Source organism: Micromonospora sp. LZ34, assembly GCF_052981855.1.
The window spans coordinates 282,547-337,160 of the sequence record NZ_JBRIQN010000003.1; the positions used below are offsets into that span (position 1 = coordinate 282,547).

Sequence of the window (54,614 nt, forward strand, 5' to 3'; positions counted from 1 at the left end):
GGTCGAGCAGGGGCTGCGCGACGGTCGGCTGCTCCGCGGCGAGGTGCTCGCCCGGTGGCAGGAGTTCGTCGGCACCGGCGAGTTCTTCCGCACCCTGGAGGCGCGGATCGGCCGGCTGCGCGACCGCGTGGTGGCGGCGGTGACCGGCCGGCCCGCCCCGGCCGCCGAGCTGCGCACCGCGATCGAGTCCCAGCTGGTCACCCTGCTGCGCGGGGTCGCCGCCGAGGCGGCCGAGAACGCGTACACCGGGTGGAAGGCGCACCCGTCCGGGGCGGCGCTGCTCGAACCGGCGCTCGCCCACCCCGCCGACGACCTGCCCGAGCGGGCCGAGCGGATGGTCCGCGACTGGCAGCGCGCGGTGCTGGAGCTGGTCCGGGTGGAGGGCGGCGACAAGCGGTTCGTGGCCCGCACCGCCGCGTACGCGGTGAACGCCACCGGGCTGGCCGTGATGATCGCGGTGTTCGCCTCGACCGCGTTCATCCCGACCGGGCTGGAGGTGGCCACCGGGGCCGGCACCACGGTCGCCGCGCAGGCCGTGCTCCAGGCGATCTTCGGCGACCAGGCCGTGCGTACGCTCGCCAACCGGGCCCGGGCCGACCTGCTGGACCGGGTGCGGGCGCTGCTGGACGACGAGGCCGCCCGCTACCTGGCCCGCACCGAGCAGGCCCGGCCCGCCGCCGACACCGCCGCGGAGCTGCGCCGGGCCGCCGGTCGGGTGGAGGTCGCCCGGCACCGCAGCGGGTTCGCCGAGCCGACCGGGCCGGCCCTGCCCGCCGAGAAGGACCAGGCGTGAACAACATCGTGGGGCGGATGCGCGAGGCGTTCCGCGGCGACCAGCGGGTGGACGCGGACGACCTGATCGCCCGCCTGGAGGCGGTCCGCCGGTTCCTCGGCCTCGTCGACGGTCACCTGCCGGACGCCCAACTCGTCGCGGCGCACACCCTGGTCGAGCGGGCCGGCACCCGGCTGGCGCTCTCCCGCGACCACACCGTGGTGGCCCTTGCCGGTGCCACCGGCAGCGGCAAGTCCAGCCTGTTCAACGCGCTGGCCCGGCTGGAGCTGTCGCCGGTCGGCGTGCGCCGCCCCACCACGGGCGTGACGCACGCCTGCGTGTGGGGGCCGCTGGACGGCGGCAGCCGGCTGCTCGACTGGATCGGCGTGCTGCCCCGGCACCGGTTCGTCCGGGAGAGCGCGCTGGACGGCGAGGACGAGTCCGCCCTGCGCGGGCTGATCCTGCTCGACCTGCCCGACTTCGATTCCGTGCAGCGGTCCCACCGGCTGGAGGTCGACCGGCTGCTCGGCCTGGTCGACCTGGTGGTCTGGGTGGTCGACCCGCAGAAGTACGCCGACCGGGTGATCCACACCAGCTACCTGCGCGAGTTCCACCGGCACCGGGACGTCACCCTGGTCGTGCTCAACCAGGCCGACCGGCTGCCTGCGGCCGAGCTGCCGCGGGTGCTGGCCGACCTGCGCCGGCTGCTCGACGCCGACGGGCTCGGCGGCGTGCCGCTGCTGGCCACCACCGCGATCGACCCGGCCGGCATGGTCGGGTTGCGCGAGGCGCTGGAGCGCACCGTGGCCGAACGGCAGGCCGCGCTGCGTCGGCTCTCCGGCGACGTGGACGGGGTGGTCGTCGGGCTGGCCGAGCTGGTCGGCGCGGACCCGCCGGCCGCCGGGCCGGACGCCGGGGCGGTCCGCGAGCTGAACCGGGCGCTGGCCGGCGCGGCCGGGGTGCCGGCGGTGGCGGAGGCGGTCGAACTGGCGTACCGGCACCGGGCCGGCGCGACCACCGGCTGGCCGGTGGTCCGGGGCTGGCGGCGGCTGCGCCCCGACCCGCTGCGCCGGCTGCACCTGTCCGCCGGCCCCGGCGGCGGCGACGACCCGGCGGAGAGCCTGGTGGCCGCGACCTCCGTGCCCGACCCGACCGCCGCCCAGCGGTCCGCGCTCGGGCTGGCCATCCGGGCGGTGGCCGACCGGACCGGGGGCGACCTGCCGGCCGGCTGGCCGGCCGCGGTGACCGCGGCCGCGCGGTCCCGCCTCGGCGACCTGCCGGACGCGCTGGACCGGGCGGTGGCCGGCGCCGACCTCGGCATGGGCCGGCGGCCGGTCTGGTGGCGGCTGGTGGGCGGCGTGCAGTGGCTGCTCACCCTCGCCGCGCTGGTCGGCCTGGGCTGGCTCGCGCTGGGCTACGCGCTGCGCGCGCTCGGGCTGCCCCCGCTGGACGATCCCACGGTCGGTGTGGTGCCGCTGCCGACCCTGCTGCTCCTCGGCGGCCTGCTCGCCGGGTTGCTGCTCGCGGCGCTGACCCGGCCGGTCGTCCGGTGGGCCGCCCGGCGCGCCCGGTGGCGGGCCGAGCAGCGGCTGACCGCCGCGGTGGCGACGGTCGGCGAGACGTACGTCCTCGCCCCGGTGCGGGTGGTGCTCGGCTCCTACGCCAAGGCGCGGGAGGCGCTGCGGGCCGCGGCGCGCGGGTGACGGCTCGGCTCGCTACCGCTGACCCGGGCGGCCCGGCGGCGTAGGGTCGATGCATGGCCACGCCCCAGACCCCCTACGACGCGGTGCTCCACGCCGCACGCGACGTGACCAGGCTGGACACCGCCCTCGACGCCGAGATGCTCGGCGCGGCGCTGCTCGGCAGCGTCTACGCGGTCGCCGAGACCGACCGCAGCCGCGCGGTGCGGGACTTCGTCGCCGGCTTCCTGGCCGCCACCTCCCGCCGCCGCACGGCCGCCGCCACCACCATCCGCTCGGTCTTCGCCGCCCTGGTGCCCGACGCCGAGGGCGCCGCCCGGGTCCGCCCCGGCGCCGCCGCGCCGCCCTGGTCCGGCCAGCTCGGCAAGGTGCACCTCACCGGCAGCTGGGCGTACGGCGACGTGTACGGCGACCAGACCTCCTACCTCGCGACCTTCGCCTACGACGACTCGGCCGGCGGCCCGGAGCACGCGCTGGTGGCCCTGGTCGACCACAACATCGGGATCACCAAGGACGTCTTCGTCGGCGGTCCCGCCGAGCGGATCCTCGAGCAGGTCCGGCAGATGTGCGCCGGCGACGAGCTGACCTGGTTCCGCGAGGAGGATCCGGCCCGGATGCACGGCGAGGTGAGCCGGCACCTGGCGGTCACCGACGACCTCGGCGAGCTGCCGGGTGAGGGCTCGCTGGCCACCGACCGGGCGCTGGTCGGCGCGCGGCTGGCGTTGCTGCCGCACGGTGCCGTCCCGCCCGCCGCCCCGGACGCCGTCGAGCCGCTCTCCAACGCCGAGCGTACGGAGCTGGTCCGGCGGTTCCTCGCCTCGCCGGAGGCGGCCCGGTTCGGCCTGGACACCATCGACGGCCCGGAGCTGGCGTCCCTGCACTTCTGCCTGAGCCTGCTGCTGGACCACGCCGCGAGCTTCCCGGACGCCGACCCGCTGCGCTGGAGCCCGGCGGTGGCCGGGTTGTTCCTGCTGGACTGGGTGCACCGGCGGGCCGTGCTGGACATGGACGACGCCGCGATGCTGCCCCGGGTGCTGCGCGGCTGGGCCGCGTACGCCGCCCGCCAGCGCGGGCTGCCCGAGCCGGCGGCGGCGCAGACCGACGCGGCGATCGAGGAGATGGTGCCGGAGTTCGCCCGGCTCTACACCACCGGCGAGCGGCGCAGCCCGGCCACCGCCGCGGTCGCCCAGTTGATGGCCGACGGCGTCGACCCGGACGACCCGGCCGCCCTGAACGCCTGGATCGAAGCCAACCGCCACCGCCTGGCCGACGACGGCGCCTGACCACCCACCCCCCCGGCGCCACCACCCGGTTGATCATGAGGTTGGCGGCACTCGAAGAGATCGACACCGACGCCAAGCTCATGATCAACGGGGCCGGACCGGGCGGGGGGTGGTCAGGGGTCGACCAGGGTGAGGTGGGTGGGGGCGGTCGAGAGGGTGAGGCGCTGGCCCCAGTCGAGGGTGAGCCGGTCGGCCTCCAGGCCGTCGGCGAAGGCCACCAGCCCGTCCGACTCGGCGACCAGGTCCAGCCGGTCGGCCGCGGCCAGCCGGCCCGCGGTGAGGCCGACCCCGGTGACCGGGGACGGCCACGCCTCCCGGACGAACCAGCAGAGCGCGGCCTCCTCCGGGGCGGGCGGCGGCGGCGCACCCGGACGGTCGCGCGCAATGGACGCGCACCAGCCGGTCGCCCCCGTACCGCTGCCGACCACCACCCCGGAGGAGGAGTGCCGCTCCCGCCGGGTCCGCCCGCTCTCGCGCACCGAGAGCAGGTAGCGGGCGGACTGGTGGGAGGCGTGTCCGACGTAGACCTCGTTGAGGCCGACCAGTTCCTGGCCGTCGTCCAGGGTGGCCCGGACCATGGTCCGGGGTCGGGTGCGGGCCGCGCCGGCCACGACCGCCGGCAGCAGGCCGGCGAGCGACCCGGCGCGGTGCCGGACCAGCACCCCGGCGTTGCGGCCCGGTTCGGGGTCCACTCCGATCACCGGCTGCCCGGCCAGGTACTTGGCGACGTTGGCCACCAGGCCGTCGGGCCCCACCGCGACCACCACGTCCTCCGGTCCGAAGAGGAACCGCGGCAGGTCGTCGCGGTCCACCGCGCCGCGCCGCCAGTCGACCGGCACGGCCGCGCCGACGGTGGTCAGCGCGGCCTGGAGGGCCTCGTGCCGGTCCACCACCTCGGCCAGGTCCCGGCCGCGTTCCCGCAGGTACCAGGCCGCCGCGGCCCCGGTGCCGTGCCGGGCCAGCAGCTCGTCCAGCTCCCTGCGCCGGCTCACCACCACCACCCGGGGTGCGAGCGTGCCGGCCCCGCCGGCGGTCGCCCGGCCGCTCACCGGGCCGGCCGCCGGGTGAGGGCCGGGCGGCACGCCGGGCCGGGTCCGATCGACGCGGGCGTCGCCCGCCGCCCGATGCCGCTCATCGGGCCGGGGCCAGCCGGGCCAGCAGGTCGGCGACCAGGTCGGGGGTGACGGTGAGCTGCCCGATCTGCGGCAGCTGCCCGGCCAGGTCCCGGACCGTCAGGGCCCGTAGCACCTCCGGCGGCAGGTCGGCGTACGCGGCCAGCTTCGCCGCCTCCGCCTCGGCCTCGGCGAGCCCGACCGCGCGCACCCCGTCGGCCCGGGCGGCGGCCAGGACCCGCTCCTTCTCCGCCTCGGCGCCGGCCAGCACCCGGGCCCGTTCGGCGGCCGCCGCGCCGGCGACCTTCTCCCGCTCGGCCTTGCCCTGCGCGGCGGCCAGTTCGGCGGCGGCGTCCAGCTCGACCCGGCGGCGGGAGTTCGCGCCGTGCTGCTCGACCAGCTGCTGCTCCCGCCGGGCCAGCTCGATCTTGTTCTGCAGCTCGTTCTCGGCGATCGAGCGTTCCTGCTCGACGGCTTGGGCGCGGCGGGCGTAGGTGGCCCGGTCGGCCTCGACCTGCACCGCCTCCCGGGTCGGCGTCTGCAGCGCGCGCTCCAGCTCGGGCTCGGGCCGGATGGCGACCACCCGGGCACTGACCACCGCCACGCCGACGTCGGCGAGCCGGGCCTCGGCCGCCAGGGCCGCCGAGACCGCCTCCCGGACCGGCGCGATGGTGGTCAGCGCCTCGGCCAGCGGCACCCGGGCGAGCAGGTCGAGCGCGGGCTGCTGGGCCAGCTCGGCGAGGAGGGTGGCCACCTGGTCGAGCGGGCGGGACCGGGCCCGACCGGTACGCGGGTCGACCGAGAAGTCGAGCCGGGCGGCGGCGAGCGCCGGGTCGGCCACCCGGTAGGTCACCGTGGCCTGCACGGTGATGTCGGCGAAGTCGCCGGTGCGGGCGTGGAAGAGCAGCGGCAGTTCCCGGTCGTCCACCGGCACCTCGCTGAGCACCGCGCGCAGCGGCCGGTACCAGAAGGAGAGCCCGGTGCCCTCCCGGCGGACCCGCCCGCCCACCTGCAACCGCACCCAGCTGGTCGGCGTCCCGCGCAGGTGGCGCAGGAAGAACCGCCTCGTCACGTCGGCCATCGCCCCCACCTCTCTCTTTTTTCGTCTCCACGACGATAAACCGTCTGCTAGATTCTCGTCAAGGTGGTGATAAAGATGGCCGAGTACCCGCCCTTCGCGGTGACCGTCGACCTGGTGGTGCTCACCGTGCGGTCCGACGAACTGAACGTGCTGCTGGTCCGGCGCGGCGTCGAGCCGTACCGGGGGCGGTGGGCGCTGCCCGGCGGCTTCGTCCACATCGACGAGGACCTACCGGAGGCCGCCGTCCGCGAGCTGACCGAGGAGACCGGCCTCGCCGAGCCCGGCGGGCACCTCGAGCAGCTCGGCACGTACGGCCGGCCGGACCGCGACCCGCGCGGCCGGGTGGTCACGGTGGCCTGGCTGGCGCTCCTGCCCGACCTCGGCAGCCCGGTCGCCGGCACCGACGCCGCCTCGACCGACTGGCTGCCGGTCGCCCGGCTCACCCCCGGGCAGCTCGCCTTCGACCACGACCGGATCCTCGCCGACGGCGTGGAGCGGGCCCGGGCGAAGCTGGAGTACACCCCGCTGGCCGCCGCGTTCTGCCCGACCGAGTTCACCGTGGCGCAGCTGCGGGCGGTCTACGAGACGGTCTGGGGCACCCGGCTCGATCCGCGCAACTTCCACCGCAAGGTGACCGGCACGCCGGGGTTCGTGGAGCCGGTGGGACGGTCCACCGAGGGGGAGCGGGGCCGCCCGGCGCAGCTGTTCCGGCGGGGTGCCGCCACGCTGCTGCATCCGCCGATGCTGCGCCCGTCCTGACCGCCCGGTTCGGGCGGGCCGGCGGCTCAGCGGAGGGTGGCGAAGACGACGCCCGCGATCAGCCCGCCGAGCCCGCCACCGGCCAGCACCTGGGCCACCGTGTGGTCCCGCAGCCGCACCCGGGACCAGCCGACCAGGGCGAGCAGCGGCACGGTGACCAGCAGCCGGGCGCCGAACGTCAGCACCAGCACGACCACCGTGCCGGCGGCAACGGCGGCGTGGATGGACATCTTCCACCAGTGGCTCACCGCCACCGCGACCACCAGGCCGAGCAGCCCGGCGGCGGTCAGCGCCAGCATCGGGCGGGGCGCGCCGAGCACCGCGAGCAGGGCCAGCCCGGCGGCCACCGAGGAGAGACCGAAGAGCAGCGGGACCCGCCGCTGCTCGCGGACGCCCACGTGGTGGTCGGTGAGCCGGCCCCGGCGCACTCCGCCGACGATGTACGCGAACGGGATGCCGCTGACGAAGAGCGTGGCGAGCAGCCCCCAGGCCAGCCCGTGCGCCGCGCCCCGGCTGCTGTGCCAGCCGACCGCGACGGTCAGCGCGGTGACCAGCACCGCGGGCGCGGTCACCTCCGTGACGATCCGGGCCAGCCGCAGCCCCGGACCGGGCCGGGCGGCGTCGGCCGGCGGGACCTCCCGGTTCACCTGCCGTGGACCGTACCCGTGGCCGGGGTCGGCGAGGTCCGCGGCGCGGGGACCGGAGCGGGCGGCTCGGCGACCGGGGAGCCGGTCCGCAGCGACGGGGTGCGCGCCGGGCGGGCGCCCGGGGGCGGCGTGCCGACCGCCGGACGCGGCCCGGGCACGGGCGACCCGGTGGACGTCGGGGCGGGGCTGCCCGCCGTGGTCGGCGTGCCGGTCGGGGTGACCACCGGGGAGGGGGTCGGGTTGTCGGGGGACGGGGTCGCGTCGTCCGGTGACGTGGGCGAGGTGGGCGACCGGGTGGCGCTGGGGCTGACCGACGCCGACGGCGAGGGCGAGGGCGACGGGCCGGTGCTCGGTGAGCTGGACGGCGACGGCCGGGGCGGCGGAGCCGTCGTACCACCGGACGGCCGCGACCGGGTCGGCGCCGGAGTCCGGGTCGGGACCGGATCGGCCGGGAACCCGGCCGGCCCCGACGGCCGGCGCGCGGCCGGCCGCCACGGGGTGGTGGCCGCCGGGCCCACGGACGGCGAGGCGGGCGGGGTGACCGCCGGCTGGCTGGTCACCGGCAGCGGGATCACCACCGGGCCGACCGACGGCGTCGGGATGAACGGGGTGCTGGTGTCCGGCAACGCGGTGCTGCCGACGGTGGCCGACCCGGTGCTGATCGCGGCCAGGATCGGCATCGACGCGGTACCGGCCAGCAGGGCCACCGTGAACAGGTAGCCCCGCGACGGGGCGGCGGAGCCGGGTACGCGGTGCGCGCCGACCACCCGGCGGTAGCCGCCGGCCGAGCGGTGCCGGCCGAGCAGCGGAGCACCCGGTCCCTCAGCTGGCTCGGACACCGCACACTCCTCGTCGTCGTCGGTCCACCGGAGACGCCGGACGGGTTGGCCCGCCCGGGAAGCGGCAAACCACTCGATCGGTGGCGATCCGCCCGCACCAGGGTGGCCCAGTGACGGTGCGTCGGCCAACCCGCTACAGCGTGTCGCCACGCGTATCTGGCCGAACGGTGACGAACCATCGCCGGATCGGTCGGGCGGCGATGGATGCGACACCGGGCGATCTGTGTAACGAAGTGGGCGGCCACGTGGGTGCGGGGCGGGCGTACTGTGGGCCCGCTCACCCTTGATGCGAATATGGACCACGACGGCAACGCAGCCGCGACCTCCGCGCACCCTCGCGGCAGGCGCGGCTCGACGCCGGCGCTCCCGAACCGGGTTCGGCCAAGAATCCGGCTCACGCCGCGCGGCAACCCCCACCGGGGCTAGGCGCGGCCGCCAGGAACCCGTCCGGCACCAGCCGGACAGGCGCACGAGTTGCGCGGCCGGGTGACCCCCCGGTGCCGACGCAGACATGACAGGGAGAGACGGATGGCAAAGGGCGACCCCGGGGTCACCACCCGCGGCCGGCGGGCCGCACCCCGGTCGAAGAAGGCCGGGGCCGGCACGGCCGGCGACCCGGAACTGGTGCAGCTGCTCACCCCGGAGGGTGAGCGGATCGAGAGCGTGACCGGGCCGGACGGCATCGAGTACCGCGTCGACTTCACCGACGAGGAGTACCGCGGGCTCTACCGCGACCTGGTGCTGGTACGGAAGCTGGACGCCGAGGCCACCGCCCTGCAGCGGCAGGGTGAGCTGGGCATCTGGGCGAGCCTGCTGGGCCAGGAGGCGGCCCAGGTCGGCTCCGGCCGGGCCCTGCGTACGCAGGACATGGCCTTCCCGACCTACCGCGAGCACGGCGTGCTCTACTGCCGGGGCATCGACCCGATCATGCCGCTCGGCCTGTTCCGCGGCGTCGACCAGGGCGGCTGGGACCCGAACGAGTTCAAGTTCAACATGTACACGATCGTGATCGGGGCGCAGACCCTGCACGCGACCGGGTACGCCATGGGCATCGCCATGGACGGCAAGACCGGCACCGACGACGGCGAGGCGGTGATTGCCTACTTCGGCGACGGCGCCACCAGCCAGGGCGACGTGAACGAGGCGTTCGTCTGGGCCGGCGTCTTCAACGCGCCGATGGTCTTCTTCTGCCAGAACAACCAGTACGCCATCTCCGAGCCGCTGGAGCGGCAGACGCGCATCCCGCTCTACCAGCGGGCCGCCGGCTTCGGCTTCCCCGGCATCCGGGTGGACGGCAACGACGTGCTGGCCACGTACGCGGTCACCCGGACCGCGCTGGACAACGCCCGGCACGGGCAGGGCCCCAGCCTGATCGAGGCGTACACCTACCGGATGGGCGCGCACACCACCTCCGACGACCCGACCCGGTACCGGATCGCCAGCGAGGTCGAGGCGTGGCAGGCCAAGGACCCGATCGCCCGGATGAAGGCGTTCCTGACCAAGCAGCAGCTGGCCGACGCGGACTTCTTCGCCGACGTCGACGAGCAGGCCCGCCGCGAGTCGGTGCACCTGCGCGAGCGGGTGCTGGCGATGCCGAACCCGGAGCCGGCCACCCTGTTCGACCACGTCTACCCCAACGGGTCCCCCCTGCTCGACGAGCAGCGGGAGCAGTTCAGCAAGTACCTGGAGTCGTTCGAGGGGAGCGCGCACTGATGGCCACGGAGACGCTCACCCTCGGCAAGGCCCTCAACACCGGCCTGCGCAGGGCCCTGGAGAACGACCCGAAGGTCGTCATCATGGGCGAGGACGTCGGCAAGCTCGGCGGCGTCTTCCGGATCACCGACGGGCTGCAGAAGGACTTCGGCGACCAGCGGGTGATCGACACCCCGCTCGCCGAGTCCGGCATCATCGGCACCGCGATCGGCCTCGCCATCCGCGGCTACCGCCCGGTCTGCGAGATCCAGTTCGACGGCTTCGTCTACCCGGCGTACGACCAGATCGTGTCGCAGGTGGCGAAGATGCACTACCGCTCGCGCGGCAAGCTGCGGATCCCGATGGTGATCCGGATCCCGTTCGGCGGCGGCATCGGCGCGGTGGAGCACCACTCGGAGTCGCCCGAGGCGTACTTCGCGCACACCGCCGGCCTGAAGGTCGTCTCCTGCGCCAACCCGCAGGACGCCTACGTGATGATCCAGCAGGCCATCGCCTCGGACGACCCGATCGTCTTCCTGGAGCCGAAACGGCGCTACTGGGAGAAGGGTCCGGTGGAGCTGGACGCGCCGCTGGCCGACGCGTACCCGCTGCACGCCTCCCGGGTGGTCCGGCCCGGCACCGACGTCACCCTGCTGGCGTACGGGCCGATGGTGCGCACCTGCCTGGACGCGGCGACCGCCGCCGCCGAGGACGGCCGGGAGCTGGAGGTCATCGACCTGCGCACGCTCTCGCCGCTCGACCTCGGCATGGTGTACGAGTCGGTCAAGCGCACCGGCCGAGCCGTGGTGGTGCACGAGGCGCCGTCCAACGTCGGTCTCGGCGCGGAGCTGGCAGCCCGGATCACCGAGGAGTGCTTCTACTCCCTGGAGTCCCCGGTGCTGCGGGTGACCGGCTTCGACACCCCCTACCCGGCCGCCCGGGTGGAGGAGGAGTACCTGCCCGACCTCGACCGGGTGCTCGACGCCGTCGACCGCACCTTCGGCTGGTGATCGGCATGTCCCGGATCAAGGAGTTCAACCTGCCCGACCTGGGCGAGGGTCTCACCGAGGGCGAGATCCTCAGCTGGCTGGTCAAGGTGGGCGACACCATCGAGCTGAACCAGCCCATCGTCGAGGTGGAGACGGCCAAGGCGGCCGTGGAGATCCCGGCGAAGTGGGCCGGCCGGGTGCAGGCGATCTTCCACCCGGAGGGCACCACGGTGGAGGTCGGCACCCCGATCATCGCGATCGACACCGACCCGGGCGCCGGGCCGGTGGAGACGCCGGACGCGCCGTCGACCGGCGACCTGCCCACCCCGTCGGCGGCCTCGCTGGCCGCGGTCGAGGTGGCGCCCGCCGAGGGCATGGTCGAGCCGGGCCTGATCGGCGGTCCCGCCCCGGGCGGCCGGACCGCCGTGCTGGTCGGCTACGGCCCGCGTACCACCGCCGCAAAGCGCCGCCCGCGAAAGGGCGACGTCCCGGCGCAGGCCCAGCCGGCCACGGCCGCCGCGGCGCCGGTGCAGCCGGCGCCGCCCGCGCCGGTCGAGGCCACCCCGCCCGCCGGCCGCAACGGCCACCCCGGCGCCGCCCCCGGCGGGCTGGTGCTGGCCAAGCCGCCGGTGCGCAAGCTCGCCAAGGACCTGGGCGTCGACCTCGCCACCCTGACCGGGTCGGGCCCGCTGGGCTCGATCACCCGGGAGGACGTGCAGCGGGCGGCGGCCGACGCCACGGCGGCGGCCGAGCCGGTCGCGGCGACGCGGCCGGCCAGCGCGGCCGCGAGCTTCGGCGCGGACCGCGAGCAGCGCATCCCGGTCAAGGGGGTACGCAAGCTCACCGCCGAGAACATGGTCCGGTCGGCGTTCACCGCGCCGCACGTGACGGAGTTCCTGACCGTCGACATGACCCGGTCGATGAAGGCCCTGGACCGGCTGCGCAACCGGCGGGAGTGGCGGGACGTGCGCGTCTCGCCGCTGCTGCTGGTGGCCAAGGCGGTGCTGCTGGCGGTCCAGCGGCACCCGATGGTGAACTCCACCTGGGCCGGCGACGAGATCGTGGTCAAGGAGTACGTCAACCTGGGCATCGCGGCGGCCACCGAGCGGGGGCTGATCGTGCCGAACATCAAGGACGCCGGCCGGCTCTCGCTGCGCGAGCTGGCGGACGCGATGACCGACCTGGTGCAGACGGCGAAGGCCGGCCGCACCTCGCCGGCCGACATGTCCGGCGGCACCCTGACCATCACCAACGTCGGGGTGTTCGGGGTGGACACCGGCACGCCGATCCTGCCGCCGGGCGAGTCGGCGATCCTGGCCTTCGGCGCGGTCCGCGAGATGCCCTGGGTGCACAAGGGCAAGGTCCGCCCGCGCCAGGTCACCACGCTGGGCCTGTCGTTCGACCACCGGATCATCGACGGCGAGCTCGGCTCGAAGTTCCTGCGCGACGTCGGTGACTTCCTGGCCGACCCGGAGGCGGCGCTGCTCGCCTGGACCTGACCGTTCCGACACCAGGCCACGGCCGGTGTGCCCGGGGTTGACGCCCGGCACACCGGCCGTGACCGTTAGGGAAACGGAAACGTCGGCGAGAGCGCCCGCCAACCTTTGATTGTTAGGCAGGTGTCTCAGCTCACCTAAGAATCGATGGAAGTTGGCGGCGTTCTGCGGTTCAATAGAGACACGACGGGCTGACAACCGAATAGCCAGGAGGAGACCGCCATGAGCATGATCGACCGAATCCGGAACCGCCGCGACGCCCACCGCCGCGCCCGTGCCATCGAGCACGCGCTGCGCTCGGCCAACTCGCCCGCGGTCCGCAACGAGATCCTCGCCATCGCCCAGCGTCACATGAGCTGACGACGCTCCACGACTTTCCTCACCTCCTCCAGATCGATGACCCGCCCGGTCCGCCGGGCGGGTCATCGGCGTTTCACACCCCTCGGCACCGGGATTCCACCTCGCCGCAGCGCCCGGTACGGTGGGGCTCGGTCATCGCCCGTCGACCCGGACCGGGTCGGGCCGATAGAAGCTGCTCGACACCGTACGGCGACGCGGAGTGACGACCGAGTGCTCCCCGGGCGCCCCTGGGCCGCCACCGGATACGGTGCGGGGAGCCGGCACGGCCGGTACCGCCGGCGACGCCGGCAGCCCTGCCGAGCAGACCGATCGGCACCGGCGGCCGACATGTGATGGAGGAGGCGCACGCATGACGTCCGAGGGCCCGCACCACCCCGGCCAGGAGCCGGACGAGGTGTCGCCGGGCGCCGGCGGACCGGCGCCGTACGGCGACCGGCCGGCGCAGCAGCACACCGGATACGGCGTGGCCACGCCCGACCTGGGCTGGGCGCCGCCACCCCCCGCGCAGCCGGGCCCGCCCGCTCCGGCCTGGCCCGCGTCCCACGAACAGCCGCAGCACGCCCGCGGCACCGCCCAGCCGCCGCAGCAGGGCGAACCGGGCGCCTGGAACCCGCCCGGTGACGCACAGCCCGGCTGGCACGCCCAGGGTGAGCAGCCCGGCCAGCAGCCCTGGGCCGCCGGCGGCTCCCCGGAGCAGCCCGGGTGGCCGCAGGGCGAGCAGTCGGCCCCGGCCTGGGCACAGCCCGGCCCGGCCGCCCGCGGCGCCGCCCAGGTCCCGGCCCCCGACGCCTGGCCCGCCCACGACGGCGGCACCGCCGGCCAGGAATCGGCGCAGTCCGGCGGCTGGCACACCGACCCCGCCCGGCAGGACGACCGCCCGCAGCAGCCCGACTGGGCCGCCGCGCCGCAGCAGGACGACCCGGCCCGCTCCGGCGGCTGGGCCGGCACGCACCAGGACGAGCAGCCCGCCTGGGCGCAGCCCGAGCCGGCCGCCCGGGGTGCCGCGCAGGTGCCGCCGGCCGCGCCGGCCTGGGCCGGGCAGGACGAGCCGGCCCCCTCGGCCGGCTGGAACGCCGAGCCGCGGCCGGAGCAGTCCGGCGGCTGGGCCACCGGGCAGCAGGACGACCACCCCCGGCAGCCCGACTGGGCCGCCGCGCCGCAGCAGGACGACCCGGCCCGCTCCGGCGGCTGGGCCGGCACGCAGCAGGACGAGCAGCCGCGGCAGGCCGACTGGGGAGCGCCGGACGACCGGTCCCCGGCCGGCTGGGAGGCTCCCGCCGAGCAGCGCCCGGGCGGCGCCTGGGATGGCCCTGCCGACGACCCGGCACCCGACGAGCCCGGCGGGTGGGGTGCCACCACCGCGCCGCCGCCCGCCGACCGGCCGGAACAGCACGGCTGGACGCCGGCCGAGTCGACCTCCACCCCACCGGCGCGGGCCACCGCGTCCGTGCCCGGCGACGGCGGACCGCAAGCCTGGTCCCCGGATGCCGGGCAGCCGCCGCAGTGGAACGGTGCCGACCGGCCGGCCGGCCCGGACGTCGACCTGCCCTCCCGCACGCCGAGCATCCCGAACGTCGAGCCGTGGGACGCCGCCGAGGCGTGGGGCCGAGCCGGGGCCGAGCCGGCCCGGGGCGGCAACGACCGGGAGACCGACCGGCCCGAGCAGCCCCCCGTCTACCAGCCCGCCCCCGGGCCCGGCATCTCGCCGGCCAACGCCGTGCCGCTGCCCCCGCAGGAGCAGCGGGTGCCGGGCGCCAGCCTGGCCGCCGCGCCGCCGGCCGACTACTCTCCGCCCGCCCAGTTCGCCCCGGAGCAGCCGGCCTACGCGGAGCAGTCCGCCCGGGACGGCGGCGCGCCGGCGTACGAGCGGGATCAGCCGGGTTGGGGGCCGGCCGGATCGCGGCACGAGGAGCCGCAGTCCCCGGCCGGTCCGGTGGTGCCCACCCCGCGTACCTCCCCGGAGGCGGCCGAGCCCGCGGCCGGCGCCGTCTCGGCGAGCGCCTCGGTGCCGCTGGCCAGCCGGGTGATGCCCCCGACCGACCAGGCGCTGCGCCCGACCGGTACGCCCACGCCGCAGCCCCGGGTGTACGGCCGGCCGGCCCGCCCGGAGCAGTCGGACGAGCCGGAGCCGGTCGAGCAGGACGCGTCCCGGCCCGAGCACGCCCCGCCGCCCCGGTTCGACCAGGCGCCGGAGCCGCGCTTCGACGACCGGTCGCCGGTCGGGCCGAACGGCTTCGACGACCGGCGCGCAGCCGGCCCGAACGGCTTCGCCGGTGCCGCGCCGGTGACACCGGCCTCCCCGGCGCCGCCGCCGGCGTTCCCGCCCGGGATGCCCTCCTTCGTCGACGCGCCGGCGAACAACCGGCCGGTGAACGGGGTGCGGCCACACCCCGGCGCCGACCGTCCGGCCGACCACTTCGGCGGTCCGGCCGACCACTTCGGCGCTCCGGCCGGCGGTGGTGCCGCAGTCGGTGGCGCCGCGGTGGGTGCCCCGCCCGGTTACGGTCCCGTCCCCACTTCCGGTGCGGCCCCGGGTGGCGGCTTCCCACCGTCGTTCCCGCCGCCTCCGCAGCAGCCGGCCGGCCCGTCCTGGGACCAGGCTCCGGCGGAGCAGAACCGGTTCGACACGTTCAAGCCGGAGGCGGAGCCGAAGACCGAGGCGCCCACCCCCAAGGTGCGCAACGGCCGGGTGCTCGCCGCCGTGCTGGTCGCCGCCGTGCTGATCCTGGCCGTGCCGCTGGGCCTGCTGACGCTGCTCGGCAAGGTCGGCGGTGACGAGCCGGCACCGGCCTACGAGGTGGGCACCTGCGTCAAACAGGCGGGCACCGGCGCCGCCGAGGTCGACTGCGGCGAAGCCGGCGCCTTCACCATCGTCTCCAAGGTGGACGCCAAGGAGAAGTGCGACCCGGCGCAGCCGCACGTCGTGCTCGCCGGCGACGGGCCCAACCGGGTGCTCTGCCTGAAGCCGGCCGGGCAGTAACCGCACGGACACGACCGGCGGCGGGGCCACGGGTGACCGTGGCCCCGCCGCCGTTTTCCGGCCCGGACGCGACCTGGCCGTCCGCGGGCCGGATGTGACCGAGCCCGCCCGGGGTACGGGCCGAAACAACGGGTGCCGTCCGGCAGACTGCGATATGAGCGGCAAGATCGTCATTGCCGGCTTATGGCGTACCGCATGGTCTAACGACCTCTGCTACCTTCGCGCTCATGACCGCCATGCACGGGCCGCTCGACCCGTCCCGTTGCGCCGCGCTCTAGTCGAGGTCGGGAAGCTGCTTGACGAGCACGCCGACGGCTCTCGCCGGATCGTCGGCGCGGACGGCACCGACGATCCGGCGACCCGCGCCGGCGGCTCGAGCTGACCATCCGCGCCGAGCTCGCCCGCGAGGAGGTCGAGAACCTCTCCCGGCGCGTGAGCCGCGCGAAGAAATACCGCCGCGCCGAGGGCGTACGGCTCGGAGGGGCAGCCCCGTACGGCCTGTGTATCGCCGACGGCAAGCTCGCGCACGACGCGGAGGCCTACCCGGTCGCCCGGCGCATCGCCGACGAGCTACTCACCGGCTCGACGTTCTGGGCCGTCACAAAGCGGCTCAACGCCGAGGGCGTGCCGTCGCCGCGTGACAGGACGTGGGGCGTCGGCAGCGTCTCTGCGATGGTCCGCTCGCCCGGCTTCGCCGGCCTGCAGTCGATCCGTGAGAAGACGCCATCCGGCCGATGGCGGCACACGGCCGAGGTCTATCGCGACGAGCACGGGCAGACCGTCAGCGTCGGCGAGGGCGTGATCACGCCCGACGAGCGCGCCCGCATCCTGCGCTCGCTCGAGGAGCGTTCGACGACCGTCGTCCGCGAGTCCGGCTTCGTCCGGCGCACGGGCGCAATGCTCGGCGAGGTACTCCGCTGCACCGACTGTGGCGCAGGAACCGTTCAGAGCGGAGCCGTCGGAAAGAAGGTCTACCGCTGCGGCGCGTACGGCAACGGCAAGGGCTGCGCCGGCTTCACCGCGCCGACCGCCGAGACCGACGACGCCGTCTCGCACCGCGCCGACCGTCGGCACCGCCGCGACCATCCTTGTCGGCGACGACGCCTACCCGGCCGTTGTCGTCCGCTCGACGCCGGCCGCTGTGACCGTCCGGCGCGTCGAGGCCGTCCGCGAGCGGCGCAACGCTGAGCGGACCGCGATCGTCGGCGTCGGTGACCTCTCGCGCCCGGTCGGCCCGCCGGAGGTGTACCGCCTCCGCGACGGCCGCTACCGCACCGCCTCGGCGTCGCTGGTGCTCGGCGAGGCCGCCTCCCGCGTGCCGTTGCCTGCGCCACGTCGGGCCGGATGGTCGCCGCTTGTGCGGCAGGATGGGCCTATGAGTGCACGCGTGCGAGCGCCCGAGCTCCGAGGTCGCGGGTGGTTGAACACCGGCGGGAAGACCCTCAGCTTGGCCGACCTTCGAGGTCGTATAACCGTTCTAGACTTCTGGACCTTCTGCTGTATCAACTGCCTGCACGTACTCGACGAGCTGCGCCCGCTGGAGGAGAAGTACGGCGACGTGCTCGTCGTGATCGGCGTGCACTCACCGAAGTTCGAGCACGAGAAGGACGCGGACGCCCTCGCGGCGGCGGTCGAGCGGTACGGCGTGCACCACCCGGTGCTCGACGACCCGGAACTCGGCATGTGGCAGCAGTACGCGGCCCGGGCCTGGCCGACCCTGTCGGTGATCGACCCTGAGGGCTACGTGGTGGCCACCATGGCCGGCGAGGGGCACGCCGAAGGGCTGGCCCGGCTGATCGACGAGCTGATCGCCACCCACGAGGCCAAGGGCACCCTGCACCGCGGCGACGGCCCGTACGTGCCGCCGGCCGAGCCGGAGACCACGCTGCGCTTCCCCGGCAAGGCGGTGCTGCTGGAGAACGGCAACCTGCTGGTCTCGGATTCGGCCCGGCACTCGCTGGCCGAGCTGGCGCCGGACGGCGAGACGCTGGTCCGCCGGATCGGCTCGGGCAGCCGCGGCCGGGCCGACGGTCCGGCCGAGGCCGCCGGGTTCTCCGAGCCGCAGGGGCTCTGCCTGCTCCCCACGCACGTCGCCGAGCTGGCCGGCTACGACCTGGTCGTCGCGGACACCGTCAACCACCTGCTGCGCGGCGTACGCCTGGCCACCGGCGAGGTGGTCACCGTGGCCGGCACCGGGCGGCAGTGGCGCGCCACGGTCGACGACCACGCCCACGACGCGCTGGCCGTGGACCTCTCCTCCCCCTGGGACCTGGCCTGGTACGACGACAAGGTGGTCGTCGCGATGGCCGGCATCCACCAGCTCTGGTGGTTCGACCCGGTGAAGCGGACCGCCGGCATGTACGCGGGCACCACCGTCGAGGCGCTGCGCGACGGCCCGCTGGCCGACGCCTGGATGGCCCAGCCCTCCGGCCTCTCCGTCTCCGCCGACGGCACCCGGCTCTGGGTCGCCGACAGCGAGACCAGCGCCATCCGCTACGTCGAGGGCGGCGTCCTGGGCACCGCCGTCGGCCAGGGCCTCTTCGACTTCGGCCACGTTGACGGGCCGGCCGCTTCGGCGCTGCTCCAGCACCCGCTCGGGGTCTGCGCGCTGCCGGACGGCTCGGTGCTGATCGCCGACACCTACAACGGCGCCGTCCGCCGCTACGACCCGGCGAGCGACCAGGTCTCCACCGTCGCCGACGGGCTCGCCGAGCCGAGCGACCTGGTGCTCACCCCGGAGGGCGAGGTGCTGGTGGTGGAGTCCGCCGCGCACCGTCTGACCCGGTTGGCTCCGGGTGCGCTCACCGCCGCCGGGGCGAGCACGGTGGACGGCCCCCGGCACCGCGCCGAGCGGCAGCCGACCGACGTCGCGGCCGGCGAGCTGACGCTGGACGTCATCTTCACCCCCGCGCCGGGGCAGAAGCTGGACGAGACGTACGGCCCGTCCACCCGGCTGGTGGTCTCGGCCTCCCCGCCGGAGCTGCTGGTCGAGGGGGCGGGCACCGGCACCGAGCTGTCCCGCCGGCTGGTGGTCAACGGCGACGTCGGCGGCGGTGTGCTCCAGGTGACCGCGCAGGCGGCGACCTGCGACGCCGACGTCGAGCACGCGGCCTGCCACCTGACCCGCCAGGACTGGGGCGTGCCGGTCCGGGTGGTCGACGGCGCCGCCACCCGCCTCCCCCTGGTCCTCCGCGGCCTCGACAGCTGACCCCGGGCGAGGGACCTGGGTCAGGCGAACGGCTCGAGCGTGACCCCGGCGTCGATCAGGGCGGCGCGGACCAGCTCGGCGGCGGCCACCGCACCGGGTTTGTCGCCGTGCAGGCAGATCGACTCCACCTGGCACGGGATCACGGTGCCGTCGATGGCCACGACGGTGCGCTCGGTGGCCATCCGGACGGCCCGGGCGGCCACCTCCTCCGGGTCGGTGATCAGCGCACCGAAGGCGGTGCGCGGCACCAGCGAGCCGTTCGGCAGGTAGCCCCGGTCGGCGAACCCCTCGGCCACCGCCCGCAGCCCGGCGCCGACCGCGAGCTGGGCGAGCACCGAGCCGGGCGAGCAGAGCACCGGGAGGTCGTGGTCGTACTCGCTGACCGCGGCGACCAGCGCCGCGGCCTGTGACTCGTCGCGGGCCGCGGCGTGGTAGAGCGCGCCGTGCGGCTTGAGGTAGCGGACCCGGGTGCGGAACGCCCGGCAGAACGCGTCCAGGGCGCCGAGCTGGTAGGTGACCTCGTCGCGCAGGTCGGAGAAGGCGTACGCGATGTGCCGGCGGCCGAACCCGGCGAGGTCCCGGTAGCCGACCTGGGCGCCGATCGCGACTCCCCGCTGGACGGCCGCGGCGCAGACCCGGCGCATGGTGGACGGGTCGCCGCCGTGGAAGCCGCAGGCGACGTTGGCGGAGGTGACCAGACTCAGCAGCGCCTCGTCGTCACCGAGCCGCCAGATGCCGAAACCCTCGCCGAGGTCAGCGTTGAGGTCCATGAAATGTCACCGTAGTGCCTGGCCGGGCCTGCGCGAGCGGGGTCACGTCGTCCACCACCCCGACGACCGGGTACCCGCCGGTGGTCGGATGGTCGGCGAGGAAGACCAGCGGCTGGCCATCCGGCGGCACCTGCACCGCGCCGAGGACGAGCCCTTCGCTGGGCAGTTCCGCGGCCACCGCGCGGGGCAGCGGCGCGCCGGTGAGCCGCGCGCCGACCCGGTTGCTCAGCGGGCTCACCGCGTACGCCGTGCGGAGCAGCAGGTCCAGCGCCGCCGGAGTGAACCAGTCGTGCCGGGGGCCGAGCCGCAGTGTCAGCCGCAGTTCGTCCGGGGCGGGCGGGCCGACGGTCAGGTCCACCGGGGCGGGTGGCCCGAGCGGGGTGCCCAGCGGCAGCCGGTCCCCGTCGCGCAGCGGCGGCGGGCCGAGCCCGGAGAGGGTGTCGGTGGACCGGCTGCCGAGCACCGGTTCGACGGCGATCCCGCCGCCGACCGCGAGCCAGTTGCGCAGCCCGTCGGGGGGCGGACCGATCCGCAGCACCGCGCCCGCCGGCAGCGACAGCGGCCGGCCCACGTCGCCGGGGCGCCCGGCGACCCGGACGGCAGTGCCGGCGCCCGTCACCGCGACCGTGGCGGCCCGGGTGAACCGGAGGTCGCAGCCGGTCAGCGTGATCTCCAGGCCGGCCGCCGACTCCGGGTTGCCGACCAGCCGGTTGGCCAGCCGCAGCGCCGCCGGGTCGAGCGCGCCGGACCGGGGTACGCCGAGGTGCGCCCAGCCGGGCCGGCCCAGGTCCTGCACGGTGGTGAGCGCACCGGCCCGGAGCACCTCGACCGCCGCGGTCATCCGGCCACCAGGCGCACCTCGGTGCCGGGGGTGAGCCGGGCCGGCGGATCGGCCCGCACGTCGAAGAGGGCCATCCCGGTGCGCCCGACCAGCAGCCAGCCGCCCGGTGACGCGCTCGGGTAGATCCCGGCGTACGGGCCGGCCAGGGCGACCGAGCCGGCCGGCACCCGGGGGCGGGGAGTGGGCAGCCGGGGCACGGCCAGCTCGGCCGGCAGCCCGGTCAGGTACGCGAACCCGGGCGCGAAGCCGCAGAAGGCCACCCGGAACTCGGTCTCCCGCAGCCGCCGCACCACCGCCGGCACGTCCAGGCCCCAGTGGCCGGCGACGACGGGCAGGTCCTCCCCGTCGTACGTCACCGGGACCTCGACCGGCGCGGCGGCGGCCGTGGTGGTGGCCGGTCGCGGGGTCCAGCCGGCGATCAGCGCGGCGGTCGCCGCCGGGTCGGGCACGCCGTCGAGCAGGACGGTGGCGGCCGCCGGCACGATCTCGACGGCGGCCAGCTCGCCGCGGTCCCGTCGGCGCCACAGCTCGGCCCGCCACCCCTCCACCTGGTCGGGGTGGTCGCAGTCGAGCAGCAGGGCGTGCGCCCCGACGGGTCGGATCCGCATCCCGTCATCCTCGCGGATCCGGGCCGGACGGCGGGAGGGTGCCGGCTCCCGCCAGGGAGTGACCGGTCACACTACCAACAAGTAACCTACGGTGCCGTAACCTGTTGGCGTGACCACCTCCGCACCGCTTCGGCTCAAGCCGGTCGACATCGGTAAACCCCGGATGCGCGGCTGGCTGCACACCTACGCGTTCTTCGTCGCGCTCGTCTGCGGGATCGTGCTCTGCTCGATCGCCGCCACCCGGCCCGGCTGGGCGCCGCTGGCCAGCTGCCTCGTCTACAGCCTGACGGTGTGCGGGCTCTTCGGCACCAGCGCCCTCTACCACCGTCGGGTGTGGTCGGAGCGCGGCTACCAGCTCATGCGCCGGCTGGACCACTCGATGATCTTCTTGTTCATCGCCGGCACCTACACGCCGTTCTGTGTGCTGCTGCTGGACTTCCGGCCGGCCGTGATCATGCTGTCGCTGGTCTGGGGTGGCGCCCTGGCCGGGGTGGCCCTCAAGCTGGTCTGGCCGCACGCGCCCCGCTGGGTCTCCGCGCCGCTCTACCTGGCCCTCGGGTGGGTGTCGGTCGCGATGCTGCCGGACATCCTGCACGAGGGCGGAGTGGCCGCGCTGGTGCTGCTGATCGTCGGCGGCGCCAGCTACAGCGCCGGCGCCGTCTTCTACGCGCTACGCCGACCCAACCCGTGGCCCACCGTCTTCGGTCACCACGAGTTCTTCCACGCCTGCACCCTGCTCGCCGCGATCTGCCACCACATCGCCATCTACTTCGCGCTCTTCGCCTAGGCGGACGCACACCGGGGGCCCCGCCAGGTGGCGGAGCCCCCGGACGAGGGGTTGGCGTGGAGCCCTCAGACCGTCCGGCCCGGCCGGCGCACCTCGCGGTACTCCTGCACGACCCGGTCGTCCTGCACCGGCACGACCCGCTCGGCGACCACCCGGTCCTCCCGGGCGGGGGTGGCGACCACGGTGCGCCGCCGCGAGTTCCAGACGTAGAGGGTGACGAGCAGGCCGGCGACCCCGGCGAGCATCAGCACCCAGCCGACGACGCTCAGGTCGAGCCAGCCCAGATCCGCCTGCACGGCGAACGCGAAGATCGCACCCAGTGCGATCAGGAAGATGCTGCCACCAATGCCCATTTCGTCGCCTCCTCGGCTGTAGCTGGCGTTTCCCTCCGCCGCGGCCATCGGTGAGGTTGCGGCATCCATCGACTTACCCCGGCGCTGTGATCGCCAATCGGGCAAGCTGTGGACATGACGGACGCGCACGCCGAGGAACGGACGCTGGTGCTGCTCCGGCACTCGAAGGCCGAGCCGCCCGACGAGGACGGGCCGGACGTCAACCGCCCGTTGTCCGCACGTGGGCGGGCCGACGCCGCCGCGGCCGGCGCCTGGCTGGCCCGGCACGGCCTGCTGCCGGACGTGGTGATCTGCTCGGCCGCGCGGCGTACCCGGCAGACCTGGCACCAGGTGGCGATGGGCATGACCGGCACCCCACCGGAGGGCGGTCCGGCCGGCCCCGCCCCCGCGGTCCACTACGAAGCCGACGCCTACGAGGCGCAGCCGGAGGACCTGCTGGCCCTGGTACGACGGGTGGACCCGGCCGCCCGGACGGTGCTGCTGGTCGCCCACAACCCGGGCGTCTCGCTCTTCTCCGCGCTGCTCGACCCGGTGCGGGCGGAGCAGGACGGGCTGCGCACCAGCGACCTGGTGGTGCACCGGACCGGCGCGCCGTGGGCGGAGTTGGGCCGGGGTTCGGCCGCGATCGCCGACCGGCACACCGCCCGCGGCTGAGCCGGTCGACGCCGCGGGGCGACTCCGCCGGATGCGTGGGCGAGCTGGCCCGGTGCGTGGACGTGGACGAGCCACCCGCCCGGTGCTCGGCGGGTGGCTCGGGGCCGCTGGTGGCGGCGTTCAGGAGGGCTTGCCGTCAGGTGTCTGCCGGCCGGCTCAGGAGGGCGGCGCGGTCGGCGGCGGCGGATCGGGTGGGGGCGGCATCATCGCGGTCGGATGCGACAGCCGGTTCTCCTCCACGATCAGCGTCCGCGCCCGCTTGCGGCGGTCCTGCCAGAACCAGAGCGTGGTGAGCAGTACGGCCAGCCCGGCCAGGATGAACACCCAGCCGACCGCGCGCAGGTCGAGCCACCAGACGTTGGCCCTGATGGCGAAGGTCAGGATCGCACCGACGGCGATCAGGAAGATCCCGCTACCAATGCCCATGTGCGCTGCACTCCCCCGTGCGGTGGCTCTGGGCGTCCTCTGACGTGGTCCCGCGACGGTTACCCGCGAGGCCCGAGCACTATCCGGCCCGACGTCCTCGAATAGCCGTGAGCAGCGCCGTCGGCGAGCGCTCGCCGACGGCGCAGCGTGACGGACACACCCCGGGTCCCCCCTGCACGATCCGTAATCATCCAGGGCGACCAGCGAACCACCCGGCGGGAGCCGAACCGGGCATCCGGGCCTTCAACGGGCGATCAGGAGCGACTGTCGGCCGCCTCCGACGCGAAGACGCCGACGGCCGGCGGGCTGGTGCCCGCCGGCCGTCGATGCCGGGGTCAGTGCCGGGTCGCACCGGCCGCGCCGGGGCGCGGCACGGCGTGCCTCAGAAGGCCTCCTCCGGGAGGTCCATGATCTCCAGGTCGGCGCCCTCGATGATCCGCCGGTCGGCGCCGATGCGGGGCAGCACCTCGCGGGCGAAGAACCGGGCGGCGGCCACCTTGCCGGTGTAGAACGCCTTGTCGGCCGCGGACACCTCGCCGTTCAGCGCCCGCAGCGCCACGTCGGCCTGCCGCTGGAGCAGCCAGCCGACCACCAGGTCGCCGATCGCCAGCAGGAACCGGCGGCTGCTCAGGCCGACCTTGTAGAGGGCCCGGGTGTCGCCGCCCTGGGCCTCGCCCAGCCAGCCGGTCATCACGCCGAGGATGTTCTGGATCTCGGCGAGCGCCTTGCCCAGCGCCTGCCGCTCCTCCTTGAGCTGGCCGTTGCCGCCCTCGGTGGTGATGAACTCCTGGATCTCGCCGGCCACCGCCATCAGGGCCTTGCCGTTGTCCCGGACGATCTTCCGGAAGATCAGGTCCAGGCTCTGGATCGCGGTGGTGCCCTCGTAGAGGGTGTCGATCTTGGCGTCCCGGACGTACTGCTCCAGCGGGTAGTCCTGGAGGAAGCCGGAGCCGCCGAAGGTCTGCAGCGACTCGTGGCCGAGCAGCTCGTACGCCCGCTCCGAACCGACGCCCTTGACCAGCGGCAGCAGCAGGTCGTTGACCCGCTTGGCCAGCTTCGTGGCCTTCTCGTCGCCGGCCGCCTCGGCGATGGCGACCTTGTCCTGCCAGGAGGCGGTGTAGAGGACCAGCGCGCGCAGACCCTCGGCGTACGACTTCTGCAGCAGCAGCGAGCGGCGCACGTCCGGGTGGTGGGTGATGGTCACCCGCGGCGCGGTCTTGTCGGCCTGCTGGACGAGGTCGGCGCCCTGCACCCGGTTCTTGGCGTACTCGAGGGCGTTCAGGTAGCCGGTGGAGAGGGTGGCGATGGCCTTGGTGCCGACCATCATCCGGGCGTACTCGATGATCATGAACATCTGCCGGATGCCGTCGTGCTTGTCGCCCAGCAGCCAGCCCTTGGCCGGCACGCCGTGCTCGCCGAAGGTCATCTCGCAGGTGTTCGAGACCTTGATGCCCATCTTGTGCTCGACGTTGGTGGCGAAGACGCCGTTGCGCTCGCCAAGCTCGCCGGTCTCCTCGTCGAAGTGGTACTTCGGCACCACGAAGAGCGACAGGCCCTTGGTGCCCGGGCCGCCCACGCCCTCGACGCCGACCGGACGGGCCAGCACGTAGTGCACGATGTTGTCGGTCAGGTCGTGCTCGCCAGAGGTGATGAAGCGCTTCACGCCCTCGATGTGCCACGAGCCGTCCGGCTGCGGGATGGCCCGGGTGCGACCGGCGCCCACGTCCGAGCCGGCGTCCGGCTCGGTGAGCACCATGGTGGAGCCCCACTGCTTGTCGATGAAGAGCTTGGCCCACTTCTTCTGCTGCTCGGTGCCTTCGACGTGCAGCACGTGCGCGAAGGACGGGCCGGAGGCGTACATCCAGACCGGGGCGTTCGAGCCGAGGACCAGTTCGGCGAGCGCCCACCACAGGGCCCGCGGGGCGTTCGTGCCGTCCAGCTCCGGCGGGAGGTCGAGCCGCCAGAACTCGGACTCCATGAAGGCCCGGTACGACTTCTTGAACGACTCCGGCAGCGGCGCGGTGTGCGCGGCCGGGTCGAAGACCGGTGGGTTGCGGTCGCTGTCCGTGTAGCTGGCGGCCAGGTCCTCGCGGGCGAGGCGGTCGACCTCGGCGAGGAAGCTGCGCGCGGTGTCGATGTCGAGATCCGAGTACGGCTCCTGGCCGAACGCCCGGTCCGCTCCGAAGACCTCGAAGAGGTTGAACTCGAGGTCCCGAAGGTTGCTCTTGTAGTGGGTCATGCTCGCTGGCCCCGCTTCCGGACAGGTGTTACCGATCAGTAACCCCGACTCTATTACTCGCGGGTAGGGACGACAACCCGCTTCCGGAAGTGACAGCGATTACACACTTCCGGTTCAGCTGTCGGTCACGTCCCCGCAGCCGGGCTCGGGGCGGCCCTCGCTCAGCCCTCGGCCGCGCCGACCTCCCAGCTCGGCACGGCTGCGTCCGGGCCGCCCCGGGAGCCGGTGTACTCCATCAGCACCAGGGCGATGTCGTCGTCGAGCCGGCCGTGCACCCACTCCACCAGCGCCGTCTCCAGCGAGGCCAGCCCGTCGGCGACCGTGCCGTGGCCGAGCAGCCGCCAGGCCCGGTCGGCGGTCGGGAAGAACTCACCGTCCCGGCGGGCCTCGCCGAGCCCGTCGGTGAAGAGCAGCAGCCGGTCGCCCGGCTCCAGCCGCTCCACCCGGGGCCGGACCACCGGCATGAAGCCCAACGGCGGGGCCGGAGCCGGCGGTTCGAGCGGGATCACCGCGCCGCGCCGCAACAGCAGGGGCGGCGGGTGGCCGCAGTTGACGATGGTGAGCGTCCCGCCCCGCTCCTCGACCAGCGCCGCGGTGACGAAGTCCTCGTCGCCGACGCTGCGGGCCACCGCCCGGTCCAGGTCGGCCACGATGGCGCGCAGGTCCGCCCGCTCGTACGCCACGTGCCGGTAGGAGCCCAGCACGATGCTGGCCAGCCGGACCGCCTCCAGCCCCTTGCCCCGCACGTCGCCGATGATCATCCGCACCCCGTACGGGGTGTCGATCGCCTCGTACAGGTCGCCGCCGATCTCGGCCGTGGCGGTGGAGGAGATGTACCGGCCGGCCACCGAAAGCGTGCCGACCTGCGGGCCGAGCGGGCGCAGCACCGCCTGCTGGGCCACCGCCGCCAGCTTGGACAGCTCGGCGATCTGCTCGGCCTGCCGCTGCCGTACCGCGGCCACCGCCGCCGCGATGCCGGTGCCCAGCGCGATGCCGACCACCGCGACCGTGGTGGCGAGCGAGACGGTCTGCTCGGCCAGCGCGAAGCTGGCCCCGAGCACCGTCGCGGCGGCGCCCACGCCGAGCACCACCCGCCAGGACGCCAGCGCCGCGGCGAGGAACGGGGCCGCCACCATCAGCGCGATGTAGTTCGCCGCGCGGCCGTCCGCCAGCTCCACCGCGGAGACGATCGCGAGCAGGACGAGGGCCGCGCCGAGGCCGGCGCGGGATCCGGGGCTCAGCGGGCCGCGGCCCGACTGGAAGGGATGCGTGCGTACGAAGGACAGCATGCCTGATGGACGTGAACGGGTGAATGAACCTGGCCCGTCGACTGAGGAGGTTCTGACCGCCCGGATCCCGTCGTCGGGCCGATCGCCGTCCGGCACTGGCTCAGCCGAGCACCTCGTAGCGCACGTCCACGTGCCCGAGGTCCAGCGAGGCGATCTCGGCGAACGCGGCCCGGGACAGGTCGATGCAGCGTCCCTCGATGAACGGGCCGCGGTCGTTGATCCGTACGGTCACGGACTTGCCGTTGTCCGGGTTGGTCACCCTGACCCGGGTGTTGAACGGCAGCGTCTTGTGCGCGGCGGTCAGCGCGTCCGGGTTGAAGTTCTCGCCGTTGGCGGTGAGCTGGCCCTCGGAGTAGAACGAGGCGCCGCACGAGCCGCTCTCCACGACCTTGGGCGTGGCGGTCCTCTTCGCCGTCGCGGTGGGCTTCGGGCTGGCGGTACGGGGCTTGCCCCGGGACGGCGCCTGCGGGGACCGGGTGGCCGTGGGGCTCGCGGTCACGCTGGGCGACGGGCTGGCGCTCGGTGAGGTGGGGGCGGCGCTGGTGGGCGAGGCGACCGGCGAGAGGTCGACGGCGGCCGGCCGCGCCGACTCCGAGCCGGCGGTGAGCCGTACGGCGCCCACGGTGCCGCCGACGGCGAGCGCGACGGCGAGCCCGGCGGTGGCCGCGAGACCGGCCGGCGAGGAGAACCTGCGGGTACGGGAGTGCCTACCAGCCACCAGACCGGTCCTTTCCTGATCTGAACAAACCGGCTCGGACCGTAACGAGAGAAGCACTTCCGAAGTCAACGTGATCATTGTGGTATGCCCGTAATTGCGGTGATACGTGTAGCCGATCATCCGACCCGAGGTGGGCCGCCCGGCCCGGTCACCGGCCGCCCCGCACGGCGTCGCACCGATCCCGCAGGATGGGTGCCATGCCCGCTGAGCTGAGCGAACGTCTGGTCGAGCTGTTCCGGTGGATCGATCCCGGTCCCGGCGCCAGTCACCTGGTCAGCGACGTCTCCGGCTGGTGGCGGGATCCGCACCTGCTCGCCCGGCTGGGCCCGGCCCTGGTGGAGCCGTTCCGGGCCACCCGACCCACGGTGGTGGTCTCGCCCGCGGTCACCGGCTTCCTGCTCGGTCCGCTGGCCGCGACCGCCCTCGGTGTCGGTTTCGTGCCGGCGCACAAACCGGGCGACGGCCGCCTGCCGGCCGGGCCGCTGACCTGGGCGCAGAGCCCTCCGGACTTCCGTGGCCGGCGGGTGGACCTGGCCGTCCGGGACCGCGCCCTCGACCGGGACGACCGGGTGCTGGTGGTGGACGACTGGGTGGCCACCGGGGCGCAGGTGCGCGCGCTCTACGAGATCTGCGCCGCGCGGGGTGCCCACCCGGTCGGCACCGCCACCGTGGTGCTCGACTGCGCCCCCGAGGTCGCCGCCGAGCTGGGGATCCGGGGCCTGGTGACCGCCGACGCGCTGCACGCCTGACCGGCGCCGCGCGGTCCGGGCGCGCCGGCGTCAACTCAGCGCACGAACTCCTCGACGGCGGTGCAGACCTGGCCGAGCGCCTCGGCCGAGCGGGCCAGCGGGCCCGGCACCATCAGCGCGTGGTCGGCCTCCTCGATCTCCACCAGGTGAGGGGTGAGCCGGCGGGCGACCGAGCCGTCCCAGGACGGGTCGGCGGTGCCTCCGACCAGCAGGAACGGTGCGGTGGCGCGGCGCAGCGCGTCGACCACCTCGGGCATGTGCAGCAGGGGCGTGAGCCAGACGGCGGGCAGTCCCCGATCGGCGGCGAGCGGCGCGGCCAGCGTGCCGAGTGACTTGCCGACCAACAGGTCCATCCGCCCGGTGAGGGTCGGGGCGACCTGCCCGGACACCCAGTCGACCGCCGGGTCCGCCCCGTCCCGCTCGGGGCCGAACCGCTCCGGCACCTGCCAGGAGATGGCGTGCAGGGCGAAGCCGGCACGGCGCAGCGCCTCGCCCAGGTAGAGGAAGAGCGGGAACCGTGTGTCGTAGCCTCGGCCGGGGATGAGCACCGCACGCCGGTCCGCCATTTGCCGCCTCCTGATCGTCGATCCGCCCACCGTAGCGCCGGACGGTCCGCCCGTGGGCGGCAAATGTCGCGACCCCGGACCGACCCGAGCGTAGCCTCGGCAGGATGTGGCCTCGCATCGGTGGACTGCGCACGCTCGCCCTCGGCACCCCCGGAGAGCTGCGGACGAAACTGAACACGCTGGTGCTGGCCGGGGTGAAGACGGCGACCGCCGGCCTGCTCACCGAGTACGCCGAGGAGGGCGAGGAACTGGAGCACGTGGGCGAACGGCTCGTCCTCGTCGACGACCAGGACGCGCTGGCCGGTGTGGTCGAGGTGACCGGCGTCGACGTGGTCCGCTTCGCCGAGGTGCCCTGGGATTTCGCCCGCTCCGAAGGGGAGGGTGACCGTTCGATCGAGGAGTGGCGGTCCGGCCACGCGGCCTACTGGGCGCGCATCGGCACCCCCGTCACCGACGACACCCAGGTCGTCTGCATCCGCTTCCGGCTGGTCTCCGGCGGCGAGGGCGGGGTCGCCACCGGAGACCTCGGTCCGTAGCCGCCGGGCCGCCGCCGACCGGGCAGTCGGGAACGGTCAGGCCCGGCGCAGTTCGGGTAGCAGCCGGGTGGCCACGTCCACCAGCACCTCCTCGTCGCCGGCGTACCAACTGCTCGCCCGGGGCCAGTGGGTGACCACGTCGGTGAAGCCGAGCGCGGCGGCGCGGCCGACCTGGTCGGCGAAGAACTGGGCGCTGCGCAGCGAGAAGACCGGCGCCGAGTCGAGCGAGAGGTAGCGGTCCAGGGTGGCCGGGTCGCGTCCGGCCGCGGCCAGCGTCGTGTCCAGCCGGGCGGAGACCTCGGTGACCCCGTCCCACCAGCTGTCCAGGTCGTCGCCGCCGGTGCCGGTGGTGACCCAGCCCTGACCGAACCGGGCCACCAGCGTCATCGAGCGGGGCCCGTTCGCCGCCACCACGAACGGCACCCGGGGCGTCTGGACGCAGCCCGGGTTGTTCCGGGCGTCCACCGCGGCGAACCAGTCCCCGCGCCAGGTCGTCCCGTCCTCGCGGAGCACCAGGTCGAGCAGTTCGGTGAATTCGCCGAACCGGTCCACCCGCTGGCGCGGCGGCAGTGTCTCCCCGCCGAGCACGGTGGCGTCGAAGCCGATGCCACCCGCGCCGATGCCGAGCAGCAGCCGGCCGCCGGAGACGTCGTCGAGCGCGGTCACCTGCCGGGCGAACGCGGCCGGGTGCCGGAAGTTGGGCGAGGCGACCAGCGTGCCGAGCCGGATCCGGGAGGTCACCGTCGCGGCGGCGGTCAGCGTGGTCATCGAGTCGAACCACGGCCCGTCGACCAGGTCCCGCCAGCCCAGGTGGTCGTACGTCCAGGCGTGGTCGAAGCCCCACTCGTCCGCCTGCCGCCAGCGGCGCTGCGACTCGGACCAGCGCTGGTCGGGAAGGATCACGATGCCAATCCGCATGATCAGCAGCCTAACCGCCGGCGGCGGGCCAATCGGCCGCGACGACCGGCACGGCGGTTCCCGGCCGTGCCGCGAGTTGGCCGGAAACCCGGTGGGCGGCGCCGCCGGCGTCTCGTACGCTGCGCCGCGTGGAGCAGTCAGCGCCGCACACCGTGGACACCCTGGCGTCGGAGCTGCGCGTCCTCGGGCTCGCCCCCGGCGACGTGGTGCTGGTGCACTCGTCGTACCGGCGCCTCGGGTTCGTCGCCGGCGGCGCCCAGGCGGTGGTGCAGGCACTGCTGGCGGCGGTCGGCCCGGAGGGGACCCTGGTCGTGCCGACCCACACGCCGGACAACACCGACCCGGCCGGCTGGCGGCATCCGCCCGTACCGGAGGCGTGGTGGCCGGTGATCCGGGAGCGGACGCCCGGCTTCGACCCGGCGCGGACCCCCAGCCGGTACATGGGGCTCCTCGCCGAGACGGTCCGCACCTGGCCCGGGGCGCTGCGCAGCGACCACCCGCAGGTCTCCTTCGCCGCACTCGGCCGGCACGCGGCGGGGGTGGTGGCCGGGCACCGGCTGGACGACGCGCTGGGCGAGCGCTCGCCGCTCGGCGCGGTGTACCGGCTGACCGGCAAGGTGCTGCTGCTGGGCTGCGGGTACGACTCGAACACCTCGTTGCACCTCGCCGAGTACCGGCAGTCGGCGCCACCGCGCGCGGCGACCGGGTCGTCCGTGCGCCGGCCGGACGGCACCAGCCGGTGGACCACCTGGGTCGACGTCGTGACGGAGGAGAGCGACTTCGAACGGCTGGGCGCCGACTTCGACGGCACCGGGCGGGTGACGGTCGGCCGGGTCGGCGAGGCGACCGCCCGGCTGATGTCGCAGCCCGCCCTGGTCGACCACGCCACCGCCTGGATGGCCGCGCACCGGCGCTGACGGTCCGCAGCGGCCCGCGCGCCGCCGGCCGGGCCGACGCTGTCGCGGGGCGGCTCACGCGGAGAGTTCGGCGGCGCGGTCCAGCAGGGCGCGCCGCTCGGCATCCGCCCGGCACATCGCGGCGGCCCGTCGGAACAGCGCGGCGGCCCGCCCGCGGTCGCCGTCGCGGGCGGTCAGCTCGGCCTCGGCCGCCACGGCCGGGGGGTAGCCGTCCAGCGCCCCGCCGGCGCGGGCCGCGGCCAGCAGCGCCAGCCCGGCCGCCGGGCCGTCCGCGAAACCGTGCGCGACCGCGCGGTTCAGCTCGATCACCGGGGACGGCTGGATCCGGGCGAGTTCGTCGTACGCCCGGGCGATGGCCGGCCAGTCGGTGGTCGCGGCGGAAGCGGCGGTGGCGTGGCACGCGGCGATCCGGGCCTGCAGGGCGTACGGGCCGGCCGGGCGCACCCGCGCCAGGATGTCGACGCCCTCGGCGATCGCGGCGTGGTCCCAGCGCGCCCGGTCCTGCCGCTCCAGGGTGAGCAGGTTGCCGTCGGGGTCGCGCCGGGCGTGCCGGCGGGAGTGCTGGAGCAGGAAGAGCGCGAGCAGCGCGGCGACCTCGGACTGGTCGGGCATGAGCCGGTCGAGCAGGCGGGCCAGCCGGATCGCCTCGTCGGCGAACGCGGGTTCGCCGTCGGCGTCGTACCCCCGGGTGAAGAGCAGGTAGAGCACGGCGAGCACGCCGGGGAGCCGCTCGGCGAGCATCGGTCCGGTCGGCACCCGGTAGGGGATGCCGGCGGTGGCGATCCTGGTCTTCGCCCGGGTCAGCCGCCGGGTCATCGTCGACTCGCCGACCAGCAGGGCGCGCGCGATGTCGGCGGTCGGCACGCCGCAGACGACGCGCAGCGTCAGCGCCACCCGCGCCTCCAGCGAGAGCGCCGGATGGCAGCAGGTGAAGACGAGACGCAGCCGGTCGTCCACGATTTCCTCCGTGCCCGGGCGCTCGGTGTCGGGCAGCGTGAGCACGGCCAGGTCGTGCAGCTTGCGGCGTTCGACGGAGGCACGGCGCAGCACGTCGAGCGCGCGGTGGCGGGCCACCGTCATCAGCCAGCCGCCCGGGTTGGCCGGCACCCCGTCACCCGGCCACCGTTCGAGGGCGAGCGCGAGCGCCTCCTGTGCGCAGTCCTCGGCCAGCGTCCAGTCCCCGGTCACCCGGATCAGCGCGGCGACGATCCGGGCGTACGAGTCGGCGCAGGCGGCCGCGACGGCGTCCGCCGTCGCGGCCGTCGGTGCGTCAGTCACCCGGGCGGTCGTCCAGGTCGGCGAACGGCCGCAACTCGATGCGACCCGCCCGGGCCATCGGGTGGGTACGCGCCACCTCGATCGCCTCGTCCAGGTCGGCGCACTCCAGCAGGTCGAAGCCCACGATCACCTCCTTGGTCTCGGCGAACGGACCGTCCGACACGAGCAGCTCGCCGTTGCGGACCCGGACCGTGGTGGCGGCCGAGGTCTCGGCCAGCACGTCGCCGGCCAGCCGGCGGCCACGCGTGTCGTTCTCGGCCACCCACTCCTCGATGTCGGGCCAGTTCTCCTGGTCGGTGTCCGGCTCGGTGTCGCTACAGACGAACATCATGTACTTCATCTCGGCACTCCCTGGTTCGTGATCTCACCAGGGTGACGAACGGGCGGCCCCGTTCCGGACAGGCCGACCAAGATTTTTCCGGCGACGGGCCGGCGACCTCCGGGGGTCGCCTGGCGGCGACGCCGGCGGATGGGGCAAGCTGGGTGGGAACGCGACTGGCGGCACGGGGATGGCACCAACCATCGGGGAGCTCGCCGTGGGAGTCGACCGCCTGGGCGCCCACGTTGGGGGAGCCATGCCCATCGCACCCGACACCGTCGCGACGCCGCACACCGCCCGGCTGCTCTCCGGGCGGCCGCTGGCCGACAAGGTCTTCGCCGAGGTGGCCGACCGGGTGTCCCGCCTCCGCCGGGCGGGCGTCGTACCGGCGCTCGCGACCGTGCTGGTCGGCGACGACGACGCCAGCGCCGGCTACATCCGGATCAAGCAGCGCCAGGCGGCGGAACTCGACTTCGACTCGCCGCACACCCACCTGCCCGCCGACGCCACCCAGGAGGACCTGCACCGGGTGATCGCCGGCTACAACGCCGACCCGGGGGTGCACGGGCTGCTCGTGCAGTACCCGGTCCCCGCCCACCTGGACTACGACCGGGCGTTGCAGACCGTCGACCCGGACAAGGACGTCGACGGGATGCACCCGCTCAACATCGGGCGCCTGGCGCTCGGGCTGCCCGGCCCGCTGCCCTGCACGCCGGCCGGCATCGAGGCGCTGCTGGCCCACTACGACATTCCGGTCGCCGGGCGCGAGGTGGTCATCCTCGGCCGCGGCGCGACCCTCGGCCGGCCGCTGTCGATCATGCTGGCGCAGAAGCGGCCCACGGCCAACGCCGCCGTCACCGTCGTCCACACCGGGGTGCCGGACTGGTCCCGCTACACCCGGCGGGCCGACATCCTGGTCGCGGCCGCCGGCGTACCCGGGATCATCCAGCCGGAGCACGTCAAGCCGGGCGCGGTGGTGGTCGGGGCCGGCGTCCGGTACGAGGGCCGCCGGCTGCTGCCCGACGTCGACGAGTCGTGCGCCGAGGTCGCCAGCGCGATCACGCCCCGGGTCGGCGGGGTCGGCCCGACCACCGTGGCCATGCTCTTCCGCAACGCCGTCGACGCCGCCGAGCGGCTGAGCGGGCGCGGCTGAGCCGGGACCGGCCGGGGCCCTGCGGCCAGCAGGGGCCCGGCTAGGGCTCGACCCGCCGGACGAGGGACTTCGGCGCCCGGGCGGCACGCGGCGCGGACCAGCCTGTCGAGGCGTACGCCGTCCAGCGCGGCCAGGTCGGCGATGCCGTGCACTCGGTGCTGCGCGGCCGTCAACCGGGCCCGCAGGGTCCCGTACGGCCTGTCCAGCCGCACGAGTCGCCGACCCGCAGGCTCTCTGCTGCAACGGTCCGGTCCATTACGGCATCCTGTCGCCTCCGGGCGACGTGGCGCACCTGATATGTGGGTATGGACGGTGGCATGACTGATCGGCCTCGGTTGACGTTGACCGCCACGGTGCTGGACTCGCCCGACGCCCGGGAGCTCGCCGCGTTCTACGAACACCTGCTCGGGTGGTCGCGCCACGACGACGAGCCGGACTGGGTCACGCTGCGCGCGCCGGACGGCGGCGCCGGCCTGTCGTTCCAGACCGAGCCCAACTACGTACGGCCGGTCTGGCCGGCCGGTCCGCAGGATCCGCCGATGATGGTCCACCTCGACATCGAGGTCGACGACCTCGACGCGGCCTCGGCCCACGCGGTTGCCGCAGGCGCCACCCTGGCGGACTTCCAGCCCCAGGACGACGTACGGGTGCACCTCGACCCGGCCGGCCACCCGTTCTGCCTGTTCATCTGAGCTCGAATCGTCGGGTTCAGCTGACGGCCCGTTGGCCTTGAGGTCAGTCCTCCGGGCCGATCACCCGCTCCCGGCGCAGCCAGTCGGCGAACCCGTCCCCCTCGACGCCGCCGGTGATGTCGCCCACCGCGGCGAGCACCTCCGGGTGCGCGTTCGCCATCGCGACGCCGAGCCCGACGACGGCGAACATCGGCAGGTCGATCGGCAGGTCACCGAACGCGACGACGCACTCGGGTGGCACATCCAGCGCGGCAAGGGTCCGCAGCACCCGCTGGCCTTGTCGATGCCGGCCGGCGCCACCTCGACGACCCGATCCCCGGCCTGGCCGAAGGTCGCGACGACCGGCGTGGTGCCCACGGCGGAGAGCGCGGCGATCAGTGCAGGCGGATCGAGACCGGGATGACAGACCGCTGCCACGCACGCGTCGACGTCGTGCAGCCACCGGCGCTCCACTACCGCTCGTGGTCCGAAGTGGTCGACGCCCCGGACGGCCCGGTAGGCCGCGGTCATGAACCAGGCCCGGCCGTCGTAGACCGCCAACTCCGCCTGCGGCAGCTGCCCGGAGAGCCGGTCGAGCAGCCCGGTGAGGGTCGTACGCGGCATCCGTTCCCGCCAGAGGAACTGGTCACCCACCGGGTCGTATCCGATCGCGCCGGTGCTGCAGACGGCGACGGTGACCAGCGGTGCCAGGCTGCCCAGCGCGCGGATCCCCGCCGGAGTCCGGGCGGTGGCGGCCACCAGCGGGATCCCGGCCGCCCGCAGCGCCTGACACGCCGCCAGAGTCCCCTCGCTCACCGTGCCGTCAGGCCGAACGACCCTGCCGTCCAGATCGGTCACCACGGCTCGTACGTCGCGTCGCCCGTCCACCATCCGGATCCTGTCACGTCGGCACGCAGCGCGGTTGCCCCGATACCGGGGCGGTATACGGCTAGGTTTTCGGCGGCTCCGTCCATGGCGTGGAGAGCATCGCGATCGGTTGGTAGGCACTGGCTCGGTCGACAACCTCGGCCGGCGTCAACTCCGGCGTGACCGTGAAGATCAGATCCGAGATGTCCGGGTAGCTCAGGTCGCGTTCGAGTCGGTCCAGCCAGTCGTTCAGCTCGGCGTCGTCCGCGTAGTCGAGCCGCATGGTCCGCTCGACGAGGTCGACCGCCTCGTCCCGGGTCAACTTCGCAGGCAAGCCGCCCTCCTTCGACCGTGGCTGTGGCACGCCGCATGATCCGGCCTCGTCCGGCCTCCGGTCGCCCAGACTCATGGCCCGTGGGTGGCCCGCAACTTCCGGGCGAGGAAGACCACCGGCGCGATCAGGATCACGATCACCCACTGGAGGGCCATGTACATCGCAACCAGGATTTGAACGAGTACGTAGTCAAGCGCTAGCGGAACGTCTGGGCTAGCCTGCGGCCCGGCAAGCGGTACCCAGCGGGGCTCTCGGGGCCGCCGCAGGAGCCAACGGGACGATGGGCTGCGCTGGGGGTGCGCGGCATCACTGGAACCTTCGTCCATGGGGTGATTGTGTCGGACGTGCGATGGCGGCACGTGACGCTGTTGGCGGATCTCGGGCCAGGTGGAGATCACTGGCCCAGGGGTCGCCATTCGGAAGCAATGACCGCCCAGAGCTGCTTGTCGTAGCGCACACCCTCGTACGGCCATGCCTCGCGGCGCACGCCCTCCAGCGTCATGCCGAGCCGCTTGGCCACCGCCGAGCTGCGGTCGTTGTCGGCCCGGCAATGCCACTCGGCCCGGTGCAGCCCCCGGGACGTGAACGCCCAGTCCAACAACACGCCACACGCCTGCGTGACCAGACCGTGGCCCTCAGCGGACGGCTCCAGCCAGCAACCGATCTCACACGAGCCGACAACGGCATTGAAATCGGTGAACATCACACCGCCGACCAACACTCCATCCCGCCAGATGCCATACAGGCGGGCACCGTCGCCGGCCTGGCGTTGGGCGTACCGCTTGAGCGTGGCCCGCGCCCGGTCCACATCGGCGGTGACGAACGCGGCACCGACCCAGGGGCGAATGTGCTCGCGGGCCCGGTCCAGATGTTCGGCGAACTCCTCGGCATGCCAGACCTCCAGCGGCCCAAGGCGAGCACCGTCGCGCAGCGGCAGCGAGAACATCAGAACCTCCCATTTACATAACAAGTGTTACGGGAATGTACCGTGGCAGCATGCCACGCAACAAGGGAGATCACGAGGCCCGCCGGCGCGATGTCTCCGAAGCGGTCTGGCAGGTCATGGCCACCCGCGGCTTCGCCGGCCTGACGTTGCGCGCCGTCGCCGCCGAACTCGGCGCGACCACCGGCCTGCTGACGCACTACTTCCCCACCAAACACGCCCTGGTGGAGTACGCCCTCGACCTACTCGAACAGCGCACCATCTCCCGCCCCCGCCGCCACACCGGCGAAGGTCTGGCCGCCCTCAGGGACGCACTGCTGGACATCCTGCCGCTGGCCCCCGAGACCACCCACATCAACCGCATCTGGGTCTCCTCATGGGACACCGCGCTCTCCGATGCCAACCTGGGCACCGACTACGCCCGCAAGTACGCGAGAAGTCGCGACAGGCTGACCGAGCGGGTGGCCGCAGCCCAGGAGCTCGGCGAGCTGCCCCCTGGCAACCCCGCCAGCATCGCGGCTGGCGCTCAGTCCTTCATTCTCGGCCTGGTGGTCCAGGCCCTGTTCGACCCGGCGGCGTTTCCGCCGCAGCGACAAGTCGAGTTCCTGGACGACTACCTGGCCACCCTGACCGTCGCGCCCCCCGTGACCTGATGGCGCGGATGGGCCACGACCCGCCGCGGGCTGCCATGATCTACCAGCACGCCACCTCGGAGGCGGATCGGGCCATCGCCCAGGCGGTGAGCGACGCGGTGACGGCCGAGCGCAAGAAGGCCAGGAAGCCGGCGGCCGGCGCGTCGGGCGAGCCGAAAGGCAAGGGGAGGAAGCGTGGCTAGTGGCCCGTGGCTGGCCCGTCGAGCGTTCGGGGCCGGCGGAACGTCGAAGGCCCCGGCTCGGACGCGCGTCCTGACCAGGGCGTTCGGATCGGAGCGGGTGACGGGAATCGAACCCGCACTGTCAGCTTTGGGAATCAGGTTGATCTACACGGAGAGCGACCGATATCACCCGGGGGGCCAGCACAGAGCGTTGATGCAGCGTGCAGCGGACTACTGCTGATGACTGGTGTTGACCGTTGCGTCGGGCACGGAACGGGCACGACCGAGGTTGGGAGGGAATATGGAGATCACTCCTGGCGGTACCCCCGGGCCGCGTCTTGCCGACCATCTAGCCGTTCTCGACAACAACGTCTATGGCCGCCTCCCCCATGCCCCGAGGGCGAAGGCCTTGGCTGAGATGTTCGTGCGTGCAGGCTGGCATGCCCGTGCAAGCTCGTGGACTGAGTATGAGGTCGAGCACGAGTGGGTGTGCATCGAACTGGTCGAGCCGTCACCTGATGAACGCCTTTTCAGCGGCGTCGTTGATCCTTCCCGCGTAGACGAACTCGGTGCCGTCCTCGCGGGTTTCGGCCTGCACTACTCGATCGAACTGTGGAGCGACGACCGAACAAGCCTTCTGCGAGAACTCGCCGGATGACTCGTTCGGTGTGAAAGAATGATCGACCGTCGATGAGTTGGGCGAGTAGCCGCGGTGAGCTGCCGGAACAGTCCACCATCGTCCGTGGGCGTCCGGTGTCGGACGTTCCGGTCGTCACCCAGTTGGTCACCCAGCCGGGTGTCAGACGTTGAAGCGGAACCTAGAGCCGCTGACTCGCCATCAGGAAGAACCGCCGGCGATACCTGCTCACACGGCGTCTCGGGCTGCCACTGTTGGTGGTTGGTTGACGACGTTTGACGTCGTCTTGTGCCCCCTGTGTGCCCCACGCTGTTAGCGGTCCAAAGACACGCTCGGCCTCACACAGCCGGCCATGGCTCGCCGCCATGCAGGCCAGCAACCTCGCGTTCCGGGATTCGCGCGACGAGAACGATCACCCGCTCGGGGTCAGCCGGCGCTCGTCCGAGCACCCGCACCTCGGCCTGCTCAGCGATGGTTGCCTCGGCCAGGATAGAGAACAGGAGGTCGTCAAGCCGGAGAAGACCGCCTGGCAATTCGACCACCGGATCGACTGGGCCACACCCGTGCGGTGAGGCGGGCAGCCCCGGCTCCTACTTCCAACGGTATTGATCTAGGGCAGGCGTCATCGTGGCAGCAGATCCACGTGTTCCGGACTCCGTGAAGTAGGCGGCGCTTTCGGGGTCGGCCGGGTAGTACGACTCGATCGCGACCTCGTCCAGCGTGATGTCCATTGGGGTGCCGAACGTTGTGATGGTTGAGAACAGCCGTAGCTCTCGTCCATCGACGCGAAGGATCATCGGAATCACGACGTCGGATTCGATCCGTTGGCTCGACGTGTCGTCAGGGTCGGGTGTCAGTAGTTCCTCGTAGATTGCGGTGAGTTCAGGGTCGGGAGCAGTGGCGAGTTGGCGCGGGAGCCGGGTGCGGAACACGGCACGCACGTCGGCCAGGTTGACGACCATGCGAGCGAACCCGCGCGGGTCCAGTCCGAGCCGCACCAGGTTGACCGGCGGCTGCAGCAGCTCGGGAGCCACCTGTGCCAGGAACGGGTCGACAGCGCGATTGGTCATCACGATGTTCCACCGGCGATCGAAGACCAGCGCCGGATACGGCTCATGCGCGCGGAGCACCCTCCGGACCGCATCGCGGGCCGCCGATAGCGCGTCGTCGTCGAGCGGACGCTCCGCGTACCGGGGCGCGAAGCCAGCGGCGAGCAAGAGCCGGTTGCGATCACGCAGTGGCACATGCAGCTGATCCGCGAGTCGGAGGACCATGTCGGCGCTCGGCCTGGATTTGCCCGTCTCGACCAGGCTGACGTGACGAGCCGAGACGTCCGCAGCGATCGACAGGTCCAGTTGGCTGAGTCCCCGGCGATGCCGCCACTGCCGCAAGAGTTCCCCGACCGTGTACACGATCTTGAAGCGTACTCACCGCTGAGCCAGACGCCATGAAGTCCGAGTTCATCGACAATCGAAGCGGCCCGCGGAAACACTGCGCCCATGACCACCGAGAACAAGAGCATCGTCCAGAGGGCGCTGGCAGGACTGATCGAGACGGGCGACGTCGATGCGCTCGCACGGTTCCTCAGCGACGACTTCGTCCACCACCGGCCGGGTTCCACCACATCGACCAAGGCGGAATGGCTCGCCGCCGTCCGCGCTGCGCTGGTGCCGCTCGCCGGTATGCAGGTCGAGATTCATCAGATGCTGGCCGACGGCGATCACGTCGTGGTGTACTCGCGGCGCTGGCTTCCCGATGCAGGACCGGAGATCGCGGTCGTCGACATCTGGCGGGTCGACGACGGGCTGATCGCCGAGGGGTGGAAAATCATCGAGCCGGTGGCCCAGGCGGCTGCCAATCTGAGGTGGTGGGAATCGACTCAGCGCTGACCGGTACCAGCACACCGCCCGCGACCGCGACGAGCACACCGCCGACCCGCTCAGCTCCCAGATCAAGCAGAGCAGGGATCGGGCACGTAGCGGGCACGGCCAACGCCAGAAGCGGTAGCAACGATCAAGGCCCCAGCCAGGAAACCTGTCCTGAGCTGGGGCCTCTCGTTGGAGCGGGTGACGGGAATCGAACCCGCACTGTCAGCTTGGGAAGCTGATGTTCTGCCATTGAACTACACCCGCAAGCGGGACCACTGTACCTGAGTCACCGCCCGGGTGCACCCAGGTACCCCCTCCGCCCGGCCACTCCGGCACGCACCCTCCCGGCGATCCAAGATCGCCGCGCAACACCGCGGCCACCCGGGGGCAACACTCCGCGCACCGGGCGCCGGCGGCCAGCCGCGCCGCCAGGAAAAGTTTCACCACGGCAACATATGGTCGTTCTCAAATCTGTCGATCGGTTGTAACGTCTGGCCCACGTTCTCAGCCACGGCGTGACATACCCCCTGTCATGCCGCCAGAAAGAGGTGGGCCCATGGGACTTCGTCCCGACCTGCTGACCCGGCGCGCCGCCGGTGTCGCCTCGACGACCCTCGCGCTGCTGCTCAGCACCGCCGCGGTGGGCGTCGTACCGGCCGCTTCAGCCTTCTCCGCCGCCCCCGGTGAGGTGTGCGTCGAGCCGGCCGACGTCCACGCGGACGCCCGCGTCAAGGCGGGCGGCGCGGCGAAGCACGAACCGAACGAGCTGACCCTGGCGGAGACCCGCGAGCGGGAGGCCGACCTGGCCGCCGCGCTCCGGGAGCGCGCCCGGTTCCGCACCGGCGCCGGCGCGACCACCCTGGCCACCGTCACCATTCCGGTCGTGGTGCACGTGATCCAGCGGGACAGCACCCGGGCCGGCGGCAACATCCCGGACTCGATGATCACCTCGCAGATCACCGTGCTGAACCAGTCGTACAGCGGAGCGACCGGCGGCGCGGCCACCGCGTTCAGCTTCCAGCTGCAGAAAATCAACCGGGTGACCAACCCGGCGTGGTACCCGATCGTGCAGGGCTCGTCGGCGGAGCGGTCGATGAAGACCTCGCTGCGGGAGGGCGGCAAGAACACGCTCAACGTGTACCTGGGCGAGCTGAGCGACGACCTGCTCGGCTGGGCCACCTTCCCCCAGCGGAAGCTGAGCAGCATGGACGGCGTGGTGGTGCTCAGCGAGTCGCTGCCGGGTGGCACCGCCGCCAACTACAACCAGGGCGACACCGGCACCCACGAGGTCGGCCACTGGCTGAACCTCTACCACACCTTCCAGGGCGGCTGCTCGGGCCAGGGTGACGGCGTCAGCGACACCGCCCCCGAGGCCTCACCGGCCTTCCAGTGCCCGACCGGGCGGGACACCTGCACCGCGCCGGGCGTGGACCCGATCACCAACTTCATGGACTACACCTACGACTCGTGCATGTACCAGTTCACCGCCGGCCAGGCGAGCCGGATGCTGACCGCGTGGAACGCGTACCGCGCGGCCTGATCTGACGTACCACCCACCGGTGCCGGCTCCGAACAGACGGAGCCGGCACCGGCGTTCGCGGCTCAGGCCGCCTCGCGGTGGGCGTCGGGGACGGGCCGGCGTGCCCGCGGCGCGGGCTCGGCGTCCCGGGCGTCGGGCGCCGCCGGATCGAGCCAGACCTGGACGGCGGGCCGGCCGTGCCCGTTGCCGGGGCCACCCACGGCGCCCGGGTCGCGGCGGGCGAGCATGGCCACGTCGACGGTGAACTCGAACAGCCGCCAGTCGACGTGCGTGGCGGCCCGGAAGCTGCGGGCCAGCCGGGCGACCCGGGCCGGGTCGGTGACCGGCCGGGCGCGCCCGGCGACGTAGGCCTCGTCGTCGCTCTCCTCCGGCGGGAAGGAGTGCAGCGCGTAGCGCCCGTCACGCTCCAGGTCGCGCCGTTTGGGCGAGTCGACCACGAAGCAGAACAGGCCGTCGTCGGTGATCACGGGGGAGACCGGGTGCACCCGGGGCCCACCGTCGGCGCGGACCGTGGCCAGGTAGCCGAAGCCCGGCCCGTACTGCTGCATGAGAAGGCGGATCCCGTCGGCGAGTCGGGGCTCGTCAGCGGCGAATTCGGACCAGGAAGCCATGCGGACATTCTATCGAACACGTGTACTAACACCTAGTCCGACACGCAGGTCACCCCGGCCGCTTCGCTATGGTGTTCCGATGCTGCTCTCCGACCGCGACCTGGTCACCGAGATCAAGGCGGGCACCCTCGCGCTGGAGCCGTTCGAGCCCACGCTGGTGCAGCCCTCCAGCATCGACGTACGCCTGGACAAGTTGTTCCGCGTCTTCAACAACCACCTCTACACGCACATCGACCCGGCGCAGCAGCAGGACGAGCTGACCTCGGTGGTCGAGGTGCCCGACGGCGAGCCGTTCGTGCTGCACCCGGGCGAGTTCGTGCTCGCCTCGACGCTTGAGGTGATCTCGCTCGGCGACCAGCTCGCCGGCCGACTGGAGGGCAAGTCGAGCCTGGGCCGGCTCGGCCTGCTCACCCACTCCACCGCCGGCTTCATCGACCCCGGCTTCTCCGGCCACGTGACGCTGGAGCTGTCCAACGTGGCCAACCTGCCGATCACCCTCTGGCCGGGCATGAAGATCGGCCAGCTCTGCATCTTCCGGCTCTCGTCGCCGGCCGAGCACCCGTACGGCTCGGCCGTCTACGGCTCCCGCTACCAGGGGCAGCGGGGCCCGACGCCGAGCCGCTCCTGGCAGCAGTGGCGCACCTGGCCGACCCGCTGACTCGCGCGGAAGGGGCCCGCTCCGGCGTCGGACCGGGCCCCTTCCCGTGGTACGCGGTCGTCAGTCCGGCCGGCCGAAGCTGTGGATCGGGCCGTCGTCGAGGCGCTTCATCTTGACCGGCACCCCGGCACGGGAGGCGTGCACCACCCAGCCCCCGCCGACGTACATCCCGACGTGGTGCAGGTCGGCGTAGTAGAAGACCAGGTCACCCGGGCGTAGCTCGCTCCGGCTGACCGTGGCGGTGACCCCGCGCTGCTGCGCGGCGTTGTGCGGCAACGAGACCCCGGCCTTCGCCCAGGCGGCCAGCATCAGCCCGGAGCAGTCGTACGAGTTCGGGCCCTCGGCACCCCAGACGTAGGGCTTGCCGATCTGGGCGCAGGCGAACTTGACCGCCACCCCGGCCGGGCCGCCCGGGTAGCCGGCCGGGCACGGGGCGGGGCGCAGCGGTCCGCCGCCGCCGTTGCCGTACACCCGCAGCCGCAGCTTCTGCAGCCGGTCGATCTCGGCGTTGATCTCCTTCTTCTTCGCCGCCAGCTGGGCCTCGGCCCGGGCGAGCTGGGCGACCATCTCGTCCAGCGGCGCCTTCTTGGCGGCCAGCTGGTCGCGCAGGTCGGCAACCTGCTGCACGTCCCGCTGCTGGCGCTCGGCGAACCGGTCGAGCAGTTCGAGCTGCCCGACCACCTCGCCCGGCGAGCTGCTGCCCAGCACGGCGTTGATGGTGAGCACGTTCTCGCCCTTGTAGGCGCGGACGGCCAACGCGCTGACCTTCTGCATCGCCGCGTCGACCTGAGCCTGGAGGGGTTTGATCTGGGCGGCCAGGGCATTGGCCTGCTTCCGCTTGGCGGCCAGGTCCTGGCGGGTGGCGTTGTGCCGTTCGATGATCGGTTCGAGCTTGTTCCAGTCCTCGTCGATCTGGCGCTCGATCTCGGCGACGGTGGGCTCGGCGTGGGCCGCCGTGGCGCCGCCGGTCAGGATAACGGCGAAGCCGACCAGGGCGGCGAGTGCGGTGGTGAAGCGGGACCAGCGTGGGCGCGGCGCAGCCGTCGTCGGGCCGGCGGACGCCGACCGTGCCGACGGTGGCCGCGGGGCATGGTGTGCCACCGGGCTCCGTACTCCTTCTTCCGGTACCGCCTACCGGGTTAGCTGACGGGTTCGGGCGGGAAGGGGTCGCCCTACCGCAGTGGCTGCGGATTCACCCCGGGTTACCTGGTTCCCCGGTTCGCTCGCGAGCGATTCGGCGGTGTCGGACCGTTACCGCCCGGGTTGGACGGAGCTGCTGCGGGCCGACGAATGACCAGAGTAGAGAGGCTCGTTATCAATCCGCAACCCGTGTCGCCGTGACACTCCGTACCCGAAGGAATCGACGACCCTCCGGATGGACGGTTCGAAGGTTTTCTTCTTCTTAGGTTGATATATGGAAAGGTATTGACGGCGGACCGGCGCCGGGGTGAAGGTGGCCGCATCGTCCACCCGTCTGACCAGGGGGTCCGATGCATCTGTCCACGAGATCGAGGAGCAGGCGCGCCCTGCTCGCCGCCGCCGCGGCGCTCGCCATGGCGGTCACCCCGTTCACCGCCGCCGGTTCCGCCACCGCCGACCCGATCGACCGGCAACAGCAGTACGCCGCCGCGGCCGCCGAGTTCGGCGTGCCGGAGGGCGTCCTGCTCGCCGTCTCCTACCTCGAATCCCGCTGGGACACCCATCCCGGCACCCCGAGCACCAGTGGCGGCTACGGCCCGATGCACCTCACCGACGCCGCCCACGTCACCTCGCTCCCCGCCGGGGGCCACATCGACGAGGGCGAGGACCCGCGCGGTGACGAGTCCCGGCCGCTGGCCGTCGCCGCGCCGGCCGCGGCCGAACCGCCGCCGGCCGCTCCCGGCGACGCCGCGCTGCAGACCCTCCAGGCGGCCGCCGCCCTCACCGGCGCCAGCGCGGAGGCGCTGCGGTCCGACCCGACCGCGAACATCCGCGGCGGGGCGGCGCTGCTCGCCGCGTACCAGCGGGAACTCGGCGGCCCGGTCGGCGCGGCCAGCGACCCGGCGGCCTGGTACGGCGCGGTGGCCCGCTACTCCGGCGCCGGCACCGAGGACACCGCGGCCGCCTTCGCCGACGAGGTGTACGGCCAACTCCGCGAGGGCGCGAGCCGGACGACCGACGACGGGCACCCGGTGACCCTGCCGGCCCGGGAGGTCGATCCCGACGAGTCGGCCCTGCACCGGCTCGGGCTGCGGCGCGCCGAGCGGCCCGACGGGCTGGAGTGCCCGATCGGCATCGGCTGCGAGTGGATCCCGGCGCCGTACCAGAAGTACGGCCCCCGGCCGGGCGACTACGGCAACTACGACCTGGGCAACCGCCCGGCGCAGCAGAAGCTCGAGTACATCGTCATCCACGACACCGAGGGCTACTTCTGGCCCAGCGTCAACCTGGTCAAGGACCCGAAGCGGGTGGGCTGGCACTACACCCTGCGCTCGGTGGACGGCCACGTCGCCCAGCACATCAAGACCAAGGACGTCGGCTGGCACGCCGGAAACTGGTACGTCAACGCGAAGTCCATCGGGCTGGAGCACGAGGGCTTCGCCGGCCACGGCACCTGGTACACCGAGGCGATGTACCGCACCTCGGCCAAGCTGGTCCGGCACCTGGCGCTGCGGTTCAACATCCCGCTGGACCGGCAGCACATCATCGGCCACGACAACGTCCCCGGCACGGTGGCGGCGAACGTCGCCGGGATGCACTGGGACCCGGGGCCCTACTGGGACTGGTCGCACTACTTCGACCTGCTGAAGGCGCCGTTCCGGTCCACCGGCACACCGGACACCGGCCTGGTGATCATCGACCCCGACTTCGCCGGCAACCGGCCGGCCTTCACCGGGTGCTCGCGGCAGCCGCCGGGGGTGCCCACCCCGCTGCCCCCGGTCACCGACCCGTGCCCGCTGCGCGGCTCGTCCGCGGTGCTGCTGCGCAGCGCGCCGAGCCACGACGCGCCGCTCGCCGTGGACCTGGGCGAGCACCCGGACGGCTCACCGGGCACGATGTACGTCCCGGACCACAGCGCCCGGGGCTCGGCCGGCCAGACGTACGCCGTCGCCGAGGTACGGGGGGACTGGACGGCGATCTGGTACCTCGGTCAGAAGGCCTGGTTCCACAACCCCGCCTCGGCCCCGACGGCGAAGTGGGCCACCGGCTTCGTGGTGACGCCGAAGCCCGGCAAGGCGACGATCCCGGTCTACGGGCGGGCCTACCCGGAGCAGGACGCCTACCCGGCCGGCGTGCCGTACCAGGCGATCTCACCGCTGCAGTACACGCTCGCCGCCGGCCAGCGGTACGCGGTGGGCGGGGTCCTGCCGAGCGAGTACTACCGCGCGGTCACCTTCGACGGGTCGTCCCCAGGCGACTGGACCGTGGTCAGCGGCGACCTGCGCTACGTGCAGGTCCAGTTCGGCCACCGGATCGGCTACGTGAACCTGGACGACGTGTGGCTCCTGCCGTCGGCGGTCGGCGCTCCCTGATCGCCCGCCTGAGTCAGGGGCTCCCCGCCGAGCCGTTGACCTGACACGCCGAGGGCCCCCGGTCAACCGACCGGGGGCCCTCGTGCGTACGGCGACCGATCAGCCGGGTCGGCGGAACCCGGCGACCGGCATCGTGTTGATGCTGGAGACGTTGACCGGCTTGCCGGCCCGGGCCGCGTGCACCATCGTGTCGTTGCCGAGATAGAGCCCGACGTGGTGCAGGTCACTGAAGAAGAAGACCAGGTCACCTGGGCGCGCATCGGAGCGCGAGATGGCCTTGCCCTCGTTCCACTGGGCCCCAGTGAAGTGGGTCAGGTGGATCCCGGCCGCCTTGTAGGCGTACTGCGTCAGGCCGGAGCAGTCGAACGAGTTCGGGCCGGTGGCACCCCACACGTACGGGTCGCCGACCTGGGCGCAGGCGGTTCTGATCGCGATCCGCGCCGCCTCGCTGACCACGCCCTCGATGGTCGGGCAGTTCGTCGTCTTGACGACCGTCACCGGGAGCATTTTCTCCAGCCGCTTGATCTCGGCGTCGATCTGCTTCTTCTTCGCCGCCAGTTCGTTCTGCTGCTTGACCTGGTCCGCGATCAGCGTGTCGAGCTTCTGCTTCTGGTCGTCGTACTTCTTGCGGACCGCGAGCACGCCCTCGATCTGCTTGCGCTCCTCGGCGGCCAGCCGGTCGAGGATGGTGAGCTGCTCGGTGAGCGTGCTCGGCTTGGCGCTCATCAGCAGGGCCGCGACGTCCTGGGACGGGCCGGTGATGTAGTAGCGGGAGGCGAGGTCGCCCACCCGGTTCATCGCCAGCTCGCTCTCCAGCGCCAGCGGCTGGATCTTCTTCTCCAGGTCCGCCGACTTCTTGCGGTTGTTCTTCAGCTGCGCCCGCACCTTGTTGTACTGCTCGATGGTGGGCTCCAACTGCTCCCACTGCTTGTCGATCTGCCTCTCGATCTCGTCGACCGAGGGCGCGGCGTGCGCCGGTGCGGCGAGCAGACCGGCACCGACGGCCGCGGCCGCGACCAGGGTGAGCAGACGGTGGGCGACCCGGCGCAGGCCGCCCGGACGAGCAGGCCGTCCCGGTGCGTGACGATGAGGGGGCATGGTTGCCACCGGCACCGACTCCTTAGCGTCCGACCGCCGGGCGCCTCGCAGAGGGGAAGGGGCGAGGCAGACGACCCACAGCGGCCGGTGCCCCACATTAGGGAAGCCCCGGTGCGGAATCAAGGCGACCAACGGCCACATCACGCCTGCGCAACCGCTTGTGTACCAAGGGTGTGCGCCTTTCAGCCGACGATGGCCGTCAATACGTCGTCGAGCGTCACCACGCCGAGGGGGCGGCGGCCGTCGCTGACCAGCACCATGTGCCGCCGCTCGCGGCGCATCGCCAGCAACAGGTCGGCGAGCGTACGCTCCGGCGGCACCACCGCCAGCGGCCGGTACACCGCCGCCGGCACCGGCGCCCGCCGGCTCACCCCGGCGTACCCGAGCACATCCTTGACGTGCACGAACCCGAGCACCCGCCGGGTGGACCGCTGCACCACCGGAAACCGGGACCGGCCGGTCCGGGTGGCCAGCACCTCCAGCGAGGCGGGCGAGACGTCCTCGGCGACGGTGGTCACCGTCGACCAGGGCTGCAGGGCGTCGGCCGCGGTTCGGCTGTGCAGGGCGAGCGCGCCGGTGATCCGGGCGTGCTCCTCGGCGTCGAGCAGCCCCTCGGTACGCGCCTGCGACACCAGGCCGGCCAGCTCCTCGGCGGTGAAGACGGTCTTGACCGCCTCGGTGGCCTCGATCCGCCACAGCCGCAGCACCCGCCGGGACGCCCACTTCATGGCCAGCAGCAGCGGCTTGGTGGCCAGGCAGAACGCCAGCATCGCCGGGCCCAGCCAGAGCGCGGACACCTCCGGCCCGGCCAGCGTGATGTTCTTCGGCACCATCTCGCCGACCACGGTGTGCAGGAAGACCACGATCCCGAGGGCGAGCACGAAGGCCACCGGGTGCACCGCCTGAGCGGGCAACCCCAGCGCGTGGAACGGCGACTCCAGCAGGTCGGCCAGGGCCGGCTCGGCGATCGCGCCCAGCCCCAGCGAGCAGATGGTGATGCCGAGCTGGGCGCCGGCGATCATCAGAGGGATCTGGTTCATCGCGGACAGCGCCCAGCGGGCCCGCTTCGAGGTCGCCGCCAGCGGTTCCACCACCGTGCGCCGGGACGCGATCAGCGCGAACTCGCTGCCCACGAAGAACGCGTTGCCGAGCAGCAGCAGCACCGTGACCAGCAGCTCAGCCATCGTCGTCCGAATCCTCGGGACGGACCACCCGAACCTGTTCGATCCGGCGCCGCTCCACCTCGACGACGGTGAACTCGTACCCGGCCTCCTCGACCGTCTCACCCGCCACCGGGATGTGCCCCAGCCGGGCCATCAGGAACCCGGCCAGCGTCTCGTACGGCCCCTCGGGCAACCGGAAGCCGGTCTGCTCGGCCAGCTCGTCCGAGCGCAGCACGCCGTCGGCCAGCACGGTGCGTTCCCCGCCGGGCACGGTCAGCTCGACCGGACCGGCCTCGGCCACCGCGGCCGGGTCGAACTCGTCGGCGATCTCACCGACCAGCTCCTCCACCAGGTCCTCGACGGTCACCACGCCGTCCGTGCCGCCGTACTCGTCCACCACGATGGCGAGGTCGGCGTCGGCGGCCTTGAGCGCGGCGAGCACCCCGTCGAGGTCGAGGCTCTCCGGCACGTAGACCGGTTCGCGGGCCACCGAGCCGACCGTGGTCGAGCCGCGCTGGGCCAACGGGACGCCGAGCGCGTCCGGCACCCCCGCGACGCCGGTGACCAGGTCGAGGGTCTCCTCGTAGACCGGGAACCGGGTCCGGCCGGTGCGCCGGGCGAGATCGAGCAGCTCGGCCACGGTGGCCGTGGCGCGCAGGGCGATCACGTCCACCCGTGGCGTCATCGCCTCGGCCGCCCGCTTGTCGCCGAAGCGGATGGTGCGGCGCAGCAGCATCGCGGTGTCCGGCGGCAGCGCTCCGGCCCGGGCCGAGATGGCCGCCAGCAGGCCCAGCTCCTCCGGGGAGCGGGCGCTGGCCAGTTCCTCCTGCGGCTCGACCCCGAGCGCCCGGACCAGGCGGTTCGCCGACCCGTTCAACCCCCGGATCAGCCAGCCGAAGGTGCGGGAGAAGGCCCGCATCGGACCGGCGGTGGCCAGCGCGACGGGCATCGGCCGGGCCAGCGCGAGGTTCTTCGGCACCAACTCACCGAAGAGCATGGAGAACAGGGTGGCCAGGGCGAGGGCCAGGAACGGGGTGATCCGGTCGGTGGCCGGCCCGGCGAGCGGGTCCAGCAGCGGCGCGAAGAGCCGGGCCAGCGCGGGCTCGGCGAGGTAGCCGGTGAGCAGGGCGGTGATGGTGATGCCGAGCTGAGCTCCGGAGAGCTGGAAGGAGAGTTCCCGCAGCGCCCGCCGGACGGCCGCGGCCGGCCCGTCGCCCCCGGTGGCCCGCCGGTCGATCTCCACCCGGTCCACGGTGACCAGCGCGAACTCGGCCGCGACGAAGAACGCGTTGCCGCCGGTCAGCAGCAGGAAGCCGACCAGGGGCAGCAGCGTGGTCAGGAGCAGGCCGTCGATGGTCGCCTCACCTCGGCGCGATTCTCGCACGGGCGAGTCGTCCCGGCACGACCCGCGCGTCGCGGGTGGAGCTGGCCCGGTCGGGCTACCGTCGGGCCATGGCCGAACTCACCCTCGCGCACGAACTGGCCCTGCTGGCCTACGACGACAAGGGGAACCTCCAGCTCAACCGGCCCGCCCTCGACCACGGACTGGCCGGGGCGCTGCTGCTGGAGCTGGCGCTCGCCGGCCGGGTCGACGTGGTCGACGACCGCCTGGTGGTGGTCGATCCGACCCCGCTCGGTCAGCGGCAACTCGACGACGCGTTGACCCGGATCGGCACCGACGAGAAGCGCCGCCGGCCGAAGGACTGGGTCGCCCGGCTCGCCCGGGACCTGCCCGAGCAGGTGCTGGACGGGTTGGTCACCGCCGGGGTGCTGCGCCGGGAGTCCGACCGGGTGCTGTGGGTCTTCCCGCGTACCCGCTATCCGTCACAGAGCGGGGCGGAGCCGGCGGCGGAGACCCGGGCCCGGCAGCGGATGACCGCGGCGCTGGCCACGGACGGCCCGGTGGAGCCGCGCACGGCGGCCCTGATCGGCCTGGCCCGGGCGGTCCGGCTGGACCGGCACCTCTTCCGGGAGCTGCCCAAGGAGCGGGTGACGCACCGGCTGGCCGAGATCGCCGCGGGCGACTGGGCGTCCGCGGCGACCCGCAGGGCCATCCAGGAGACCGAGGCCGCCGTCCTGCTGGTGGTCACCTCGGCCGCCACCGCCGCGACGGTGACCGCCGCGGCCTCCTGACGGGACGGGCGCGGCGCCACCTCCCGGCGGCACCGCGCCCGCGGCGGTACGCCTCAGCCGGCGACCGGCTCGGTCTCCTTGTCGCCCTGCGTCTGCTCCGGCTTGACCGAGCGGAGCAGCACGCTGGCCACGTCGACCACCTCGACCTGCTCGCTGGCGCCCTTGCCGTTCACGCCGTCGTTGAGCATCGTCGAGCAGAACGGGCAACCGACGGCGACCGTCCTCGCCCCGGTGGAGATGGCCTCCTCGACCCGCTCCACGTTGATCCGCTTGCCGATCTTCTCCTCCATCCACATCCGGGCGCCGCCGGCGCCGCAGCAGAAGGAGCGCTCGCTGTTGCGCGGCATCTCGGTGAGCTCGCCCTCGATGGCGGTGCCGAGCACCTCGCGCGGCGGGGCGAAGACCCGGTTGTGCCGGCCCAGGTAGCAGGGGTCGTGGTAGGTGACCCCGCCGTCCACCGGCTGCACCGGGGTGAGCTTGCCGGTGGCGACCAGGTGGGCCAGCAGCTGGGTGTGGTGCACGACCTCGAACTCGCCGCCGAGCTGTCCGTACTCGTTGCCGAGGGTGTTGAAGCAGTGCGGGCAGGTCGCGACGATCTTGCGCTTGGCCTTCTCCCGGTCGCCGAACGCCTCGTTGAGCGTCTCGACGTTCTGCTGGGCGAGCATCTGGAAGACGAACTCGTTGCCGATCCGCCGGGCCGGGTCGCCCGAGCAGGTCTCGCCCTCGCCGAGGATCGCGAACTTTACGCCCGCCTCGTTGAGCAGCGTGGCGACGGCCCGGGTGGTCTTCTTGGCCCGGTCCTCGAACGCGCCGGCGCAGCCGACCCAGAAGAGGTACTCGAAGTCCTCGACCTCGCCGACCCGCGGCACCTCGAAGTCCAGACCCTTGGTCCAGTCCTCCCGGGTGTTCTGCGGGGCGCCCCACGGGTTGCCCTTGTTCTCCAGGTTGCGCAGCATCACGCCGGCCTCGGACGGGAAGCTGGACTCGATCAGCACCTGGTAGCGGCGCATGTCGACGATGTGGTCCACGTGCTCGATATCCACCGGGCACTGCTCGACGCAGGCGCCGCAGGTGGTGCAGGACCAGAGCACGTCCGGGTCGATGACGCCGCCCTCCTCGGCGGAGCCGATCAGCGGCTTCTCCGCCTCGGCCAGGGCGAGCACGTCGACGTGGGCGAGCTGCGCGGCGGTCGCCTTCTCCTCGCCGGTCAGGTCCTTGCCGCCGCCGGCCAGCAGGTAGGGCGCCTTGGCGTACGCGTGGTCGCGCAGGCTCAGCACCAGCAGCTTCGGCGACAGGGGCTTGCCGGTGTTCCAGGCCGGGCACTGCGACTGGCAGCGGCCGCACTCGGTGCAGGTGCTGAAGTCCAGCAGGCCCTTCCAGGTGAACTGCTCCACCTGGGCGACGCCGAACTGGTCCTTCTCCGGGTCGGCCTCCTCGAAGTCGAGGGGCTTGCCGGCGCTCATCATCGGGCGCAGCGCGCCGAGGCCGGAGCCGGCCCGGCCCGGGTTGCGCTTGAAGAAGATGTTCGGGAACGCCAGGAAGCGGTGCCAGGCGACACCCATGGTGACGTTCAGCGAAATGACGATGAGCCAGGTCATCGAGATGACGATCTTGATGAGAGCGGCGACGCTGACGCCCGCCTCCCAGTTCGGCAGCGCAGCGCCGAGGGCGTGGCTGACCGGGGTGGCCCAGACCGGGTACTCGAAGTGGTCGGTGGCGACCTTGAAGCCCCGGATCAGGAAGCCGAAGATCAGGACGAGCAGCACGACCCACTCGACGAAGTAGCCCTGCCACATGGTGGAGCCGGTGAACCGGGAGCGGCCGCCCGGCCGGGTCGGCCGGTTACGCAGCCGGATCGCCATCAGCACCAGGATGCCGACCAGGCCGAGCACCCCGATCACCTCGGTGGCCAGGCCGAAGATCGTCCAGTGTCCGATGATCGGCAGCTCGCCGGTGGTACTGACCACCTCGAAGTACGCCTCCAGCACCAACAGCGAGAGCACGATGAAGGCGATCATCACGAACCAGTGCGCGGCGCCGACCACGCTCCACCGGAGCATCCGGGTGTGGCCGGCGGTCTCGACCAGCATGGTCTTCGTCCGGCTGCCCTTGTCCCCGAACCGCTCGGGGTCGGGCTGACCCAGCCGGATCACGGCCGTCATCTGCATGACCGCGCGTACCGCAAGCCCCACCGCCACCGCGGTGATGGCGAACGCGAGGATCGTGGTGACGATCTGGACGCTGCCCATCGAGTTGGCCTCCCGGTCTGCTGCCTGTCGAGCCGCTCGGCGACCGGGGGCCGGGTCCGGGCGCGATCGGCGAGCCGCCGCTACCGCACCCTCGACCGGACCGGTCGATGACCTCGCTCCGCTCGGTCATGCAGTGCAGCCTACGCGCAAGGTTACCCATCGGTAACGTGAGTCTTCTCGCACCCGGCCACGCCGCCCTGCGCACACCATAGGTCGCCCCGCCCGCACGTGCCGGGCAGGGGCCGCGTCGAGTGATGTGGATTGCCGCACAGGGCATCGGCGGGCCGGTTCGGGCCCGCGCCGCCGCACGGTCGGCGTCAGCCGCCGCCGCGGCGGCGGACCGTCAGCGCCAGCGGGAGAGCAGCAGGAGCGAGGCGACCATCGCGCCGAAGCCGACCGCGAGGTTCCAGTAACCCCACGACATGACCGGGTACTCCTGCTCGGAAAGGTAGTAGACCACCAGCCAGCCGATGCCGGCGACGATGAGCGCGACCGCGGTGACCGGCAGCCACACCGGGCTAGGCTTGCGCGTCGCCGCCGTCGCCGTCGGACGCACGTCCGTCGGCGGGGTGTACACCTTCTTCTTGCGGACCTGAGACTTGGGCACGACGCTCTCCAGAGGGGATGACTGACCTCGTCCGGCCTGACAACCGGGCGCGGGGGCGACGGTCCATGGCCAATAATGTTCGACAGCTAGCGTAGTCCCGAAGACCCGTCCGGGCCACGAATGGGGTCAGGCCGGTGCACCGAGTGACCGAAAAGTGTGGGACGAACCGGTCACCGCACCGCTCGCACGGTGCCGGGCGGAAACCAGACGACGCGGAAGGAACGCTCGGTGGAGTACACATCCGGCGCCGCCTCCTGGCAGAAGGTGCTCCGGCGGGCCGTCGCCGGGCTGCTGCCCCGGCGACCGCGGCAGCGGCGACCGGGCTGGTCGATCGGCGTACCGCTGATCGCCGCCGCGGCCGGACTGCTCTTCACCACCACCGCCACCACGGCCGGCGGCACCGCGCTGCGCGAGGACCGGCGCCCCCAGCTCAACCAGCTGATCGAGGACCGCCGCGAGCAGGTGGCGGCGAGCGAGCGCCGGGCCGCGACCCTGCGCCACGAGGTGGAGGAGCGGACCAGCACGCTGGCCGACACGGACGGCCCGATCAGGGAACAGCAGGAACGGGCGGCCGCCACCCGCGAGGCCGCCGGCTTCACCGCCCTGACCGGGCCCGGCGTCACGGTGGAACTCAACGACGCGCCCCGGCGCACCGAGCAGAACCTGCCCGAAGGGGTCAGCAACGACTACCTGGTCGTCCACCAGGGCGACGTCCAAGCGGTGGTGAACGCGCTCTGGGCCGGCGGCGCGGAGGCCATGTCAATCATGAACGTCCGCGTGCTCGCCACCAGCGCGGTACGCTGCGTCGGTAACACCCTGCTGCTGCACGGTCGGGTGTACTCCCCGCCATTCAAGATCGTAGCAATCGGC

55 protein-coding genes, 1 tRNA gene, 1 pseudogene and 2 riboswitches (2 of these 59 only partly in view) are annotated in these 54,614 nt (G+C 73.4%); of the genes and pseudogenes, 30 read left to right on the forward strand and 27 right to left on the reverse strand.

Features of this window, described 5'->3' with window-relative positions:
• The 3 genes in view from ACVCAH_RS05665 to ACVCAH_RS05675 are tightly spaced (at most 53 nt apart) and all read left to right on the forward strand, a layout consistent with a single transcriptional unit that may run on beyond the window.
• Positions 1-793 carry the end of an ABC transporter gene (locus tag ACVCAH_RS05665; protein WP_447134957.1) on the forward strand. The gene continues 1,046 nt to the left of window position 1, outside the view, so 793 of the gene's 1,839 nt are visible here — the last part of the coding sequence; the start codon falls outside the window, past its left edge; it ends in the stop codon at positions 791-793.
• A gap of 17 nt (positions 794-810) precedes the next feature.
• A complete protein-coding gene (locus tag ACVCAH_RS05670; protein ID WP_447135049.1) occupies positions 811-2,475 on the forward strand; it encodes a GTPase in 1,665 nt (554 codons plus the stop codon).
• A gap of 53 nt (positions 2,476-2,528) precedes the next feature.
• On the forward strand, positions 2,529-3,755 hold the full coding sequence (locus tag ACVCAH_RS05675) for a hypothetical protein (RefSeq protein ID WP_447134958.1): 1,227 nt from the start codon (positions 2,529-2,531) through the stop codon (positions 3,753-3,755).
• Between the two features lie 113 nt (positions 3,756-3,868).
• Here ACVCAH_RS05675 and ACVCAH_RS05680 read toward each other — a convergent pair whose 3' ends face one another.
• Together ACVCAH_RS05680 and ACVCAH_RS05685 are read right to left on the reverse strand one after the other, a co-directional pair.
• Complete coding sequence (locus ACVCAH_RS05680) at positions 3,869-4,804, reverse strand: hypothetical protein (RefSeq protein WP_447134959.1); 936 nt, start codon at positions 4,802-4,804, stop codon at positions 3,869-3,871.
• An 82-nt stretch (positions 4,805-4,886) separates the two neighbouring features.
• Complete coding sequence (locus ACVCAH_RS05685; RefSeq protein ID WP_447134960.1) at positions 4,887-5,948, reverse strand: SPFH domain-containing protein; 1,062 nt, start codon at positions 5,946-5,948, stop codon at positions 4,887-4,889.
• A 75-nt stretch (positions 5,949-6,023) separates the two neighbouring features.
• Here ACVCAH_RS05685 and ACVCAH_RS05690 point away from each other — a divergent pair, with 75 nt between their 5' ends.
• Positions 6,024-6,707: an NUDIX hydrolase gene (locus ACVCAH_RS05690; protein ID WP_447134961.1), complete on the forward strand. Its 684-nt coding sequence runs from the start codon at positions 6,024-6,026 to the stop codon at positions 6,705-6,707.
• A 26-nt stretch (positions 6,708-6,733) separates the two neighbouring features.
• Here ACVCAH_RS05690 and ACVCAH_RS05695 read toward each other — a convergent pair whose 3' ends face one another.
• Positions 6,734-7,354: a phosphoesterase PA-phosphatase gene (locus tag ACVCAH_RS05695; RefSeq protein ID WP_447134962.1), complete on the reverse strand. Its 621-nt coding sequence runs from the start codon at positions 7,352-7,354 to the stop codon at positions 6,734-6,736.
• An 18-nt stretch (positions 7,355-7,372) separates the two neighbouring features.
• On the opposite strand from ACVCAH_RS05695, the gene ACVCAH_RS05700 reads away from it, so the two are divergent.
• The 9 genes from ACVCAH_RS05700 (at position 7,373) to ACVCAH_RS05740 (ending at position 18,918) form a co-directional block, all read left to right on the forward strand.
• Complete coding sequence (locus tag ACVCAH_RS05700) at positions 7,373-8,074, forward strand: hypothetical protein (RefSeq protein ID WP_447134963.1); 702 nt, start codon at positions 7,373-7,375, stop codon at positions 8,072-8,074.
• 647 nt (positions 8,075-8,721) lie between these two features.
• Positions 8,722-9,906 carry a pyruvate dehydrogenase (acetyl-transferring) E1 component subunit alpha gene (pdhA, locus tag ACVCAH_RS05705; RefSeq protein WP_447134964.1) on the forward strand — a complete coding sequence of 395 codons (1,185 nt, stop codon included), beginning with the start codon at positions 8,722-8,724 and terminating at the stop codon, positions 9,904-9,906.
• A complete protein-coding gene (locus tag ACVCAH_RS05710) occupies positions 9,906-10,895 on the forward strand; it encodes an alpha-ketoacid dehydrogenase subunit beta (protein WP_447134965.1) in 990 nt (329 codons plus the stop codon). Before pdhA ends, ACVCAH_RS05710 begins: the two co-directional genes overlap by 1 nt.
• Positions 10,896-10,900: 5 nt before the next feature.
• Entirely contained in the window at positions 10,901-12,373 is a 1,473-nt protein-coding gene (locus ACVCAH_RS05715; protein ID WP_447135050.1) for a dihydrolipoamide acetyltransferase family protein, read from the forward strand.
• Positions 12,374-12,592: 219 nt separating this feature from the next.
• A complete protein-coding gene (locus ACVCAH_RS05720; protein WP_447134966.1) occupies positions 12,593-12,730 on the forward strand; it encodes a hypothetical protein in 138 nt (45 codons plus the stop codon).
• 349 nt (positions 12,731-13,079) lie between these two features.
• On the forward strand, positions 13,080-15,710 hold the full coding sequence (locus tag ACVCAH_RS05725) for an LppU/SCO3897 family protein (protein ID WP_447134967.1): 2,631 nt from the start codon (positions 13,080-13,082) through the stop codon (positions 15,708-15,710).
• 154 nt (positions 15,711-15,864) lie between these two features.
• Positions 15,865-16,092 carry a hypothetical protein gene (locus ACVCAH_RS05730; protein WP_447134968.1) on the forward strand — a complete coding sequence of 76 codons (228 nt, stop codon included), beginning with the start codon at positions 15,865-15,867 and terminating at the stop codon, positions 16,090-16,092.
• A 50-nt stretch (positions 16,093-16,142) separates the two neighbouring features.
• Positions 16,143-16,898 (forward strand): recombinase family protein, encoded by a 756-nt coding sequence (locus ACVCAH_RS05735; protein WP_447134969.1) that lies wholly within the window; start codon positions 16,143-16,145, stop codon positions 16,896-16,898.
• A 187-nt stretch (positions 16,899-17,085) separates the two neighbouring features.
• The gene (locus ACVCAH_RS05740; protein WP_447134970.1) at positions 17,086-18,918 is read left to right on the forward strand and encodes an NHL domain-containing thioredoxin family protein; all 1,833 of its coding nucleotides are present in this window, start codon (positions 17,086-17,088) and stop codon (positions 18,916-18,918) included.
• A 20-nt stretch (positions 18,919-18,938) separates the two neighbouring features.
• On the opposite strand, the gene ACVCAH_RS05745 is transcribed toward ACVCAH_RS05740, so the two are convergent.
• From ACVCAH_RS05745 to ACVCAH_RS05755, 3 genes are read right to left on the reverse strand one after another with little or no spacing between them, the layout of a single operon-like run.
• Positions 18,939-19,688 carry a LamB/YcsF family protein gene (locus ACVCAH_RS05745; protein ID WP_447134971.1) on the reverse strand — a complete coding sequence of 250 codons (750 nt, stop codon included), beginning with the start codon at positions 19,686-19,688 and terminating at the stop codon, positions 18,939-18,941.
• Positions 19,672-20,529 (reverse strand): 5-oxoprolinase subunit C family protein, encoded by an 858-nt coding sequence (locus ACVCAH_RS05750; protein WP_447134972.1) that lies wholly within the window; start codon positions 20,527-20,529, stop codon positions 19,672-19,674. The genes ACVCAH_RS05745 and ACVCAH_RS05750 overlap by 17 nt, the downstream gene beginning before the upstream one ends.
• Positions 20,526-21,137 (reverse strand): 5-oxoprolinase subunit B family protein, encoded by a 612-nt coding sequence (locus ACVCAH_RS05755; RefSeq protein ID WP_447134973.1) that lies wholly within the window; start codon positions 21,135-21,137, stop codon positions 20,526-20,528. Before ACVCAH_RS05755 ends, ACVCAH_RS05750 begins: the two co-directional genes overlap by 4 nt.
• A gap of 109 nt (positions 21,138-21,246) precedes the next feature.
• Between ACVCAH_RS05755 and trhA the strand changes: the two genes are divergently transcribed.
• Positions 21,247-21,924, forward strand: a complete 678-nt coding sequence (trhA, locus tag ACVCAH_RS05760) for a PAQR family membrane homeostasis protein TrhA (protein WP_447134974.1) — start codon at positions 21,247-21,249, stop codon at positions 21,922-21,924.
• A gap of 65 nt (positions 21,925-21,989) precedes the next feature.
• On the opposite strand, the gene ACVCAH_RS05765 is transcribed toward trhA, so the two are convergent.
• Positions 21,990-22,277: a DUF6458 family protein gene (locus ACVCAH_RS05765; RefSeq protein WP_447134975.1), complete on the reverse strand. Its 288-nt coding sequence runs from the start codon at positions 22,275-22,277 to the stop codon at positions 21,990-21,992.
• A 114-nt stretch (positions 22,278-22,391) separates the two neighbouring features.
• On the opposite strand from ACVCAH_RS05765, the gene ACVCAH_RS05770 reads away from it, so the two are divergent.
• Positions 22,392-22,931, forward strand: a complete 540-nt coding sequence (locus ACVCAH_RS05770; protein ID WP_447134976.1) for a SixA phosphatase family protein — start codon at positions 22,392-22,394, stop codon at positions 22,929-22,931.
• Between the two features lie 156 nt (positions 22,932-23,087).
• Here ACVCAH_RS05770 and ACVCAH_RS05775 read toward each other — a convergent pair whose 3' ends face one another.
• From ACVCAH_RS05775 to ACVCAH_RS05790, 4 genes are all read right to left on the reverse strand, one after another.
• A complete protein-coding gene (locus ACVCAH_RS05775) occupies positions 23,088-23,357 on the reverse strand; it encodes a DUF6458 family protein (RefSeq protein ID WP_155329506.1) in 270 nt (89 codons plus the stop codon).
• A gap of 382 nt (positions 23,358-23,739) precedes the next feature.
• Positions 23,740-25,596, reverse strand: coding sequence for an acyl-CoA dehydrogenase (locus ACVCAH_RS05780; RefSeq protein ID WP_447134977.1), 1,857 nt, complete (start codon positions 25,594-25,596; stop codon positions 23,740-23,742).
• Positions 25,597-25,757: 161 nt separating this feature from the next.
• Entirely contained in the window at positions 25,758-26,885 is a 1,128-nt protein-coding gene (locus ACVCAH_RS05785; protein WP_447134978.1) for a PP2C family protein-serine/threonine phosphatase, read from the reverse strand.
• Positions 26,886-26,985: 100 nt separating this feature from the next.
• A complete protein-coding gene (locus ACVCAH_RS05790) occupies positions 26,986-27,603 on the reverse strand; it encodes a septal ring lytic transglycosylase RlpA family protein (protein ID WP_447134979.1) in 618 nt (205 codons plus the stop codon).
• A gap of 197 nt (positions 27,604-27,800) precedes the next feature.
• Here ACVCAH_RS05790 and ACVCAH_RS05795 point away from each other — a divergent pair, with 197 nt between their 5' ends.
• Entirely contained in the window at positions 27,801-28,352 is a 552-nt protein-coding gene (locus ACVCAH_RS05795; protein ID WP_447134980.1) for a phosphoribosyltransferase family protein, read from the forward strand.
• 35 nt (positions 28,353-28,387) lie between these two features.
• Here ACVCAH_RS05795 and ACVCAH_RS05800 read toward each other — a convergent pair whose 3' ends face one another.
• Positions 28,388-28,918 (reverse strand): alpha/beta hydrolase, encoded by a 531-nt coding sequence (locus tag ACVCAH_RS05800; RefSeq protein WP_447134981.1) that lies wholly within the window; start codon positions 28,916-28,918, stop codon positions 28,388-28,390.
• A gap of 104 nt (positions 28,919-29,022) precedes the next feature.
• Between ACVCAH_RS05800 and ACVCAH_RS05805 the strand changes: the two genes are divergently transcribed.
• The gene (locus ACVCAH_RS05805; RefSeq protein WP_447134982.1) at positions 29,023-29,454 is read left to right on the forward strand and encodes an ASCH domain-containing protein; all 432 of its coding nucleotides are present in this window, start codon (positions 29,023-29,025) and stop codon (positions 29,452-29,454) included.
• Between the two features lie 36 nt (positions 29,455-29,490).
• On the opposite strand, the gene ACVCAH_RS05810 is transcribed toward ACVCAH_RS05805, so the two are convergent.
• A complete protein-coding gene (locus tag ACVCAH_RS05810; RefSeq protein WP_447135051.1) occupies positions 29,491-30,378 on the reverse strand; it encodes an LLM class flavin-dependent oxidoreductase in 888 nt (295 codons plus the stop codon).
• 122 nt (positions 30,379-30,500) lie between these two features.
• On the opposite strand from ACVCAH_RS05810, the gene ACVCAH_RS05815 reads away from it, so the two are divergent.
• On the forward strand, positions 30,501-31,289 hold the full coding sequence (locus ACVCAH_RS05815) for an aminoglycoside N(3)-acetyltransferase (protein ID WP_447134983.1): 789 nt from the start codon (positions 30,501-30,503) through the stop codon (positions 31,287-31,289).
• 54 nt (positions 31,290-31,343) lie between these two features.
• On the opposite strand, the gene ACVCAH_RS05820 is transcribed toward ACVCAH_RS05815, so the two are convergent.
• Positions 31,344-32,567, reverse strand: a complete 1,224-nt coding sequence (locus tag ACVCAH_RS05820) for an RNA polymerase sigma factor (protein ID WP_447134984.1) — start codon at positions 32,565-32,567, stop codon at positions 31,344-31,346.
• Positions 32,560-32,907 (reverse strand): YciI family protein, encoded by a 348-nt coding sequence (locus ACVCAH_RS05825; protein WP_447134985.1) that lies wholly within the window; start codon positions 32,905-32,907, stop codon positions 32,560-32,562. The genes ACVCAH_RS05820 and ACVCAH_RS05825 overlap by 8 nt, the downstream gene beginning before the upstream one ends.
• 141 nt (positions 32,908-33,048) lie before the next feature.
• Positions 33,049-33,131: riboswitch (ZMP/ZTP riboswitch) on the forward strand.
• A gap of 11 nt (positions 33,132-33,142) precedes the next feature.
• On the opposite strand from ACVCAH_RS05825, the gene ACVCAH_RS05830 reads away from it, so the two are divergent.
• Together ACVCAH_RS05830 and ACVCAH_RS05835 are read left to right on the forward strand one after the other, a co-directional pair.
• On the forward strand, positions 33,143-34,039 hold the full coding sequence (locus tag ACVCAH_RS05830) for a bifunctional 5,10-methylenetetrahydrofolate dehydrogenase/5,10-methenyltetrahydrofolate cyclohydrolase (protein ID WP_447134986.1): 897 nt from the start codon (positions 33,143-33,145) through the stop codon (positions 34,037-34,039).
• 317 nt (positions 34,040-34,356) lie between these two features.
• The gene (locus tag ACVCAH_RS05835; protein ID WP_447134987.1) at positions 34,357-34,731 is read left to right on the forward strand and encodes a VOC family protein; all 375 of its coding nucleotides are present in this window, start codon (positions 34,357-34,359) and stop codon (positions 34,729-34,731) included.
• A 43-nt stretch (positions 34,732-34,774) separates the two neighbouring features.
• Here ACVCAH_RS05835 and ACVCAH_RS05840 read toward each other — a convergent pair.
• The 3 genes and pseudogenes from ACVCAH_RS05840 to ACVCAH_RS05850 all read right to left on the reverse strand — a co-directional run bounded on the left by ACVCAH_RS05840 (position 34,775) and on the right by ACVCAH_RS05850 (position 36,857).
• Positions 34,775-35,601, reverse strand: a pseudogene (locus tag ACVCAH_RS05840) (HAD family hydrolase).
• A 58-nt stretch (positions 35,602-35,659) separates the two neighbouring features.
• The gene (locus ACVCAH_RS05845; RefSeq protein WP_447134988.1) at positions 35,660-35,911 is read right to left on the reverse strand and encodes an e9imm peptide; all 252 of its coding nucleotides are present in this window, start codon (positions 35,909-35,911) and stop codon (positions 35,660-35,662) included.
• A 394-nt stretch (positions 35,912-36,305) separates the two neighbouring features.
• Positions 36,306-36,857: a GNAT family N-acetyltransferase gene (locus tag ACVCAH_RS05850; RefSeq protein WP_447134989.1), complete on the reverse strand. Its 552-nt coding sequence runs from the start codon at positions 36,855-36,857 to the stop codon at positions 36,306-36,308.
• A 50-nt stretch (positions 36,858-36,907) separates the two neighbouring features.
• Between ACVCAH_RS05850 and ACVCAH_RS05855 the strand changes: the two genes are divergently transcribed.
• The 4 genes from ACVCAH_RS05855 to ACVCAH_RS05870 all read left to right on the forward strand — a co-directional run bounded on the left by ACVCAH_RS05855 (position 36,908) and on the right by ACVCAH_RS05870 (position 38,877).
• Positions 36,908-37,507, forward strand: coding sequence for a TetR/AcrR family transcriptional regulator (locus ACVCAH_RS05855; protein WP_447134990.1), 600 nt, complete (start codon positions 36,908-36,910; stop codon positions 37,505-37,507).
• On the forward strand, positions 37,507-37,689 hold the full coding sequence (locus ACVCAH_RS05860; RefSeq protein WP_447134991.1) for a hypothetical protein: 183 nt from the start codon (positions 37,507-37,509) through the stop codon (positions 37,687-37,689). The genes ACVCAH_RS05855 and ACVCAH_RS05860 overlap by 1 nt, the downstream gene beginning before the upstream one ends.
• Positions 37,690-37,969: 280 nt before the next feature.
• The gene (locus tag ACVCAH_RS05865) at positions 37,970-38,326 is read left to right on the forward strand and encodes a hypothetical protein (RefSeq protein WP_447134992.1); all 357 of its coding nucleotides are present in this window, start codon (positions 37,970-37,972) and stop codon (positions 38,324-38,326) included.
• Positions 38,327-38,670: 344 nt separating this feature from the next.
• Entirely contained in the window at positions 38,671-38,877 is a 207-nt protein-coding gene (locus tag ACVCAH_RS05870; protein WP_447134993.1) for a hypothetical protein, read from the forward strand.
• Positions 38,878-38,895: 18 nt separating this feature from the next.
• Here ACVCAH_RS05870 and ACVCAH_RS05875 read toward each other — a convergent pair whose 3' ends face one another.
• Positions 38,896-39,717 (reverse strand): helix-turn-helix domain-containing protein, encoded by an 822-nt coding sequence (locus tag ACVCAH_RS05875; RefSeq protein ID WP_447134994.1) that lies wholly within the window; start codon positions 39,715-39,717, stop codon positions 38,896-38,898.
• Between the two features lie 87 nt (positions 39,718-39,804).
• Between ACVCAH_RS05875 and ACVCAH_RS05880 the strand changes: the two genes are divergently transcribed.
• Positions 39,805-40,194 carry a nuclear transport factor 2 family protein gene (locus tag ACVCAH_RS05880; RefSeq protein ID WP_447134995.1) on the forward strand — a complete coding sequence of 130 codons (390 nt, stop codon included), beginning with the start codon at positions 39,805-39,807 and terminating at the stop codon, positions 40,192-40,194.
• A gap of 169 nt (positions 40,195-40,363) precedes the next feature.
• On the opposite strand, the gene ACVCAH_RS05885 is transcribed toward ACVCAH_RS05880, so the two are convergent.
• Positions 40,364-40,437 (reverse strand) — tRNA-Gly (locus ACVCAH_RS05885).
• Positions 40,438-40,729: 292 nt separating this feature from the next.
• Here ACVCAH_RS05885 and ACVCAH_RS05890 point away from each other — a divergent pair.
• Positions 40,730-41,713: a zinc metalloprotease gene (locus ACVCAH_RS05890; protein ID WP_447134996.1), complete on the forward strand. Its 984-nt coding sequence runs from the start codon at positions 40,730-40,732 to the stop codon at positions 41,711-41,713.
• A gap of 62 nt (positions 41,714-41,775) precedes the next feature.
• Here the strand turns inward: ACVCAH_RS05890 and ACVCAH_RS05895 are convergent, their stop codons facing one another.
• Complete coding sequence (locus ACVCAH_RS05895) at positions 41,776-42,324, reverse strand: pyridoxamine 5'-phosphate oxidase family protein (protein ID WP_447134997.1); 549 nt, start codon at positions 42,322-42,324, stop codon at positions 41,776-41,778.
• Positions 42,325-42,403: 79 nt separating this feature from the next.
• Between ACVCAH_RS05895 and dcd the strand changes: the two genes are divergently transcribed.
• A complete protein-coding gene (dcd, locus tag ACVCAH_RS05900) occupies positions 42,404-42,982 on the forward strand; it encodes a dCTP deaminase (protein ID WP_447134998.1) in 579 nt (192 codons plus the stop codon).
• 60 nt (positions 42,983-43,042) lie between these two features.
• On the opposite strand, the gene ACVCAH_RS05905 is transcribed toward dcd, so the two are convergent.
• Complete coding sequence (locus ACVCAH_RS05905) at positions 43,043-44,083, reverse strand: C40 family peptidase (protein ID WP_447134999.1); 1,041 nt, start codon at positions 44,081-44,083, stop codon at positions 43,043-43,045.
• 12 nt (positions 44,084-44,095) lie between these two features.
• Positions 44,096-44,232: riboswitch (cyclic di-AMP (ydaO/yuaA leader) on the reverse strand.
• A gap of 240 nt (positions 44,233-44,472) precedes the next feature.
• Here ACVCAH_RS05905 and ACVCAH_RS05910 point away from each other — a divergent pair.
• On the forward strand, positions 44,473-46,494 hold the full coding sequence (locus ACVCAH_RS05910) for an N-acetylmuramoyl-L-alanine amidase (protein WP_447135000.1): 2,022 nt from the start codon (positions 44,473-44,475) through the stop codon (positions 46,492-46,494).
• A gap of 99 nt (positions 46,495-46,593) precedes the next feature.
• Here ACVCAH_RS05910 and ACVCAH_RS05915 read toward each other — a convergent pair whose 3' ends face one another.
• The 3 genes from ACVCAH_RS05915 to ACVCAH_RS05925 form a co-directional block, all read right to left on the reverse strand.
• Positions 46,594-47,607 (reverse strand): NlpC/P60 family protein, encoded by a 1,014-nt coding sequence (locus ACVCAH_RS05915; protein WP_447135001.1) that lies wholly within the window; start codon positions 47,605-47,607, stop codon positions 46,594-46,596.
• 167 nt (positions 47,608-47,774) lie between these two features.
• On the reverse strand, positions 47,775-48,776 hold the full coding sequence (locus ACVCAH_RS05920; RefSeq protein WP_447135002.1) for a hemolysin family protein: 1,002 nt from the start codon (positions 48,774-48,776) through the stop codon (positions 47,775-47,777).
• Complete coding sequence (locus ACVCAH_RS05925) at positions 48,769-50,082, reverse strand: hemolysin family protein (RefSeq protein ID WP_447135052.1); 1,314 nt, start codon at positions 50,080-50,082, stop codon at positions 48,769-48,771. The genes ACVCAH_RS05920 and ACVCAH_RS05925 overlap by 8 nt, the downstream gene beginning before the upstream one ends.
• 125 nt (positions 50,083-50,207) lie before the next feature.
• Here ACVCAH_RS05925 and ACVCAH_RS05930 point away from each other — a divergent pair, with 125 nt between their 5' ends.
• Positions 50,208-50,888: a GOLPH3/VPS74 family protein gene (locus ACVCAH_RS05930; RefSeq protein ID WP_447135003.1), complete on the forward strand. Its 681-nt coding sequence runs from the start codon at positions 50,208-50,210 to the stop codon at positions 50,886-50,888.
• 53 nt (positions 50,889-50,941) lie between these two features.
• On the opposite strand, the gene ACVCAH_RS05935 is transcribed toward ACVCAH_RS05930, so the two are convergent.
• Together ACVCAH_RS05935 and ACVCAH_RS05940 are read right to left on the reverse strand one after the other, a co-directional pair.
• Positions 50,942-53,137 carry a (Fe-S)-binding protein gene (locus ACVCAH_RS05935; RefSeq protein ID WP_447135004.1) on the reverse strand — a complete coding sequence of 732 codons (2,196 nt, stop codon included), beginning with the start codon at positions 53,135-53,137 and terminating at the stop codon, positions 50,942-50,944.
• A 343-nt stretch (positions 53,138-53,480) separates the two neighbouring features.
• The gene (locus ACVCAH_RS05940) at positions 53,481-53,744 is read right to left on the reverse strand and encodes a cell division protein CrgA (protein ID WP_109900262.1); all 264 of its coding nucleotides are present in this window, start codon (positions 53,742-53,744) and stop codon (positions 53,481-53,483) included.
• A 228-nt stretch (positions 53,745-53,972) separates the two neighbouring features.
• Between ACVCAH_RS05940 and ACVCAH_RS05945 the strand changes: the two genes are divergently transcribed.
• Positions 53,973-54,614 carry the 5' portion of a DUF881 domain-containing protein gene (locus ACVCAH_RS05945; protein WP_447135005.1) on the forward strand. It continues 165 nt past the right edge of the window, so 642 of the gene's 807 nt are visible here — the first part of the coding sequence; it begins with the start codon at positions 53,973-53,975; its stop codon lies beyond the right edge, outside the window.

Bases quoted from the DNA above. Each gene is read 5' to 3' on its own strand.
- ACVCAH_RS05670 (WP_447135049.1), top strand. From the start codon at position 811: ATGCGCGAGGCGTTCCGCGGCGACCAGCGGGTGGACGCGGACGACCTG.
- ACVCAH_RS05675 (WP_447134958.1), top strand. From the start codon at position 2,529: ATGGCCACGCCCCAGACCCCCTACGACGCGGTGCTCCACGCCGCACGC.
- ACVCAH_RS05685 (WP_447134960.1), bottom strand. From the start codon at position 5,948: ATGGCCGACGTGACGAGGCGGTTCTTCCTGCGCCACCTGCGCGGGACG.
- ACVCAH_RS05690 (WP_447134961.1), top strand. From the start codon at position 6,024: ATGGCCGAGTACCCGCCCTTCGCGGTGACCGTCGACCTGGTGGTGCTC.
- pdhA (WP_447134964.1), top strand. From the start codon at position 8,722: ATGGCAAAGGGCGACCCCGGGGTCACCACCCGCGGCCGGCGGGCCGCA.
- ACVCAH_RS05710 (WP_447134965.1), top strand. From the start codon at position 9,906: ATGGCCACGGAGACGCTCACCCTCGGCAAGGCCCTCAACACCGGCCTG.
- ACVCAH_RS05715 (WP_447135050.1), top strand. From the start codon at position 10,901: ATGTCCCGGATCAAGGAGTTCAACCTGCCCGACCTGGGCGAGGGTCTC.
- ACVCAH_RS05720 (WP_447134966.1), top strand. From the start codon at position 12,593: ATGAGCATGATCGACCGAATCCGGAACCGCCGCGACGCCCACCGCCGC.
- ACVCAH_RS05725 (WP_447134967.1), top strand. From the start codon at position 13,080: ATGACGTCCGAGGGCCCGCACCACCCCGGCCAGGAGCCGGACGAGGTG.
- ACVCAH_RS05730 (WP_447134968.1), top strand. From the start codon at position 15,865: ATGAGCGGCAAGATCGTCATTGCCGGCTTATGGCGTACCGCATGGTCT.
- ACVCAH_RS05740 (WP_447134970.1), top strand. From the start codon at position 17,086: ATGAGTGCACGCGTGCGAGCGCCCGAGCTCCGAGGTCGCGGGTGGTTG.
- ACVCAH_RS05745 (WP_447134971.1), bottom strand. From the start codon at position 19,688: ATGGACCTCAACGCTGACCTCGGCGAGGGTTTCGGCATCTGGCGGCTC.
- ACVCAH_RS05750 (WP_447134972.1), bottom strand. From the start codon at position 20,529: ATGACCGCGGCGGTCGAGGTGCTCCGGGCCGGTGCGCTCACCACCGTG.
- ACVCAH_RS05755 (WP_447134973.1), bottom strand. From the start codon at position 21,137: ATGCGGATCCGACCCGTCGGGGCGCACGCCCTGCTGCTCGACTGCGAC.
- ACVCAH_RS05765 (WP_447134975.1), bottom strand. From the start codon at position 22,277: ATGGGCATTGGTGGCAGCATCTTCCTGATCGCACTGGGTGCGATCTTC.
- ACVCAH_RS05770 (WP_447134976.1), top strand. From the start codon at position 22,392: ATGACGGACGCGCACGCCGAGGAACGGACGCTGGTGCTGCTCCGGCAC.
- ACVCAH_RS05775 (WP_155329506.1), bottom strand. From the start codon at position 23,357: ATGGGCATTGGTAGCGGGATCTTCCTGATCGCCGTCGGTGCGATCCTG.
- ACVCAH_RS05780 (WP_447134977.1), bottom strand. From the start codon at position 25,596: ATGACCCACTACAAGAGCAACCTTCGGGACCTCGAGTTCAACCTCTTC.
- ACVCAH_RS05785 (WP_447134978.1), bottom strand. From the start codon at position 26,885: ATGCTGTCCTTCGTACGCACGCATCCCTTCCAGTCGGGCCGCGGCCCG.
- ACVCAH_RS05795 (WP_447134980.1), top strand. From the start codon at position 27,801: ATGCCCGCTGAGCTGAGCGAACGTCTGGTCGAGCTGTTCCGGTGGATC.
- ACVCAH_RS05800 (WP_447134981.1), bottom strand. From the start codon at position 28,918: ATGGCGGACCGGCGTGCGGTGCTCATCCCCGGCCGAGGCTACGACACA.
- ACVCAH_RS05805 (WP_447134982.1), top strand. From the start codon at position 29,023: ATGTGGCCTCGCATCGGTGGACTGCGCACGCTCGCCCTCGGCACCCCC.
- ACVCAH_RS05825 (WP_447134985.1), bottom strand. From the start codon at position 32,907: ATGAAGTACATGATGTTCGTCTGTAGCGACACCGAGCCGGACACCGAC.
- ACVCAH_RS05830 (WP_447134986.1), top strand. From the start codon at position 33,143: ATGCCCATCGCACCCGACACCGTCGCGACGCCGCACACCGCCCGGCTG.
- ACVCAH_RS05835 (WP_447134987.1), top strand. From the start codon at position 34,357: ATGACTGATCGGCCTCGGTTGACGTTGACCGCCACGGTGCTGGACTCG.
- ACVCAH_RS05850 (WP_447134989.1), bottom strand. From the start codon at position 36,857: ATGTTCTCGCTGCCGCTGCGCGACGGTGCTCGCCTTGGGCCGCTGGAG.
- ACVCAH_RS05855 (WP_447134990.1), top strand. From the start codon at position 36,908: ATGCCACGCAACAAGGGAGATCACGAGGCCCGCCGGCGCGATGTCTCC.
- ACVCAH_RS05860 (WP_447134991.1), top strand. From the start codon at position 37,507: ATGGCGCGGATGGGCCACGACCCGCCGCGGGCTGCCATGATCTACCAG.
- ACVCAH_RS05865 (WP_447134992.1), top strand. From the start codon at position 37,970: ATGGAGATCACTCCTGGCGGTACCCCCGGGCCGCGTCTTGCCGACCAT.
- ACVCAH_RS05870 (WP_447134993.1), top strand. From the start codon at position 38,671: ATGCAGGCCAGCAACCTCGCGTTCCGGGATTCGCGCGACGAGAACGAT.
- ACVCAH_RS05880 (WP_447134995.1), top strand. From the start codon at position 39,805: ATGACCACCGAGAACAAGAGCATCGTCCAGAGGGCGCTGGCAGGACTG.
- ACVCAH_RS05890 (WP_447134996.1), top strand. From the start codon at position 40,730: ATGGGACTTCGTCCCGACCTGCTGACCCGGCGCGCCGCCGGTGTCGCC.
- ACVCAH_RS05895 (WP_447134997.1), bottom strand. From the start codon at position 42,324: ATGGCTTCCTGGTCCGAATTCGCCGCTGACGAGCCCCGACTCGCCGAC.
- dcd (WP_447134998.1), top strand. From the start codon at position 42,404: ATGCTGCTCTCCGACCGCGACCTGGTCACCGAGATCAAGGCGGGCACC.
- ACVCAH_RS05910 (WP_447135000.1), top strand. From the start codon at position 44,473: ATGCATCTGTCCACGAGATCGAGGAGCAGGCGCGCCCTGCTCGCCGCC.
- ACVCAH_RS05920 (WP_447135002.1), bottom strand. From the start codon at position 48,776: ATGGCTGAGCTGCTGGTCACGGTGCTGCTGCTGCTCGGCAACGCGTTC.
- ACVCAH_RS05930 (WP_447135003.1), top strand. From the start codon at position 50,208: ATGGCCGAACTCACCCTCGCGCACGAACTGGCCCTGCTGGCCTACGAC.
- ACVCAH_RS05935 (WP_447135004.1), bottom strand. From the start codon at position 53,137: ATGGGCAGCGTCCAGATCGTCACCACGATCCTCGCGTTCGCCATCACC.